This window comes from Eudoraea chungangensis (assembly GCF_029360665.1).
GTDB classification, from domain to species: Bacteria; Bacteroidota; Bacteroidia; order Flavobacteriales; family Flavobacteriaceae; genus Eudoraea; species Eudoraea chungangensis.
Genome location: NZ_JARDUB010000001.1, coordinates 173,014 through 230,684 on the forward strand (window position 1 = coordinate 173,014; position 57,671 = coordinate 230,684).

General features: G+C 37.2%; 47 protein-coding genes (2 of these 47 only partly in view). 26 read left to right on the plus strand and 21 right to left on the minus strand.

All coding sequences use genetic code 11. The features are described from left to right. The 3 genes from PXG98_RS00785 to PXG98_RS00795 all read left to right on the plus strand — a co-directional run. Positions 1 to 4 carry the end of a GNAT family N-acetyltransferase gene (locus PXG98_RS00785; RefSeq protein WP_276388407.1) on the plus strand. The gene continues 524 nt to the left of window position 1, outside the view, so 4 of the gene's 528 nt are visible here — the last part of the coding sequence; the start codon falls outside the window, past its left edge; the stop codon is at positions 2 to 4. A gap of 95 nt (positions 5 to 99) precedes the next feature. Continuing rightward, a complete protein-coding gene (locus PXG98_RS00790) occupies positions 100 to 2,109 on the plus strand; it encodes a S9 family peptidase (RefSeq protein WP_276388408.1) in 2,010 nt (669 codons plus the stop codon). A gap of 38 nt (positions 2,110 to 2,147) precedes the next feature. Continuing rightward, the gene (locus PXG98_RS00795) at positions 2,148 to 2,933 is read left to right on the plus strand and encodes a hypothetical protein (RefSeq protein ID WP_276388409.1); all 786 of its coding nucleotides are present in this window, start codon (positions 2,148 to 2,150) and stop codon (positions 2,931 to 2,933) included. A 125-nt stretch (positions 2,934 to 3,058) separates the two neighbouring features. Here the strand turns inward: PXG98_RS00795 and PXG98_RS00800 are convergent, their stop codons facing one another. Further along, positions 3,059 to 4,684, minus strand: coding sequence for a sodium:solute symporter (locus tag PXG98_RS00800; RefSeq protein ID WP_276388411.1), 1,626 nt, complete (start codon positions 4,682 to 4,684; stop codon positions 3,059 to 3,061). 372 nt (positions 4,685 to 5,056) lie between these two features. Here PXG98_RS00800 and PXG98_RS00805 point away from each other — a divergent pair, with 372 nt between their 5' ends. Then, entirely contained in the window at positions 5,057 to 5,797 is a 741-nt protein-coding gene (locus tag PXG98_RS00805; protein ID WP_276388413.1) for a hypothetical protein, read from the plus strand. A gap of 13 nt (positions 5,798 to 5,810) precedes the next feature. Here the strand turns inward: PXG98_RS00805 and PXG98_RS00810 are convergent, their stop codons facing one another. From PXG98_RS00810 to PXG98_RS00835, 6 genes are all read right to left on the minus strand, one after another. Beyond that, on the minus strand, positions 5,811 to 5,990 hold the full coding sequence (locus PXG98_RS00810; RefSeq protein ID WP_276388414.1) for a CPXCG motif-containing cysteine-rich protein: 180 nt from the start codon (positions 5,988 to 5,990) through the stop codon (positions 5,811 to 5,813). Between the two features lie 42 nt (positions 5,991 to 6,032). Continuing rightward, complete coding sequence (locus PXG98_RS00815) at positions 6,033 to 7,379, minus strand: TolC family protein (RefSeq protein ID WP_276388416.1); 1,347 nt, start codon at positions 7,377 to 7,379, stop codon at positions 6,033 to 6,035. Beyond that, positions 7,376 to 10,678, minus strand: a complete 3,303-nt coding sequence (locus PXG98_RS00820; protein WP_276388417.1) for an efflux RND transporter permease subunit — start codon at positions 10,676 to 10,678, stop codon at positions 7,376 to 7,378. The genes PXG98_RS00815 and PXG98_RS00820 overlap by 4 nt, the downstream gene beginning before the upstream one ends. Further along, entirely contained in the window at positions 10,675 to 11,808 is a 1,134-nt protein-coding gene (locus PXG98_RS00825; RefSeq protein WP_276388418.1) for an efflux RND transporter periplasmic adaptor subunit, read from the minus strand. The genes PXG98_RS00820 and PXG98_RS00825 overlap by 4 nt, the downstream gene beginning before the upstream one ends. A gap of 10 nt (positions 11,809 to 11,818) precedes the next feature. Next, positions 11,819 to 12,283: a MarR family winged helix-turn-helix transcriptional regulator gene (locus tag PXG98_RS00830; protein WP_276388420.1), complete on the minus strand. Its 465-nt coding sequence runs from the start codon at positions 12,281 to 12,283 to the stop codon at positions 11,819 to 11,821. Between the two features lie 182 nt (positions 12,284 to 12,465). Further along, positions 12,466 to 14,376 carry an ABC-F family ATP-binding cassette domain-containing protein gene (locus PXG98_RS00835; protein WP_276388421.1) on the minus strand — a complete coding sequence of 637 codons (1,911 nt, stop codon included), beginning with the start codon at positions 14,374 to 14,376 and terminating at the stop codon, positions 12,466 to 12,468. Positions 14,377 to 14,439: 63 nt separating this feature from the next. Here PXG98_RS00835 and PXG98_RS00840 point away from each other — a divergent pair, with 63 nt between their 5' ends. Further along, complete coding sequence (locus tag PXG98_RS00840; protein ID WP_276388423.1) at positions 14,440 to 14,826, plus strand: DUF983 domain-containing protein; 387 nt, start codon at positions 14,440 to 14,442, stop codon at positions 14,824 to 14,826. Here the strand turns inward: PXG98_RS00840 and PXG98_RS00845 are convergent. The 7 genes from PXG98_RS00845 to topA all read right to left on the minus strand — a co-directional run bounded on the left by PXG98_RS00845 (position 14,823) and on the right by topA (position 24,345). Further along, complete coding sequence (locus PXG98_RS00845) at positions 14,823 to 15,878, minus strand: NAD(P)/FAD-dependent oxidoreductase (protein WP_276388425.1); 1,056 nt, start codon at positions 15,876 to 15,878, stop codon at positions 14,823 to 14,825. The two genes, PXG98_RS00840 and PXG98_RS00845, sit on opposite strands and share 4 nt — an antisense overlap. Before the next feature lie 80 nt (positions 15,879 to 15,958). Next, the gene (porN, locus tag PXG98_RS00850; RefSeq protein ID WP_276388426.1) at positions 15,959 to 16,861 is read right to left on the minus strand and encodes a type IX secretion system ring subunit PorN/GldN; all 903 of its coding nucleotides are present in this window, start codon (positions 16,859 to 16,861) and stop codon (positions 15,959 to 15,961) included. A 22-nt stretch (positions 16,862 to 16,883) separates the two neighbouring features. Beyond that, positions 16,884 to 18,452, minus strand: a complete 1,569-nt coding sequence (gene porM, locus PXG98_RS00855) for a type IX secretion system motor protein PorM/GldM (RefSeq protein ID WP_276388428.1) — start codon at positions 18,450 to 18,452, stop codon at positions 16,884 to 16,886. Between the two features lie 52 nt (positions 18,453 to 18,504). After that, positions 18,505 to 19,155 carry a type IX secretion system motor protein PorL/GldL gene (gene porL / locus PXG98_RS00860; RefSeq protein WP_276388429.1) on the minus strand — a complete coding sequence of 217 codons (651 nt, stop codon included), beginning with the start codon at positions 19,153 to 19,155 and terminating at the stop codon, positions 18,505 to 18,507. Between the two features lie 76 nt (positions 19,156 to 19,231). Then, on the minus strand, positions 19,232 to 20,587 hold the full coding sequence (gene porK, locus PXG98_RS00865) for a T9SS ring complex lipoprotein PorK/GldK (protein WP_276388430.1): 1,356 nt from the start codon (positions 20,585 to 20,587) through the stop codon (positions 19,232 to 19,234). A 116-nt stretch (positions 20,588 to 20,703) separates the two neighbouring features. Further along, on the minus strand, positions 20,704 to 21,861 hold the full coding sequence (locus PXG98_RS00870; protein WP_276388432.1) for a formimidoylglutamase: 1,158 nt from the start codon (positions 21,859 to 21,861) through the stop codon (positions 20,704 to 20,706). A 15-nt stretch (positions 21,862 to 21,876) separates the two neighbouring features. After that, positions 21,877 to 24,345, minus strand: coding sequence for a type I DNA topoisomerase (gene topA / locus PXG98_RS00875; protein ID WP_276388434.1), 2,469 nt, complete (start codon positions 24,343 to 24,345; stop codon positions 21,877 to 21,879). A gap of 192 nt (positions 24,346 to 24,537) precedes the next feature. On the opposite strand from topA, the gene PXG98_RS00880 reads away from it, so the two are divergent. From PXG98_RS00880 to groL, 8 genes are all read left to right on the plus strand, one after another. Next, a complete protein-coding gene (locus PXG98_RS00880) occupies positions 24,538 to 27,681 on the plus strand; it encodes a WD40/YVTN/BNR-like repeat-containing protein (RefSeq protein ID WP_276388436.1) in 3,144 nt (1,047 codons plus the stop codon). A gap of 151 nt (positions 27,682 to 27,832) precedes the next feature. Continuing rightward, the gene (gene miaB / locus PXG98_RS00885; protein WP_276388437.1) at positions 27,833 to 29,278 is read left to right on the plus strand and encodes a tRNA (N6-isopentenyl adenosine(37)-C2)-methylthiotransferase MiaB; all 1,446 of its coding nucleotides are present in this window, start codon (positions 27,833 to 27,835) and stop codon (positions 29,276 to 29,278) included. 2 nt (positions 29,279 to 29,280) lie between these two features. Then, positions 29,281 to 30,558 carry a sigma-54 interaction domain-containing protein gene (locus tag PXG98_RS00890; protein ID WP_276388438.1) on the plus strand — a complete coding sequence of 426 codons (1,278 nt, stop codon included), beginning with the start codon at positions 29,281 to 29,283 and terminating at the stop codon, positions 30,556 to 30,558. A 26-nt stretch (positions 30,559 to 30,584) separates the two neighbouring features. Continuing rightward, positions 30,585 to 31,094: an LptE family protein gene (locus PXG98_RS00895; protein WP_276389247.1), complete on the plus strand. Its 510-nt coding sequence runs from the start codon at positions 30,585 to 30,587 to the stop codon at positions 31,092 to 31,094. Positions 31,095 to 31,116: 22 nt separating this feature from the next. Beyond that, positions 31,117 to 32,040, plus strand: coding sequence for a hypothetical protein (locus PXG98_RS00900; RefSeq protein ID WP_276388440.1), 924 nt, complete (start codon positions 31,117 to 31,119; stop codon positions 32,038 to 32,040). Further along, positions 32,041 to 32,412, plus strand: a complete 372-nt coding sequence (secG, locus tag PXG98_RS00905) for a preprotein translocase subunit SecG (RefSeq protein ID WP_276388442.1) — start codon at positions 32,041 to 32,043, stop codon at positions 32,410 to 32,412. 140 nt (positions 32,413 to 32,552) lie between these two features. Next, on the plus strand, positions 32,553 to 32,831 hold the full coding sequence (locus PXG98_RS00910) for a co-chaperone GroES (protein ID WP_276388444.1): 279 nt from the start codon (positions 32,553 to 32,555) through the stop codon (positions 32,829 to 32,831). Positions 32,832 to 32,850: 19 nt separating this feature from the next. Beyond that, a complete protein-coding gene (gene groL / locus PXG98_RS00915; protein ID WP_276388445.1) occupies positions 32,851 to 34,485 on the plus strand; it encodes a chaperonin GroEL in 1,635 nt (544 codons plus the stop codon). Between the two features lie 138 nt (positions 34,486 to 34,623). Here the strand turns inward: groL and PXG98_RS00920 are convergent, their stop codons facing one another. The 4 genes from PXG98_RS00920 to PXG98_RS00935 all read right to left on the minus strand — a co-directional run bounded on the left by PXG98_RS00920 (position 34,624) and on the right by PXG98_RS00935 (position 38,484). Continuing rightward, entirely contained in the window at positions 34,624 to 34,977 is a 354-nt protein-coding gene (locus tag PXG98_RS00920) for a heavy-metal-associated domain-containing protein (RefSeq protein WP_276388447.1), read from the minus strand. A 17-nt stretch (positions 34,978 to 34,994) separates the two neighbouring features. Next, positions 34,995 to 37,220, minus strand: coding sequence for a TonB-dependent receptor (locus tag PXG98_RS00925; protein ID WP_276388449.1), 2,226 nt, complete (start codon positions 37,218 to 37,220; stop codon positions 34,995 to 34,997). Positions 37,221 to 37,231: 11 nt separating this feature from the next. Beyond that, entirely contained in the window at positions 37,232 to 37,975 is a 744-nt protein-coding gene (locus tag PXG98_RS00930) for a MauE/DoxX family redox-associated membrane protein (protein WP_276388450.1), read from the minus strand. 98 nt (positions 37,976 to 38,073) lie between these two features. Then, a complete protein-coding gene (locus tag PXG98_RS00935; protein ID WP_276388452.1) occupies positions 38,074 to 38,484 on the minus strand; it encodes an HYC_CC_PP family protein in 411 nt (136 codons plus the stop codon). Positions 38,485 to 38,607: 123 nt separating this feature from the next. On the opposite strand from PXG98_RS00935, the gene PXG98_RS00940 reads away from it, so the two are divergent. The 8 genes from PXG98_RS00940 to msrB all read left to right on the plus strand — a co-directional run bounded on the left by PXG98_RS00940 (position 38,608) and on the right by msrB (position 46,912). After that, positions 38,608 to 39,060 (plus strand): GAF domain-containing protein, encoded by a 453-nt coding sequence (locus PXG98_RS00940; protein ID WP_276388454.1) that lies wholly within the window; start codon positions 38,608 to 38,610, stop codon positions 39,058 to 39,060. A 92-nt stretch (positions 39,061 to 39,152) separates the two neighbouring features. Then, positions 39,153 to 40,685, plus strand: coding sequence for a bifunctional phosphoribosylaminoimidazolecarboxamide formyltransferase/IMP cyclohydrolase (purH, locus tag PXG98_RS00945; RefSeq protein WP_276388456.1), 1,533 nt, complete (start codon positions 39,153 to 39,155; stop codon positions 40,683 to 40,685). 56 nt (positions 40,686 to 40,741) lie between these two features. Next, entirely contained in the window at positions 40,742 to 41,770 is a 1,029-nt protein-coding gene (locus PXG98_RS00950) for a rod shape-determining protein (RefSeq protein WP_276388457.1), read from the plus strand. A 63-nt stretch (positions 41,771 to 41,833) separates the two neighbouring features. Continuing rightward, the gene (mreC, locus tag PXG98_RS00955; protein WP_276388459.1) at positions 41,834 to 42,652 is read left to right on the plus strand and encodes a rod shape-determining protein MreC; all 819 of its coding nucleotides are present in this window, start codon (positions 41,834 to 41,836) and stop codon (positions 42,650 to 42,652) included. A 94-nt stretch (positions 42,653 to 42,746) separates the two neighbouring features. After that, complete coding sequence (locus tag PXG98_RS00960) at positions 42,747 to 43,151, plus strand: rod shape-determining protein MreD (protein WP_338150216.1); 405 nt, start codon at positions 42,747 to 42,749, stop codon at positions 43,149 to 43,151. A gap of 25 nt (positions 43,152 to 43,176) precedes the next feature. After that, entirely contained in the window at positions 43,177 to 45,045 is a 1,869-nt protein-coding gene (locus tag PXG98_RS00965; RefSeq protein ID WP_276388463.1) for a peptidoglycan D,D-transpeptidase FtsI family protein, read from the plus strand. Continuing rightward, entirely contained in the window at positions 45,035 to 46,318 is a 1,284-nt protein-coding gene (gene rodA / locus PXG98_RS00970; protein WP_276388465.1) for a rod shape-determining protein RodA, read from the plus strand. The genes PXG98_RS00965 and rodA overlap by 11 nt, the downstream gene beginning before the upstream one ends. 144 nt (positions 46,319 to 46,462) lie before the next feature. After that, a complete protein-coding gene (msrB, locus tag PXG98_RS00975; RefSeq protein WP_276388467.1) occupies positions 46,463 to 46,912 on the plus strand; it encodes a peptide-methionine (R)-S-oxide reductase MsrB in 450 nt (149 codons plus the stop codon). A 198-nt stretch (positions 46,913 to 47,110) separates the two neighbouring features. Here msrB and PXG98_RS00980 read toward each other — a convergent pair whose 3' ends face one another. Beyond that, entirely contained in the window at positions 47,111 to 48,694 is a 1,584-nt protein-coding gene (locus PXG98_RS00980; protein WP_276388469.1) for an aryl-sulfate sulfotransferase, read from the minus strand. 126 nt (positions 48,695 to 48,820) lie between these two features. Next, complete coding sequence (locus tag PXG98_RS00985) at positions 48,821 to 50,950, minus strand: carboxy terminal-processing peptidase (RefSeq protein ID WP_276388471.1); 2,130 nt, start codon at positions 50,948 to 50,950, stop codon at positions 48,821 to 48,823. A gap of 311 nt (positions 50,951 to 51,261) precedes the next feature. On the opposite strand from PXG98_RS00985, the gene surE reads away from it, so the two are divergent. The 5 genes from surE to PXG98_RS01010 all read left to right on the plus strand — a co-directional run bounded on the left by surE (position 51,262) and on the right by PXG98_RS01010 (position 56,130). Next, positions 51,262 to 52,041: a 5'/3'-nucleotidase SurE gene (surE, locus tag PXG98_RS00990; RefSeq protein ID WP_276388473.1), complete on the plus strand. Its 780-nt coding sequence runs from the start codon at positions 51,262 to 51,264 to the stop codon at positions 52,039 to 52,041. Then, on the plus strand, positions 52,034 to 52,318 hold the full coding sequence (locus PXG98_RS00995; RefSeq protein ID WP_276388474.1) for a hypothetical protein: 285 nt from the start codon (positions 52,034 to 52,036) through the stop codon (positions 52,316 to 52,318). The genes surE and PXG98_RS00995 overlap by 8 nt, the downstream gene beginning before the upstream one ends. A gap of 1 nt (position 52,319) precedes the next feature. Then, positions 52,320 to 53,432: a lipid-A-disaccharide synthase gene (gene lpxB / locus PXG98_RS01000; RefSeq protein WP_276388475.1), complete on the plus strand. Its 1,113-nt coding sequence runs from the start codon at positions 52,320 to 52,322 to the stop codon at positions 53,430 to 53,432. 61 nt (positions 53,433 to 53,493) lie between these two features. Next, positions 53,494 to 54,018, plus strand: coding sequence for a C40 family peptidase (locus tag PXG98_RS01005; RefSeq protein ID WP_276388476.1), 525 nt, complete (start codon positions 53,494 to 53,496; stop codon positions 54,016 to 54,018). An 87-nt stretch (positions 54,019 to 54,105) separates the two neighbouring features. Then, entirely contained in the window at positions 54,106 to 56,130 is a 2,025-nt protein-coding gene (locus tag PXG98_RS01010) for a ComEC/Rec2 family competence protein (RefSeq protein WP_276388478.1), read from the plus strand. Here the strand turns inward: PXG98_RS01010 and PXG98_RS01015 are convergent. Continuing rightward, positions 56,127 to 57,671, minus strand: the 3' portion of a protein-coding gene (locus PXG98_RS01015) for a peptide MFS transporter (protein ID WP_276388480.1). The gene runs 228 nt beyond the window's last position; the window shows 1,545 of its 1,773 coding nt (coding positions 229-1,773); its start codon lies off the right edge, out of view; its stop codon occupies positions 56,127 to 56,129. The genes PXG98_RS01010 and PXG98_RS01015 overlap by 4 nt on opposite strands.

The following is a 57,671-nucleotide window of genomic DNA, read 5'->3' on the forward strand; positions in this document are numbered from 1 at the left end:
GTAGACCCTCTCTTCTATCCCAAATTATAATTAATACAGCATGCAATAACCATATTATTTTACTTACTTTATCCATATTCTTAAATACTCATAACTACAATGTCTTTTAAACACACTCTTCTCTTTTTACTATCTATTGTTTTTATCGGCCTAGCTAAAACAAATGCTCAGAATACAAAAAAACCCATAAACATAGAACACTTAATGCAAATTAAGAATGTAAATAATCCCGTAATAAGTCCGGATGGAAAATGGGTGGCCTACACTTTATCGCAGTACAATATTGAAGAGGATAAATCAGAAACTCGTATTTGGATGATACCTACCTCGGGAGGGGAAGCAATTCCCATGACCGGTAAAGGTTACTCCGCTAGTAGCCCCAAATGGAGTTATGACAATAAGTTTCTTTCCTTTTTGGCCAGTAAAAAAGGGGAGAAAACCCAAGTTTGGGTATTAAATCGACAGGGGGGCGAGGCAGAAAAAATTACCGAAATACCTCAAGGTGTAAGCGGTTATGAATGGTCTCCCGATAAAGAGACCTTACTTCTTCTTTTAAAAGACCCAAAACCAGAAGACCTAACGAAAGATAAAGAGGATGATAAAAAGAAAAAACCAATCGTAGTAGATAGACTCCAATTCAAGAGAGATTATGTAGGCTATTTAGATAGATATAGAACCCATTTATATATCTTAAAACCAGGCGACTCCCTCCCTAAACAATTAACTTTTGGCGATTTCGAAGATAAGAACCCCGCATGGAGCCCAGACGGAAAAAACATAGCTTTTGTTAGTAACAGAACGGAAAATCCAGACGCAAATGATAATGACGACATCTGGATCGTATCTACTACTTCAAAAGATGAAAAACCTACCTTAAAGAGAATTACTTCCAATGAAAATAGAGACGACTCTCCTCAGTGGAGTCCGGATGGAAGGCAAATAACATATACAACTATTTTGGATAAAAAAGCGATCTGGTACGCTACCCAATTTTTAGCAGTAAAGGATATTGCTAAAGATGACCCGATTATTTTAACCAAACAGCTAGACAGAAATATTAGTAAGCCAAAGTTTTCAGCAGACGGCAAAAAAATATTTTTCTTATTGGAAGAACAAGGAAGTTCCTCGGTAAGTAGTATAAATCTTAGAACAAATAAAATAGAAAGAGTAGTAAAGGGAGAGATTAGCGTTGCAGATTTTAGTGTCCATGAAGAAACTATTATTAGCCTTCTTGGTAAGAGTAATGAACCAAGAGAATTATATAAATACTATGATAAGACTCTTGAGGCTCTAACAAAAGTAAATACAAGGCTTTTAAATGAAGTCAAGAAACCGGAAATAGAAAAAATATCCTTTAAGAGCAAAGATGGTACTCTCATTGAAGGTTTTTTGGTAAAGCCAACGGACTATAGTGAAAATCAGACCTACCCTACTATTTTGTGGAATCACGGCGGTCCTGTTAGTCAATACGAATATCGATTTCATGCTACTGCTCAATTATTTGCCGCTAATGGCTATGCTGTTTTGTTAATCAATCCTAGGGGATCTTCCGGATACGGCCAGGAGTTTTCTGAAGTACTGTTTGCCGATTGGGGAAACAAAGATTTTCAGGATGTTCTTTCCGCAGTAGATTATGCCATAGATCAAGGCATAGCAGATCCTGACAAATTAGGTGTTGGAGGATGGTCCTATGGCGGCATATTAACCAACTACGTTATTACACAAAGTAATCGTTTTAAAGGAGCTATTTCTGGAGCTAGTGAAGCCTTATATCGTTCTAACTACGGCCATGATCATTACCAACTTTATTGGGAACTAGAATTAGGTCTCCCTTGGGAAAACGCAGAAGCCTGGGAGCAAATATCTCCCTTTAACAAAGTTGCGAACATCATTACCCCTACTTTGTGGATGGGCGGTAGTGATGATTGGAATGTTCCTATACTTAATTCTGAACAGATGTATCAGGCTATGAAGAGACTAGGGATTGAAACGCAGTTAGTAGTTTATCCTGATGAACATCACGGTATCAAAAGACCTTCTTTTATAAAAGATCGATACCAAAGATTCCTCAGTTGGTTTAACCATTATGTAAAACAATCAGAAGAATAATGCGACTTGCTATAAAGTGTCCTTTACTACCATTATGTATGTTATTAATTGGTCTTGGTAGTTGTAAAAAGAATCAAACCCCTCCAGGGTTCAACCCAGGAACAGAAAACCCAATTGCCTTACACCACTATAGGCTAGGTTGGATGCAAATCATGGACTATGGGGAATGGACAAAAGCTGAGAATTCTTTCCGTACGGCTACCAAAGCCGATCCTAATTTTGCCCTAGGTAATTGTTTAGTAGGAAGAATAAGCACAAATATGGCAGAAAGAAAGCGGTTGCTTGAAAAAATTACTGCTCAGGAGAAAAATGCTACAAAAGATCAAAGACTCCTCATTGAAATCTATAAATCGTCTATCATTCGTATGAACAATCGGGAGATGGGCATACAAATACCTGATACCCTTAAAGCCGTGCGCTATTTGTTAGCTGAAAACAATAGCAAAAAGTTTGTTCAAAAATACCCTGAAGAGGATTATGTTAAAGCGGAATATATAGAAATCCTACATTCAAAATACGGGCCCGAAACTGCATTAGATTCTTTAGAATTCCTTACAAATAGTTTACAAAAGGTCCTACCTTTTTACTTAGGTTATGCAGCAACACTACACGCAGAAATTGGCAATTACGGAGAGGCATCCCTACTTCTCCAAGTTTTAAAGAATAGACAAAACGACACCTTAAGACCTAACTACTATCTAAGCAAAGGACAAGTATATAAGGAATTTGATAGTATTGCCCTAGCCAAAAAATACATTAAAAAAGCAATAGCATTAGATACCAATCACCTCATAGCCAAAAGACTTTTGAATTCTTTTCATTGAACCTAATACAGCGATTGGAAATTTGAAAAGTCTTGAGGTATACCACCACGATATGTCATATATACCATAACACATCTAAATAAAATCACTCCCAGGACAAGCCTTGTAACTAGACTATCTGTCCCTTATAGGCTCAGGGTACTAAAAGAAATCATGATATACCCGACAATGGCAATAATAAGTATTGAAGTTGCTATATCTACCCAGTTATAGCTGGCCTTATTTTCTGCTTTTTGGCTTGCATCAATTGTACCGAAAGTTAACCCTTTTAACTGACTTGCAGAAGGAGCAGGGTAAAGAAGACTTACGGATACTGCAATTGCTATACATAAGGCGAAGAAATAAGCTCCAAACACCAACCAATTTATATCTGCGATGGCGTAAATAAAGCTTCCTTCTGTGAAATTAGATTTGATAATTTCCAAAGTTAATTTTCCAAAACCGATTAAAAAGCCTCCTACTAGGGTTGCCAGTGCCCCGTTTGCGTTCAGTCTCTTATAGAAAATTCCCAGAAGAAACACTGCGGCTATGGGAGGTGAAATATAGGCTTGGACATTTTGCAAATATTCATAAAGTCCATCAGACAAAGTAGTAATAATTGGTATCCACAATAAACCAAGTCCTACTACAAAAAAGGTAGCAATTCTTCCGGTTTTAACCAATTCTTCTTCGGGTTTTTCCGGCTTAAGTTTTTTGTAGATGTCCAGTGTAAATAATGTGGAACACGAATTAAAAACAGAAGCCAAAGAACTCATAAGCGCTGCTAAAAGACCTGCCGCCACCAACCCTCTCAGCCCTGAAGGCATTAAATTGCTCATCAATACTGGAAAGGCCTCGTCCGGATTCTCCCAGTGTAATTTTCCTTGCATTTTTAGGGCCAAGGCTATGACTCCGGGAATCAAAAAGAGAAAAACAGGCATTAACTTTAAAAGTGCTCCAAAAATACTCCCTCTTCTGCCTTCTTTAATATTTTTAGCAGTTAGAACTCTTTGAACAATTACCTGATCGGTGCACCAATACCATATTCCAACAACAGTACTGGTAATAAATAAAGGAAGCCAAGGATAGTCCGGATCAGAATTTGCACGCCACATATTAAAGTATTCAGGCCCAACCGTATCTTTTAACTCACCCCAACCGCCAACAGCATCCAAACCTAAAAAGGTCAAAATTCCAGCTCCAAGCACCAAGACTATTGCCTGTATGGTTTCGGTATAGACTACAGCTCGCATACCTCCTAAAACGGTATATATTCCCGTAAGAACCACTGTAGCGACGGCACCTATCCAAAATGGAATTCCTAAAAGTGCTGAAACCACCACGCCTCCGGCATAAATAGTTACGGAAACTTTGGTAAGAATATAGGCAATGAGTGATACTACAGACAAAACCCATCTGGATCTGGAATCAAATCTCTTTTCCAAAAACTCTGGCATGGTAAATACCCCACTTCTGGCATAAAATGGCAGAAACACCCACCCTAGCATTAGTACAATCCAGGCATGTAATTCGTATATCAGCAAGGGCATCTTATCCCCCGCCCCATTTCCTGCAAGACCTACAACATGTTCAGACCCAATATTTGAGGCAAATATGGAGGCTCCAACTACAAACCAGCCAATGTTTCTGCCGGCGAGAAAATAGTCTTCCGTATTTTTTTGTTTTTGTTTTATTACCCACCAGGCTACTCCCAAGAGCACCAAAAAATATAGGGCAATAACAAGCCAGTCCAAACTATCTAATCCCTTCATTATGTCTAAATAAAATAAATTTTACCACGAATTCTCCGGCAGTTAGTTTCAAGAATTGCCGTTAAAAAAGGTAAGATAAACAAATCCTTTAAAACTTATTTGCAACCGCATAAAATCGAGCAATATTAAAAGTTTATAGTGTTTATATTCTCCCACCATATAAGGTATACCTGATAAACTAAGTCATAAAAATCTTTAGATATATTTATTGCGGTAAGGTTGATCTTTAGTATTAAAAACTAAAAACTTTCTTATTTTTATCGTGAAACCAAATACAAGAGGCCCATTTCTATTTATACTCCTTCTAGAACACCTACCCTTTTAAGGTGGTCTGCATTATGGCTATTCTTTTTCTGTTCTCAAACCCACGTTTTGGCACAAGAGCAAAAAAAAGTTGATTCTTTATGGAACGATTGGAATTTCCGTATTAGCCCTTATTTCTGGTTTATTGGTCTTGAAGGTACCATTTATAGACCTCCGGAACCAACAAACTTTCCAATTCCCCCACCTCCAAAGTACGATATAGATGTAGGCTTTAAAGACATTCAAAACTCCATCAAATTTGCGCTAATGTTGGCAGGTCAGTACCGAGCTAAAGATATTGTTGCTCAGTTTAACTATTCCACACTAATATTAGAAAGTGAAGCAATAACGCCCTTGGAATTGATTTTTCAAGATAATATTATCAAGCTCACCTATATGTCTGGCGATTTTGGCATTGGTTATCGTTTATTAAAAAAGAAAAAAATTGAAACGGATATCTTACTAGGGAGTAAGTTTTTGTACTTCAAAATTGATTTGACTACAAATTTAAAAGGAGACATTCCCATTACAGGAAGACGAAGCAACTTTTGGCTGGATCCGGTAATTGGGACTAATCTGAGGTATCGCCCTCATAAAAAAATAGAATTTGTTGGATATGCTGATTATGGTCCAAGAATTCTAAATGATATAAATTCTTATCAATTCATTATAAATGCAAAATACCTTTTTACCAAAACTTTTATGGCTTCATTTGGCTTTAGAAGCTATCATTTAGATTTTCCCGCGGATGAGGCTATTTTCAACGGAAATATAAACGGGTTTTATATTAAAATCGGATTCCAGTTTTAATATATTACTATCATTATTCAAGAGTATTGGCTTGAAAAGATTGTAAAATTTCGCCTTCAAAATGAATACTTATTTCTATGGGGTTGCAACATATTTCACAATCTTCAATATATAGTTGCTGGCGAATAGAAGGATCTAAAAGCATAGATATTTCTTCCCAGCAATAGGGGCATTGAAAAAATTGTTCTAACATTTTAAGACATCTTCAGAAATCTTGAACAAATGCAAAAGACAGTTAATAATCCACATTAAGTAATTGTCCGGTTAATTGCAATAACTGCAATTCGGCCAATTTAGCATCATATTTTGCCAAATTCTTAATGGTCTGGGCATTAAGCAGGTTTATCTGCGCCTGCCTAAATACAATAGAAGTAATTCTCCCTAATTGGTACTGTTCCTGTGAACGTTCAAAATTATTTCTATTTGTAATTACGGCCTGTTCCTGGATCTCAAAGATCGTAAGTCTGTTCTGATAAGTCTCCAAAGCATTTTGAATATCTCTGTTTACCTCCAAAGCAACTTGATTCTTTATTAGTTCCTGGTTTTCATAGGCGATCTTGGCATTACGGACACGTGTAATAGTGCTTCCTCCATCAAATAAATTCCAACTCAAGCTCGCTCCAAGCGCTAAATTCATAGTGGTGTTATTTACTCCGGGAAAAAACGCACTATTGGCAGTTTGATTCAAATTCCATCCATAAGAACCAACCAGACCAACTACAGGCAAATACCCAGATTTACTAACTTTTATATCGTACTCATTTATAGCAAGGCTACTTTCAGTCTGCAAAATAGATACATTGTTCTCATCTCCCTCTTCTACCATTTCCAATATTTGGGGTTTGGGAATAAAACTAATTAAGGTATCCACCTCATAAGTGTTGTATATATCTTCATTTAAAACAACATTTAAATCGCGTTTGGTATTATTTAGTAGTTGCTGCGTATTCAAAAGAGTAATACTATCGTTGGTAAAATCTACCTCAGCATTAAGTACGTCTAATTGCGTATTTTGCCCGTATTCAAAGGCGTATTCGGCTCTTTTTATTCTGTCTTTTGAAATTTCTAAAGCCTGTTGCTGTACTTTTTCGTTCTCCGTAAGCCGGGCTACCTCAAAGTAAATAGTCATTAATTCAAGAATAGTTAATTCGATAGTCTGCCGAGCCTGCAATTCCGTTAGCTGATATTGTTCCTGAAGGCTTTTATAGTTATAATAACGACCCATTCCATCAAACAAGGTATAATTCAAATTTAAGCCGGCATTGTAGCGTTGAGATTCGGCCTGTCTAAGTTCCAGATCAGGTCTTGGATTCCCATCTTCATCTACCTGCCCAGGAAATTCAATATTGGAATCATCCCTATTATAATTAGCCCCAGCTACGCCTGTCAAGGAAGGTAAAAAACCGGAATTTAAAACATCCTGATTATTGTCGGCTATGGCCACGTCATTTCTTGCCACTAGTATTCCAAAATTCTTTTCCAGAGCCAGACTAATGGCTTCAGATTTAGACAATAATCTTTCCTGTGCTTCAGATGTGATTAAAACACCTAAAAGCATAACTACTGTTACAATTTTTCTCATTGTTGTTTCCCTTCTAGTTCTTCAATTGGTTGGCTCTGTTCAGAAGAATGGGAAGATCCATTTGAGGAATCTTCAACCAGTTTAGAGAGCATCTGACTATTTAAATTAAGTTCTTCGTGCTGTTCTTTTATTGCTCTTTCTACTCCTTCTTTAGCAACTTTGTTGCCCGTAGCTAGCCATTTTGTTGACACCTTCATTTTGTTACTGAAAGACAAGAAAATTGGAAGCATAATTAACGTAAGTACCGTTGCAAATGCAATACCATAGGCAATAGAGATGGCCATTGGTATTAAAAATCTGGCCTGTCTGCTTTGTTCAAGCATTAAAGGAGCAAGACCTGCAATAGTTGTTAAAGAAGTCAAGAATATTGCTCTAAAACGAGATCTGCCAGCTTCCATTAAGGCATCATCAAAAAGCATTCCTTTCCGCAGGTTATTATTAAACTTTCCAATAAGGACTAATCCATCGTTCACCATAATCCCAATTAGCGCTATAATACCCAACATGGATATAATATTAATAGGAAAATCATGAATATAATGTCCCCAGGCGACGGTGGTTAAACTAAAGGGCACTAGAAGTAAGAGCATTAAAGGCTGACTAAAGCTTCTAAAAGTGAAAGCTATGGTTAGATACATCAAAAACAATACACTTAAACCTACAAATTTTAAAGAGCGAAGTAGTTTTCCTGCTTCTCTATTCTGCCCTTCATAAGAAGGAGTTACGGTAGGATATCTGGATAAAATATCCGGCATTATTTCTGTTCGTATTTCCGTCATAACATCCGTAGCACTAACCTTTTTTGCATCTGTTAGGTCGGACGACAACTGGATCTCTCTTTGCCCGTCTAAATGGTTAATGGCTACATCACCTCTTTCTATAGTGTAGGAAGCAATTTCCTTAAAGGGAATTCTACTTCCATTTGGAGTAACTATTCTCATTTCATCCAAATCCGTAATAGAGGATCTATTCGCTCTATCGTAACGCACCCAAACTCTAATCTCATCCTGTCCCCTTTGGAAGCGCTGTGCCTGAGTCCCGAAAAAGCCAGCTCTTACCTGATTCATTACGGTTCTCAGATTGAGCCCTAATAAATAGGCATTCTCCTTAAGTTCTATTCTAATTTCCTTTATTCCTGCGGGGTCATTGTCCGCTACATCTTTTAAAGCAGGGTTGTCTAACATCGCCTGCTTAAGCTCATTTTTGGCTCCTTTTAGTTCTTTTATATTGTAACCCAATAAAGAAACCGAAACAGGATCTCCCCCAAAATTTCCTCCTGAACCATAGACTAAACTTTCTACGCCAATAATGGGACCTACCAATTCCCTAACCCGATTCGAAACCATACTGGAAACAATAACATCCGGTCTTTCTTCACCAGGTAATAAGTTAATAGACAAGGTTGCCGCGGCAGATCCAGGACCAACATTTTTTATTATGTTTTCGTAAAGTGTCTTCCCTGTTCCTTTTAAGTATTTCTCTGTTAATTCCTGATTTACAATTTCAGCCTTTTCCTCTATTAATGAAATAATAGAATCTGTAACTCTTTCATTTGTTCCATTAGGCATGTTCAATTCTATTTGAACCCTGTCACTGGCAACATTTGGAAAGAAAGTCATTCGTATGATACCTCCGCCAATAGACCCAAAAGTGATAATTAGTGCAAAGACAAAGAAGGAAAAAGTAAGCAACTTATACTTCATTGCAAAAATCAGTGTAGGTGTATACATCTTATCTCTCAGCCAAGACATCAGATCGTCTCCCCATTTATTAATCACCCGGAGTTTTGCGAATATTTTGCCAAACATCGTAGTAGGGTTAGGATTGTGTGGTCTTAGTGCCTTGGAATGTGCTAAATGGGCTGGCAGTATAATTAATGCTTCCAAGAGAGATACGGCCAAGGTTATGATAACAATTACCGAAACTTCCCCAAAAAATTCACCTATCCTTCCATCTAAGAACAGGAAGATAGAGAATGCGAGAATTGTGGTAACAATCGCAGTGACAATAGGAGGAATTACTTCCATAGTGCCATCAATGGCGGCTTGAATGGGCGACTTACCTTTTTCGTAATGTTGGTAAATGTTTTCTGCTATTACGATTCCATCATCTACCAGAATTCCTATTACAATAATCATCCCAAATAAGGAAAGAATATTAATAGTAACATTAAAGAAGCCCGCAAATACAAACATGGCCAAAAACGCAATTGGCAAACCAAAGGCAACCCAAAATGCTAGGCGTGTATTTAAAAACACAGAGAGAAACAACAAGACCAAGATCATACCCATTATGGCATTCTTGGTAAGAAGTTCCGTTCTCTGGTTAAGGGTAATGGAAAGATCTCTTACTACATCTAACTTAACATTATTGTACTTCCCATTAAAATCGTCAACATAGGCTTTTACTTTTTCAGCAGAAGAAATTAGATCCTCGGTATTGGTACTTGTTACCGTTGTAGTTACCGACAGGTTACCGTCGAAATAGGCCGCATTCGGTGTTTCTGCAAATCTATCTCGAACGATGGCTACATCTTTTAGCCGTACGGTTTGTCCACCCGGGTCTGCCCTAATAATTAAATTGGACAGCTCATCTCCATAATACGATCTGTTATTCGCCCTAATAAGATATTCTTCGGCATTGGTTTTTATATTTCCCCCAGTGACAAGGATATTGGCATTAGAAACTGCCTGAGAAACCTCGGTAAAAGACATTCCATAGGCCAAAAGACTATTTTCATTAACTGCAATTTCAATTTCTTCCTGCGGATATCCGGAGATTGTAATTTGCGAGATGCCGTCTATTGCCCTAAGATCCATTTCAATCTGCCGTGCAATCTGCTTTAAGGTAACCAGCGGAATCTTTTCTCCACTAATGGCAAAAGTTATAGTAGGTCTTACCGCCTCTCTCTTGGACACTACCAGAGGTTCCATCCCTGTTGGAAATGAAGGCACCCTATCTACAGAATTCTTTACCTCGAGTAGCATAAAATCGATACTTCTACCCTTTTCTATTTCTACATCGATTGTACCACTATTTTCTCTCGCGGTTGAAGTAACGCGTTCTACCCCTTCTAGGCCTTTTAAATTATCTTCAATTTTCAGGACTATTCCCTCTTCTATCTCCTGAGGAGAGGCGCCCGGATAGTTTATGGTTATAGTTACATTTTTGGAATCCGCTAATGGAAAGAATGAAGACTTTAAAGAAGATGCCCCAACAACTCCAAAAATTAGAATTGCGATAATAATAACATTTACCGCTACATGATATTTTATAAAATATGCAATTATATTTCTCATGACTTTTTATTGTTTGCAGGGTCCTCTCCATATACTTTAACCAGCATTCCGGCATACGCGCCAACTACCGGCCTGGTAATAATTGTAGTCCCGTCGGGGATATCCTTAAGAACAACCTGTCTATCAGAAAAATATACAGGTTTCACATCAATAAGGTCTAAAAGAGAATCTCTCACTACGAAAATTTGATTGTTTTCTAAAAGTAAACTCCTGTCAATCTCTATGGCATCAGTTTCTTCTTTTGCATTTAAACTCGCTTCTAGATACATTCCCTCTCTCAGGTCTTTATCGCTTACGTCTATAAATGCTTTAATCGTTTGGGAGGCCTGATCTATGCTTCCATTTATTCGTGCTACTTTACCATTGTAAGTCTTGGTCCTCTCTAAATTCACCAGTTCTACCTGCTCGTTAACCTTTAAGAGATCGCTGTAGGTTTTACTCACAGAGACTTCCAGTTCATACACATCGGTATTAATAAATTCTCCAAGTTTCTGACCAGACCGTACCAAAGTTCCCTCGGTCACCAAAGCCTCGGTTAGAACACCGCTAAAAGGTGCATAGATTTTGTATTTACTTAAACGCTGCTCCTGATTTTTAACATTATAATAACTGGTTAAAATACCTCGGCCAGAAATAAAGAATTTCTCCTTTTCGGTTGTCATCTCAGGAAACTCGGGGGTAGACTTGTCTAAATCAAAGCTGGTTAAATATGCCTGCCATTTAGGATATACTTCTGGATAGTCTAGCCTTAAATCCGGCATTATGGAGGTGATGAGGTTATATAAATCGCTTTTGGAAGATTGTACGCTGGCATAATATTCTGCAGCATCAATATTTATAATGGTCTCTCCCTTTCGATAAGTCTCTCCAGCCTTAAAATATTTATTCCCTTTTTTAAACACTCCTTGAACCTCAGAAAAAAGCTCTACTCTCCTCTTGGCCACAAGATTGCCATTCGCCGGAACAACGATGGGGACTACGCCATTCTTCACTTGTTCGGCAAAAACTGTTTTAACCACTTTTTCTACCTTGGCCTTTGGTCTCGTTTTACTGTTTATAATAGACCTAGCAATAAAAAAGGATGCTATTATAATAACGATTCCAAGAATTGATAGTATTATTTTTCTCATGTAATCTGATTTAATATGTATCTAAGGTTCGATTGAAATTCTTCTGTATTTTTTTCAGGGTAGCAATTAATTGGTCTTTCTCCTTTTGTGAAATATCATCCTCCATAATCTCTTTCAGCCTATGAATAATTGGGCGGGTTTTTTTAAAAACATTTCTGCCTGTATCCGTTAAATAAACTATATTAATTCTCTTATCTGAACGATGCTGTTCTCTAAAAATGTAGTTCTTCTTCTCCATTTTTGCCAATAATCTGGCAAGAGAAGACTTATCTCTTAAGGTTAGATAAGCCAATTCATTCTGCATTAAGCCATCTTTCTCATGTAATTTTTTTAAAATTACCATTTGTTCTTTACTCAAGTCCAGTCCATTTTGAAGAAAGGACTCTTGTAAATAACAATCTGCCATTTTAGAGGTTTTGCCAATCCAAGGGGCAACCAATGCATCAAGGTCAATAATTAAATCTATCTCACTCACGTCGCAAATCTAACGCAAATAACTTTAGTTGCATATGCAACTAAAGTTAAAACTATCTTAATTTATGTTTAATTTATTGTCTTGAAAAGTATAACAAAACAGTGCAAGAAAGTGTATTGCATTTATTTCTTTATTAGGTAGCGATACCCAAGGAAGATATGATAGACAAATTCACAGAAGGCTTAGAAATTTTCTAAATCCATAGTAATTGTCTCCCATTCTACCATCAGACTTTCTAAATCTTTTTTCTTTTTTTGATAGGCATCAAAAAAACCTTCTTTAGCTATAGTTTTATCATAATCCATAAGTAATTCATGATCTATGGTCCCAATCTCTTTCTCTAGTTGAGAAATCTTAGATTCTACAGAGCTCAACTTATTTTTCAGGGACTTTATTCTCTTTTGTGCGGTATAATCTTGGCCAAGGGTCTTTGCTTTTTTTCCTTTTTGTTTTTTATCTGTTTTCTTTTCAATTTCTCTAAAGTTTTCGGCCTGTCTTTCTTCCAGAAAGTAGTTTATATCGCCCAAGTATTCCTTAATGTTTCGATCCTTGAATTCGTATACTTTATTAGTCAGATCTTGAAGAAAATCCCTGTCGTGAGAAACTACTATTAAAGTTCCTTCAAACTTAATTAGGGCTTCTTTTAAAACTTGTTTAGATTTAATGTCTAGATGGTTGGTTGGCTCATCCATGACCAGCACATTAAATGGTTGAAGGAGCATCTTTGCCAAGGCCAATCGATTTCGCTCTCCCCCCGACAATACTTTAACATATTTATCTACATCATCTCCCTGGAATAAAAAAGACCCTAGGATGTCTCTTACCTTACTTCGATTAGACTCGTTGGCCGCATCAATCATGGTATCTAAAATAGTCTTGTTCCCATCCAGATAATCCATTTGATTCTGGGCAAAATATCCTATCTGCACATTATGTCCAAGTTTTAAGATTCCCTCATATTCCAGTTCGCCAACCAATATTTTAGCCAAGGTGGTTTTTCCCTGTCCATTTTGTCCTACAAAGGCAATTTTGGTATCCCTTTCCATAAGAATATCTACCCCTTGTAATACCTCCTTATCGCCGTAGCTCTTTGCCAAATTATCCATTTCAAAAACTACTTTCCCCGGAGTTACAGAAACAGGAAACTTCAACTTCATGGCAGAAAGATCATCTTGGTCTACCTCAATACGCTCCATTCGATCTAACTTCTTAATTAACGACTGCGCCATGGTTGCTTTCGAAGCTTTGGCTCTAAACTTGTCGATTAGTTTTTCTGTTTGCTGAATTTCCCTTTCCTGATTTTTTTGAGCACTTAACTGTTGCGCCTTTATTTCATCACGCAAAAGAAGGTATTGTGAATATGGCTTGTTATAGTCATAGATTCTTCCAAGTGAAATCTCGATAGTTCTGTTGGTCACCTGGTCTAAAAACATTTTGTCGTGCGAGACAATCACCAAGGCCCCGCTATAATTCAACAAAAATTGTTCTAACCATAAAATAGAGTCAATATCCAAATGATTCGTAGGCTCATCTAATAGCAGTACATCGTTATTTTGAAGAAGTAACTTTGCCAGTTCTATTCGCATACGCCATCCACCAGAGAAAGTCTCTGTTGGCTTGTTAAAATCTTCCCTTTTAAAACCAAGTCCCAGTAATATCCTCTCTGTTTGTCCCTGATAATTATATCCGCCGAGTACTTCATATAAATGTGTAAGATCATTTAAATCTACCATCAACTGATTATAAGACTCGGTTTCATAATCTGTACGCTCTGCTAATTGAGAATTAACGTCATCAAGCTTTCGTTCTATTTCTTTAATCTGATCAAATGCCTCATAAGCCTCCTCTAATACAGTTCTGCCATGCTCAAATTCCAGGTCTTGTTTTAGAAATCCAATCCGAACATCCTTTTCTGTGGCCAAGGTACCAGAATCAGGAGAGGTCTCTTTAGCTAGGAGTTTTAAGAGAGTAGACTTGCCAGCACCATTTTTTCCTATTAGCCCAACCCTATCTCCGCCGTTTAAGCGAAAAGCTATTTCCTGAAAAAGATATTCTCCTCCAAAGGCGACGGAGAGATTATGGACATTTAGCATTATTATGAAAGTTATTAGGGTTATAAATTACTTAAAGTCGTAATTTTGTATAAACTTTTGCAAATGTTAAAAAAAGGCACCAAACTCTACAGTATTTTAACAGGAAGTTGTCCCAAATGTCACGAAGAGAGTATGTATAAAGTAAAAAACCCCTATCATTTGGGTTCTTTATTTAAGATGTATGAGCGTTGCTCTCATTGCCAGACGAAGTATAAAATAGAGCCCTCTTTTTTTTACGGTGCCATGTACGTTAGTTATGCGGTAGGAATTGCATTCGCTGTAGCAGCTTTTGTAGTAGCATTTTTTGCATTTAACCTAAGTCTTTTTCATACTTTTTTAGCCATAGTAGGTACTCTAATAGTTTTTATGCCCATCATAATAAGACTATCCCGAAATATCTGGATTAATATTTTTATTAAATACCAAGGGAAGTCAATTCAGATCGACTAGAACTTTACATACTTTTTCCTATATCTGGCTATATCCATATCCTTATCTAAAGGGATATCCTTTTCTATATAGTTAAAAAGTCTTTTGGCAGCATATGGTGCAATAAGAACCCCTCTGGAACCAAATCCATTTAAAACATACATATGTTCATATTCTGGATGAGCACCCAACAGAGGTCGTCTATCTGCCACCGTAGGTCTTATACCAGCCTGCTGGTCTTTCACAACATACGAGCAACTAAGAAAACTATCTAATTTCGCTAACAATTCTTCCTTGGCTTCCGGTGTGGGCTTGTTCTTCTTATCCTTCCATTTATAGGTAGCCCCCACTCTGTATAAATTCTTCTCTAATGGTATTATAAATACCGAAGATTTTATCACTCTATTTTCTTTTAGTTCAGCTGCCTCTATGGTTAACAATTCTCCTTTTGTTCCATTAAGTGGCAAATAATTAAAGAAAGGATTTTCTTTAAGACCAAATCCCGAGGTGAAGACAATTTTCTTAAACCTAAGATCTTTGTACTGAAAAAAACCTTTGTGTTTTTCTAACTCCTCAAATCCAAATAGCTCTTGATAGTAGGCATTCTTTTGTGCCAAGAAACTTTTGTAATGAGCCACTAGGGCCTTGGTATCTACTCTTCCTGTGGAAAGTACTTGTCCATAACCAAATGGTGCTTCAATATGCGGATTCCTATTTGGGATAATATCTGTAGAGAGAAAAGGCTGTAAAGCTGGTTTATCAGCCGCTTCAAACCACAGGTTCTGTTCTTCAATAGAGGCAAAGATTCTTAAAACAGGAAGTTTAAAATCTAGTGAGACCTGAAGTTTGTTTTCCAAACTTCTGTAAAAGGGTATGGCCTCAATTAATTGCTTATCGGCTTTCCAAGCCAAGCTAAATCGTTTTAAAATAACCGGGTTATATAGACCCCCGGCAACAACACTTGCTCTCTGAGAATCATTATCGATTACCACAAAGGATCTGTTATTTTCCTCCAGGCTTTCACAAAAGGATATTCCGGCCAAACCAAGACCTACTACTAAATAATCTAACATATTACAAAACTAAAAAACGCCGTGTCAAAAGACACGACGTTTTCAATTTATTAAGCTATTGAATTGGAATCAATACTTCTTTAGTAAGCCCACATATCTTGTTCTCTATCTCGAATAGACTCTTTTATCCTATCCGATTCAAGAAGTTGAAAAAGGGCATTATCTGCTATATAGTCATTAATAACCCTATCGCCATGAACATTGTCTTCCTTATAAATATTTCCATTAAAACGTCTGGCGTTCAACAGCATATCGAAGGATATTGGCTGGGCCGAATTTTCCTGATTAAAGACTTTCGCCTTGTGCAAAATTTCTCTAGCACTTGGATACCATACCCAAAACAAGGCTACCTTATTATCTTGAATATCCATAGATTCATCATCTATAAAATTCACATCCGGGGCAACTGGAGCTATTCCCAGAAGTCGGTATTTCAATTCCCCTTGACGTTTGTCAAAATACCAGATTCCTTTAATCCTGTACTCTTCAATATCAGCGGCGGTAATCTCTCTTTCATTGATATATTCAGGAGATAATGCTTCACCGGCATTCAATTGTTCGTACCCCATATCTGTAGTATCCTTCTTCCTTAAGGTAGACTCCAAGTCACTGAACTTTCTCTTTTCAGTAAAGTAAGAATCTACGTATACATCTGTCAGTTTCCCATTTTTAATGTTTTTTAGTAAAACATCGTATAAGGATCTTCTATCTGCACCAATGTCTATCGTATCTAAAGGATAATACAGCGGAAAATTTACACGTTGATCTAGGTCTACAATTTCCCAAACGGTCTTAGACCATAGAATATCCCTGTCATCAACATAACCATATTCTAAAGGAGCGTCGTTATCAGCAGCTATCTGCTGTTCCGTCTTCTTCCCAATTTCCTCAGGCTTCTTGGCATTTAAAATATTTGCCTGTGCCATCATTGAAAGGGGCAAAAGGGTAACGGCTCCAACGATTAATACATTCTTCCAATTCATAAAATATATCTTTTAACTATTCTTAGTTTGTAATCTCTACCATAACCGGAGAGACCTTCTTCAATTTATAGCTTTTGTTATTAGTGATGAAAGCCTGGATATCAAATATCTGCACCGCATCACCTCTTTTAGCTCTTTTTAAGGCCGATTTAGCTCTAGAGTCTAATTTATTACCTTTTACGCTTACTGTTGGTTGTCCTGGCACTTTAAACTTAAATCCGCTAATAGCTAGGTTTAAATCAAAATCAAAATCTTCCAATAGAGCGCCAACTGTGGCAATTTCTAAATTTCTTCTAGGCATTTTAGCACTTCCAGACTCTCCCCGGATAGATCCAGAAGGTCTAGGAATATCCTTAATTCTAAATTCCGATTTAGAGGAAACTGTTTGTCCGTCAGGTAAAACACCTGATGCCGTAATAACCACATTTCTTCCTGTTCCAGGATTCATCACATATTTACTACCATCTCTCTTTTTTAGACCAGGAGCTTTAGCGGTTACCTTGTTATTAGGAATTCCAGGGATAGAAATAGACATAGGGTTAGAAACACCTCTATAAACTACATTCATCTTATCTGCAGCGATCAAAGCAGCATTAGGCTTTGTAATCGTAGCAAAGGTAGAAGATACTGGAACTTCCGTACGTTCTCCATCCTGAATAAATACAAGACTACCTGCAATCTTATGATCTCCAGGAGCACCGGCATTAACTAAAAGTTTTACCTGTCCGTCCTTAATCTCATAATCTTTTCCTTCACTAAGTTTTCTACCATCTAGGGTAAGATTAACTTCGTTAGGTCTGGTAGTAGCATCTTTACGACCTAATACAACTGCACCCGAAAACTTTTCACCAGCATAAAAAGCCGATTTTTCTTGCTCTAATAGAGTAGTATAATTAGTCATAGATACTTCGCTAGTTAATTGCTCTCCAAGCATTGCCTGTAAGGCATCTTGTTCAGTAGCTTTAACATCTGCCTGTATAGCCGTAATCTTCGTAAGAGAAGCAACTACCGGAAATCCTTCAAAGTGATAGTTAATCCAATCTTGTTTGGTACCATCTCTTTTAAGCACTTTCCCTTGCTCATCACCAGTTTCGAATCTTGTCTGAACAGCAGCTTCTACATCATCCATTCCATCAGGTAATACTGCCGTTATTTGTGTACGATAATCGGTGATTCTTTTTAAGAACTCTTTTCCTTCCGGAGCCAAATTGTCTCCCTGAAAGAATTTCTGATCCAGGTAATCAGACTTATCCATTACTTGATAATCTTTAGGATCTTCAATTTCGGATAACATTTTACCTTTAAGCTCTTCTAAATAGTCATAATACGACTGAGAAATCGACTTAATTTTCTTTGCATCTTCTAAAAGCGGACCAAATTTTTCCGCATTCTCTGATGCCTTAGTCTCCAATCCTCCCAAGAATGCGAGGTTGTTTTCTTCGGTTTTAATATTAGAAGCTTCTAACTTTTCGTTCATTAGACCGAAAGCTGCAAGAACTTCTTTACTCATGTTTAGCGCCAGCATTGCGATGAAGATCAAATACATTAAGTTGATCATCTTCTGACGTGGTGTTAATTTACCTCCTGCCATGTTTTCTAATTAGTTTTAATTAATTTTTGATTTGGGTTTATTAAAGAACTAATTAGTTTCTATTCATTGCAGTTAACATACCTCCATATACTCCATTTAAAGAAGAAAGGTTAGAGGCTAAAGATTCCATTTGATCTTTTAGAGCGCTTGCGTTTTGAACAACTTCTTCGTTAACACTAGCTTGTTTGCTAGCGCTTTCTAACTGTACTTTATAAAGACTGTTTAAAGATTCCATTTGAGAGGCAGCTTCTACCATTTCATCAGAATACTTCTTAGTAGACTCCATAGCATCTACGGTAGGAGCAATACCTTTGGCTGCACCTTCAAAGTTTCTAATGCTATCTCCTAAGCTTTCCATCAGATTAGCATCTATATTAGCTTCTTTTAAAAGCTCGTCTAATTTTCTAGACAATAGACCTTCTGCTTCTTTCGCCTCTTCGGCATCATTAGATCTATTATTGGTCATACCTCCTGCTAATTCAGGGTATACTAAAGACCAATCGTATTCATCATCTACTGGTTCAAATGCACTAATAGCAAAAATTAGAGCTTCGGTAATAAGACCAACTGCAAGTAGCAGGCCACCTGTTAAGGGGCCAAACTCCCAGTGAAGAATCTTAAAAAGAGCACCAATGATAACCACCGATGCACCAAGACCGTAGGCCATGTTAAATAGTTTCTTTGTTGATTTTGACTGTGCCATAATTCTAAATTTAATTTAAGTTTAATGTTAAAAATAAGTATTTGGTTTCTTTGTTTGATTTATTATATACGTAATTTTATTGTGTTGAGTCTTCTTCACCCATATAATCTTGTACCGTTCTAAATCCGATATAACTTCTTGCGGAATCGCGATACTCATAATCTCTTGTACTTACCTGTAGGAAGTAAGCAACATCTTTCCAGGAACCGCCTCTAATAACTTTTCTTTTATTGTCATACTCCCCGCCATTAGGGTTCATAGTAGAAACGTATTCGTAAGAACTTGGATCGTAGCTAGAATTAGTCCATTCGGAAACGTTTCCAGCCATATTATACAAGTTAAAATCGTTTGGTTCATAAGATTTAGCTTCCACAGTATATAGTGCTGCATCAGCTGCATAATCTCCTCTTTGAGGTTTAAAGTTTGCCATAAAACAACCCGTATCACTAATTACGTAAGGGCCACCCCAGGGATACGTACCACCTTCAATTCCACCTCTCGCTGCATACTCCCATTCTGCCTCTGTAGGGAGTCTAAACTGATTTACAAACTGCCTGCCTCGACTTTTCTGATCGTCATTTTTAAACTTTGTTCTCCAATTACAGAAAGCCTGTGCTTGTTGCCAAGAAACCCCAACAACCGGATAGTCACTATAAGCATCATGCCAAAAGTAATCGTTATGCATAGGTTCATTATATGAATATTGAAAGTCTCTAATCCATACCGTAGTGTCAGGATAGATTTCTAATTCTTCTTGTTTAATAAAGTCTTTTCTTCTAGAATCTCTAGATCTGGCTGCAGCTTCAATATCCATCCAGCTATATTTATACTTTAACTGGGTTACATCAATTGTACGCTGTCCATTGTAGGATTCCTCTTCAGGAATATATATTGAATCCATTACTTCTGTATAGTATTCATCAGGATATTCCGAAGTATCCCACACCAATGTTTCATCAACATTTAAAGCGCGACCTTCATTATAGTCCTCTCCCATACCAACATAATTGTCTAACATATATTTGTCATAAACAGACATATTGGTAGTATCTGCATCTTTAAAGGCAAATTCTCCAATTCCTCCATCTTCCGGACCCATTCCTAATTCATCCGCAAGAACTGCTAATTTTGTTCTGACGATAGAATCTTTAACCCATTCTACAAACTGACGATATTCACTATTTGTGATTTCCGTATCATCCATGTAAAAGGATCTAACAGTAACTGTTTTGGTAGGGGCGTTAAGAACCTTCGCGACGTCTTCCTCACTTTTCCCCATGATATAAGATCCCCTTGGGATCAATTCCATTCCATAGGGTTTTTCGGGATACCATTTCTTGCCCTGGACTCCGACTAGTTCTCCTTTTGTTTTCGAGCCACAACTTGAGAGCAAAAAAACAAATGCTATAGATAACAACAATAGCTTCTTCATACTTTAGGTTAAATTTGGATTAAGACTATAATCAGTATTCACAATTATTATTCACTAAAACTGAATTTTGAATAAATTATTGTATAAACCAGTCTATCGTTTAAAATAATTTTACGTTAACTAAAACCTTTCTTGTAGGCCTTGAACCACCTTTCAGGAATATTTTGATTACAAGCATCTAAATAGTCATGTTCGGTGCATGGTAATAACGCAGGTGTATTTATTTTATTATGTGAAGTTAAAATTGATGGCACCTCTACCCACCATCTTTCGGAAAGTAAACTTTTATAAAAAACTAAGTCTTCGGTTTCTGTAGGAACATTAAACTTTGTAAAGTCCTTGTTATTATCACTTGGCGACTCTTTAATCCGAAAGTTATAGCCCTCCATAAAGTACCAGATAATTTGAGCAATAAGTTGAAAAGAATGCTCTGTATTCTCGCATTCAAATATTCCAAAAACCGAGACATTATCACTTAAGCCAGCATATCTAGCAATGGCACAAATTTCTCTTCCGTCAAAACCATTGGGAGAAAAATTGCCAGAGGCTCTTATTTCACTGGCTTTTATTGCTCTGGCATCCATACTAATAATATGGGCATTGCGGAGAATTGGCTCTGTTAAAGTGATGTCGGAGACCATTTCGCCCAACCTATAGGCATCAAAAAACAACCTTTCCATTAAATCTATCTCTTCCTGAGCGTTAAAATAACTCTGGTAGCCTATGTTAGAGAAGTTAAATAGATTATTGGGTTTGTCTGTTATTATTTTACTCATATAGGAGTTAGAGGAAATTAATTCTTCATCGGCTCCAAAATCGAATCTGCTATCCACAGAAACCAAATTAATCATGTCTTTTATTTTATCAAAAGCACGATACATGGGATAGGTAATATCCTGAGTGGCACCAATTACAATTGGAATAATGTTTTCTTCTAATAATTCCGCTATAATTTCCTTTACTACGAAGTAGGTGTCTTCTACGGTCTCCCCTTCTTCTATATCTCCTAAATCTATTAAGGTAGAATTCCAGTTCCCTAATAAAAGTCGGTAGAGTCTAATTCTAATCTCTGTCGTATCTAAAACGAAGGTTTTCTTTTCAAAAGCATTTCTAGATTCCAAAACACCCAAGATAGCAAAGGAGGCATTTGCGAAAACGGGCAAACCTTCTTTTTTGGTATGTTTAAATATATGCTGCCCTAAAGACTGAGGAGGCAACAATTCGCAATGGGCAAGTGCCCTGTCATTAACCGGAATTAAAAAATCAAATGCCATCCGTTATAAACAGTCTTACTTTTTTTTCTTTTTTGGTTTCTTCTTATCTAATAAAGAGATTGCCTCTTCTAACGATACCTTACTAACATCAACTGTTTTGGCTAACTCTACTTTAGACTTCCCTTTTATGATATTATGTCTTCCCCAGCGGGCCTTCTCTATTCTAACTCCCTCTTCTGACCACTCTTTTACAACCTTCTCTGCTTCTTTTTTCTTTTTCGCTTCTATAAGTTCTTCAATGTCGGCGATAGTCAAATTATCGAAGTCGTATTTCTTATTGACATTTATAAACATTCCGTCCCATTTTATAAACGGTCCAAATCTACCCTTCCCTTTGGTCACTTCTTTATCTTCATAGTGAGCAATCGGAGCATCTGCCTTTTGCTTTTCTTTAATGAGTTCAATAGCTCTGTCTAAATCAACATCAAAGGCGCTTTCTCCTTTATCTAAAGAAACAAATTTTTTCCCAAATCTAACATAGGGTCCATATCGGCCTACATTTGCTTCTACTTCTTCTCCCTCAAAACTTCCAAGTTTTCTCGGCAGCTGAAATAACTCCATTGCTTCTTCGTAGGTAATGGTATTTAAAGATTGTTCTGGTAATAAGCTGGCGAACAAAGGCTTTTCTTCTTCTTCTACCGTTCCTATTTGAACCATTGGGCCAAAACGCCCTAAACGTACCGCCACTTGTCTTCCAGAGGAAGGGTCTTTTCCTAAGACACGTTCTCCGCTAGCCCTGTCTGCATTTTCCTGTACATCTAGGACGTTAGGGTGAAAATCGTCGTAAAATTGTTTCATAACCTTCTGCCAATCTTCATCCCCAGCGGCAATTTCATCAAAGTCTTTCTCTACTTTGGCCGTAAAATTATAGTCAAGAATATGCGAAAAATGATCTACCAGAAAATCATTAACAATCATACCAATGTCTGTGGGAACCAATTTACCTTTGTCGGAATTTACCATTTCAGTAAGAAGTTTCTCTTGTAGATTACCCGCTTCTAAGGTAAACTGTGTATAGTTTCTTTCCACCCCCTCAACACTACCTTTTTCGACATATCCTCTATTCTGAATGGTTGAAATTGTTGGGGCATAGGTAGAAGGTCTTCCTATACCAAGCTCCTCTAGTTTTTTAACCAAGGTAGCTTCTGTATATCTATAAGGAGGCCTAGTAAATCTTTCCGTTGCGGTAATATAGTTATAAAACAGGTCGTCTCCTTCGTTCATCGCCGGTAGAATTCCTTCTTGTTCCTCAACAGAATCCTCTTCGTCTTTCCCTTCTAAATAAACTTTTAAGAAACCATCAAATTTAATAATCTCCCCATTGGCAGTAAATTGCTCGGAATAAGTGTCCGATTTAATCTTTACATTGGTTCTCTCTAGTTGTGCATCGCTCATCTGGGAAGCCAAGGTTCTTTTCCAAATTAATTCATAGAGCTTAGACTGGTCTCTTTCTAAAGAAGGAGACTGCTTATTCATATCTGTTGGTCTAATTGCTTCATGCGCTTCTTGCGCTCCCTTAGACTTTCCTTTGTAATTCCTTACCTGGCTATACTTTTCGCCATACATTCCTAGTATAGTGTCCTTGGCAGCATTGATAGCTTCTCCTGAAAGATTAACACTATCTGTCCTCATATAAGTAATAAGTCCGGCCTCATACAGGCGTTGGGCTACTTGCATAGTACGTGAAACAGAGAAGCCCAGTTTTCTGGAAGCTTCCTGTTGTAAGGTGGATGTCGTGAATGGTGCTGCAGGAGATTTTTTAGCCTGTTTTTTATCTAGACTAGCAACCTCATAACTAGCCTTAAGATTGGATGAGAGAAAGGCCTCTGCACTGGATTTTGTTTCAAATGTTTTTGGGAGTCGAGCCGAAAACAGACTTCCAGCTGCTGTTTTAAATTCGGCCACAACCTTGTACGCCGCCTGAGGAGTAAAAACATCGATATCTCTTTCACGCTCCACAATTAATCTTACAGCAACCGATTGCACCCTTCCCGCAGACAAACCTGGCTTAATTTTTTTCCACAGCACTGGGGAAAGCTCATAACCAACTAATCTATCTAACACTCTTCTTGCTTGCTGGGCATTAACAAGGTCGTAATTAATCTCTCTGGGATTTTCAATAGCCTTCTGAATAGCCGACTTCGTAATGGAATTAAAAACAATCCTTTTGGTCTTATCTCTGTCTAGTTTCAGAGTTTCTGCCAAATGCCAGGAAATAGCCTCTCCTTCTCTATCTTCATCACTTGCGAGCCATATAACTTCAGCCTTTTTTGCTAAGTCTTTGAGTTTTTTTACCAGAGCTTTTTTATCCTGATCTACTATATATTTAGGTGTAAAATTTTTCTCCACATCCACTCCAAGTTCCTTAGAGGGGAGGTCGGCAATATGGCCAAAACTCGATTCTACCTTGAAATCTTTCCCAAGAAATTTTTCAATTGTTTTTGCCTTTGCAGGGGACTCTACGATTACTAAGTTCTTAGCCATTCATTAATTTTTGAAAAAACAAAAGTATGTCAAATTTTTTATTTCTATTCCTTCTTCACCAAATACAACCTTAAAAAAAGTTCGTGTTTTAGGGAATTCAGCTAATTAACTAAGCCATTAATCAATTATATCAACGTCCTTAAAAGACGGAATAAATGTCTTATTTTTATCCAATACACTAATTAAATTTCTATGTTTAAAAAAATTCTATTTCTAGTTGGCGCTCTTATATTTTTGGCCCCAAATACAACTAATTCTCAACGAAAAAAGAAAGACAAAAACACAAACCCTTTTAACGAATCCCTTTACAACTCCATTGAATGGCGTCTTGTAGGACCCTTTAGAGGAGGAAGAGCTGGCACAGTGACAGGAGTAAATAGTAATGACCTCTTATATTATATGGGCACGGCCGGAGGAGGAGTTTGGAAAACGGAAGATGCCGGGAGTACCTGGCAATGCATTTCTGATGGATTTTTTGGTGGTTCTATAGGAGCAATTGCCGTATCAGAATCTGATCCTAATGTGATCTATGTTGGTGAAGGTGAACAAACTCTTAGAGGAAATGTTTCTTCAGGAAATGGTATTTGGAAAAGTGAGGATGCGGGAGAAAGTTGGAGATTTTTGGGTCTTGAAGGTTCGGAACACATTTCCCGTATTCGAATTCACCCATCAAACCCTGATATAGTATACGTTGCTGCCATTGGAAACCTATGGATTCCAAATAAAACAAGAGGAGTATTTAAAAGTATTGATGGGGGTACGAGCTGGGAAAACATTCTTTTCGAAAGCACAAAAGCTGGAGCCGGAGACTTCGTCATAGACCCCAAGAATCCTAGAATCTTATATGCCTCGACCTGGGAGATGAAAAGAAATGGTTATAGAATGGACAGTGGTGGGGAGGATAGTAAATTATATAAAAGTACGGACAGTGGAAACTCATGGACCGATATTTCGGGATATGATGGTCTTCCTGCAGGCCCTTGGGGTATTGTAGGCATTAGTGTGTCTCCAGTAGACTCTAACCGAGTTTTTGCCATAATAGAAGCCGAAGATGGGGGTCTTTTTAGATCTGATGATGCAGGAAAAACCTGGGAAAAGGTAAATGAAAATAGAGCCTTAAGACAAAGAGCGTGGTACTACAGCAGAATTTACGCAGATACGCAAGACAAAAACAAGGTTTATGTGATGAATGTAAGTTATGGTGTATCCACGGATGGTGGGCGAACTTTTACCCTTAAAAATGCGCCACATGGAGATCATCACGATTTATGGATAGATCCTAACAACAATCAACGTATGGTAATCGCGGATGATGGTGGTGCGCAGGTTTCCAATGATGGTGGAACTAATTGGACTACTTATCACAATCAGCCAACGGCACAATTTTACCGCGTAACCACAGATAATGCATTTCCTTATCGTATTTATGGAGCACAACAGGACAATTCTACCGTCCGAATAGCACATAGAAGTGCAAGCAACAGTATAGGAGAAAAAGACTGGGAAAATACCGCTGGAGGTGAGAGTGCTCATTTAGCCCCCGATCCTAAAAATAATGATATTGTCTATGGAGGCACATACAAAGGCTATATGATGCGATTAGATCATTCTCTTGATCAAACTAGGTCTACCAATGTTTGGCCAGATAATCCTGCCGGTTCAGGTGCTGAAATAATGAAATATCGTTTTAACTGGAATTATCCGGTCTCTTTTAGTATTCATGATAAAAACAGATTGTATGCCGGCTCCAATTTTTTGCATATTTCAACCAATGAAGGGCAGTCATGGAAGGTTATTTCTCCGGATCTCACTAGGGCACTTCCAGAAACTATTAAATCTTCTGGTGGACCCATTACACAAGATAACACAGGAGCAGAATTTTACTCCAATTTATTTGCCATAGCGGAGTCTCCCTTAGAAAAAGGGGTAATTTATGTGGGGAGTGATGACGGACTAATTCATATCACTAGAGACGACGGTGGTACCTGGACAGATATTACACCCCCACCTGGAATGTCCCCTAAATTAAACATGATAAATTGTATAGAACCAAGTCCTTTTAAAAAAGGAGTGGTCTATGTGGCAGCTACTTCCTATAAATTTGGAGACTACACTCCTTATCTTTATAAATCTACAGACTACGGGAACAGTTGGACCTTAATTACAAATGGCATTAAAGAAAACTATTACACTAGGGCAATAAGATCGGATAAAGTAAGGGAAGGTCTGTTATATGCCGGCACAGAATGGGGTATGTACATCTCTTTTGATGACGGTTTAAATTGGACCCCTTTTCAATTAAATCTTCCCGTTACTTCGATAAGAGATTTGGCAGTTAGAGATAATGACTTAATTGCAGCTACCCATGGAAGAAGCTTCTGGATGATTGATGATCTAACCCCCTTGCATCAACTTTCCGATGAAATGGCCAAAAGTGATTTCTTTCTATACAAACCGGATGCGGCTTATAGAACACAGCAGTCTGGCGGCTGGAGTAAACCAGATATGCGTCTGGAAGGAAAAAATCATCCTAATGGAGCCATCATCCATTTCTATATTAAGGATAAAAAAGAAACAGATTCCATTAGTCTGGAGATATTGGATGCTTCAGGAGGCTTAATTCAAAAATTTGATTCACAGGCAAAAATAAATAAGCTAGATCCTTCTGCCACCAAACCTATAAGTGTAAATTCTGGTGGGAATCGTTTTATTTGGGATATGAGATATCCAGGCTTTAAAAGTTTTGAAGGGATGGTTTTATATTCTTCCCCAAATAGAGGCCCAAAAGCAGTCCCCGGAACCTATAAAGTAAGGCTAAGGTATAATGGAGAAACCAGGGTGGAAGAATTTGAAATTATTAAAGACCCGAGACTTCCAAACACTTCAGAGGATTTTGAAAAACAGTTCAACTTCCTCGTACAAGTGAGAGATGAGGTCACTAAGGCAAATCAGGCAATAATTGATATCCGATCTGTAAAGACAGATCTGGAATATATTAAAAACAAGGCATCTTCTTCAAAAGAATTGCAAGACATAGTTGCTGAATTCGAAACAAAACTTGGGAAGATTGAGAATAGTATACATATGACCAAAAACCAAAGTAGGCAAGACCCTTTGAATTATGGTATCAGAATTAACAATAGGCTTGCGTTTTTAATGCAGGATTCACAAAGAGGGGATTATATCCCCACCAACCAGGCAGAGGAATTTTTCAAAGTGGTAAAAAAAGAACTCGATACGGAACTGAGCAATCTAAAAAGTTTATTTGCCGATTATATAACCAAAATCAATGCCATGGCAACGGATAGCCAAATTAAAATGATATCTGTTGATTAGGTTGATTATTTAAACTTTTGGAAAGATTATACCATTGTTTAGAGACTACCGTCTTAGATAGCGTTAAATAATTGACTGTCAATTTGTCATCAATAGTCATAATGTTCTATCTTTGCGCCTCTAAATATTTTGGTTAATAGGAGGAAGGCAAATGGAAAAAATTATCGACGAGAAAGTTCAAGGTACATCTGTAAAGAATGGAATTAAACTTGGCAACACCCGCAAACTATACATAGAAAGTTATGGGTGTCAAATGAATTTTTCCGATAGTGAAATCGTTGCCTCCATACTTTCTAAAGAGGGTTTTAATACTACCGATTCCCTTAACGATGCAGATCTGGTTTTGGTGAATACTTGCTCTATCAGAGAAAAAGCGGAACTTACCGTAAGAAAGCGATTGGAAAAATTCAACGCAGTTAAAAAAACAAGACCACATATGAAAGTTGGAGTTCTGGGCTGTATGGCCGAACGCCTAAAAAGTCAATTACTCGAAGAAGAAAAGATAGTAGATATGGTGGTTGGTCCTGATGCCTATAAGGACTTACCAAATCTTGTACGGGATGTTGATGAGGGAAGAAATGCGGTTAATGTAATCTTATCTAAAGAGGAAACTTACGGAGATATTGCCCCTGTAAGGCTGAATTCTAATGGCGTAACTGCTTTCGTTTCTATTACAAGAGGGTGCGACAATATGTGTACCTTTTGTGTAGTGCCTTTTACCAGAGGTCGGGAACGTAGCAGGGATCCACATTCTATTGTAGAGGAGGTAAATGATTTATGGAACAGAGGTTTTAAAGAAGTTACCTTGTTAGGGCAAAACGTTGACAGCTATTTGTGGTATGGCGGGGGACTTAAAAAAGATTTTAAGGAGGCCTCGGAAATTCAAAAAGCAACTTCGGTAAACTTTGCTCAGCTTTTGGGAAAGGTCGCAGAGGCACAACCAAAGCTAAGAATTCGTTTTTCTACTTCCAATCCACAGGACATGACCATGGAAGTAGTAAAGACTATGGCTAAATACAGAAATATCTGTAATTATATTCACTTGCCTGTTCAGAGCGGAAGTAATAGAATCTTAAAAGCAATGAATCGTCTTCATACAAGAGAAGAGTATTTTAGTCTTATTGATAATATTCGAAAAATAATTCCGGACTGTGCAATAAGCCAGGATATGATTACAGGCTTTCCCACTGAAACAGAAGAAGATCATGAGGACACTTTATCCTTAATGGACTATGTGAAATACGACTTTGGTTTTATGTTCGCATATTCTGAGAGACCCGGAACACTGGCAGCGAGAAAATTAGAAGATGCAGTACCCCAGGAAACAAAAAAAAGAAGGTTGAGTGAAATTATTGAAAAACAACTGACACACAGTTTGTACAGAACACAACTTCATATTGGAAAAACAGAAGAAGTATTAATAGAAGGAGTTTCTAAAAAATCCTCTTCGGAATGGATGGGACGAAATTCACAGAATACAGTAGTTGTGTTCCCAAAGGAAAATTACAAGGTAGGAGATTTTGTTATGGTTAAGATAGAATCATGCACTTCCGCCACATTGAAAGGAACGGCAATTGGTTATTCTGAAAACAATTAATTATGGAAGACATTCAAGCCACAAAACAACGCTTTGAGATTATTGGCAACGATGTGAAGCTAAATCGAGCCTTAGAAAAAGCTATGCAGGTTGCCCCTACTGATATTTCAGTTTTGGTTACTGGTGAAAGTGGTGTGGGTAAAGAAGTTATTCCAAAAATAATTCATTCTCTGTCGCATAGAAAGCACGCGAAATACATCGCTGTAAACTGTGGAGCCATACCAGAAGGAACCATTGACAGTGAATTGTTTGGGCATGAAAAAGGAGCCTTTACCGGAGCCACCCAAACCAGAAGAGGATATTTTGAAGTTGCAGATGGTGGAACAATTTTTTTAGATGAAGTAGGTGAATTGCCTTTAACAACTCAGGTTAGACTTTTGAGAGTTTTGGAAAATGGGGAGTTTTTAAAAGTAGGATCCTCGCAGGTACAGAAAACAGACGTTAGAATTGTAGCTGCTACCAACATGGAAATGGTTAAGGCCATAAAGGAAGGTAAGTTTAGAGAAGATCTTTATTATAGATTAAGTACCGTAGAAATACATCTTCCTCCTCTACGAGACCGTCAGAATGATATTCATTTGTTATTTAGAAAGTTTGCCTCCGATTTTGGACAGAAGTATAAAATGCCAACCGTAAGACTGGACGATGATGCCATTCGACTCTTAATAAAGTATCGTTGGCCAGGTAATATAAGGCAATTACGAAACGTGGCAGAACAAATATCTGTATTAGAAAGCGAAAGACAAATTACCGGTAACGTATTAAATAGTTATTTGCCCAATTCGGAAAATAGTAATCTCCCGGCTATAATTCAAAAAAAGACCAGTGAAGGAGATTTTAGTAACGAAAGAGAAATTCTGTATAAGGTCCTTTTTGACATGAAAGGAGATCTAAACGATCTAAAAAAGCTTACCTTAAAGCTTCTGCAAGATGGGGATGCCAGTAAAGTACAAGAGGAAAACGAGACTTTAATCAGAAAGATATATGGAAACGAAGAAGAGGAATCTTTAAAAGAAACGCTGCATGACGAGGGAAGTGGGTTACAAGTTTTACCAATTACAGAAGTTCAACTTGAACCTAGAAAAGAGATAATTCAAGAAGACAAATATCATTTTGCAGAAGAAATCCAAGAGGAGGAAACCTTGTCCTTACAGGAAAAGGAAATTGAGTTAATAAGAAAATCCTTGGAGAGAAATAAAGGAAAAAGAAAGGCTGCGGCTTCAGAATTAGGAATTTCGGAGCGCACCTTATATAGAAAAATAAAACAATACGATTTATAATTAAAAATACTATTCTTTTGAAAAAAATAATTTCCCGCTCTTCTGCCCTTTGTTTGCTCTTGCTTCTATTGGGTTGTGGAGCCTATAATTTCACCGGGGGGGATGTAGGTAGTGCTACTACTTTTCAGGTAAATTATTTTCAGAACTATGCCGCACAAAGCCCCGGCTCTACCTTTGATCCAGGACTGGATAGAGATTTTACTCTCGCCTTACAAGACTTAATACTTAATCAAACCAGTTTGGATTTAGTAAATTCGGATGGCGATTTATTATATGAAGGGGAAATTGTAGAATACAGAGTTTCGCCAATGACTGCAACAGCAGAACAACGAGCTGCACAAAACCGGCTAACCATTGCCGTTAATGTTCGCTTTTTTAATAAAACTAAAGAAGACGTAGACTTTGAGACTCGCTTTTCTTTCTTTTATGACTATGATGCAAATTCACAATTGTCGAGTGTACGGGATGAAGCGCATCAGGCCATTTTTGAAAGGATTACGCAAGATATTTTTAATGCCTCATTAGCCGATTGGTAGAATTAAATCTAAGTCCTAAATTATGAATGTTTCAGATTTCACATACCTGCTTCAAAATCCTGGACAAGGAATTAACGAAATTCAGACTAAACAACTGGAACATATTTTAGAGAATTATCCTTTTTTTCAAGCTGCGAGAGCACTTCATCTAAAAGGCTTAAAAACCCAGAATAGTTTTAAATATAACAACGCTCTTAAGACTACTGCGGCCTACACAGCCGACAGGGAAATATTGTTTGATTTTATCACTTCAGAAGTCTTTTTGCAGAACTCTATCGCCGATTCTATAATGGGCAAAGAAAATACCCTTTTAGAAAAAGAAATAATTGCCGAAGACGTAATACCAAATCCTGAGGCAGATATTCATTTATTACAAGAATCTATTGATCAGCCTCTTCCGCAAAGCATAAAAGATGCGGACGACATTCTAGACCCTACTTTATTTCTTACCAAAAAAGAGAAAGAAGAAAGGCCTGCTAAGGAAAAAGATCTTTCGGTAGACAATGATCTAGAAATAGGTAAACCGTTACCCTTTACTAAAAAGGAAAAACACTCTTTTGCGGAGTGGTTGCAAATTACCTCATTTAAAACTATTGATAGAAGTGATAACACGGTGAAGAAGACTTTGAAGTCCGAGAAAAAAATCTCCGAGGAAGTTGATTCTAAAAAGAAAAAGTTCGACTTAATCGATAAGTTTATCGAAAATAGACCAAAAATAATTCCACAGGCCAAAGAAGTTACAAAGGTAGATTTAGAAATCTCAAATAAGCTAAAGAAAGAAGAACTCATGACAGAGACTTTAGCGCGGGTATATTTGGAGCAGAAAAAATTTAAAAAAGCACTTCAGGCTTATAAGATTTTAAGTTTGAAATATCCGGAAAAAAGTAGTTTCTTTGCAAGCCGAATAAAAGCAGTGAAAAAACTGCAGCAAGAAAATAAAGATTAAATGAGCACATTTACAATATTCTTAGTCCTTATTATAGTTGTATGTTTACTATTGATTTTAGTAATCATGGTACAAAACCCTAAAGGCGGGGGCCTATCATCTTCTTTTGGTGGAGGGGGCAACCAAGTAGTAGGAGGTGTTAAAAAAACAGGAGACTTTTTAGATAAAAGTACTTGGACCCTAGCTACGCTTCTTATTGCCTTAATACTGCTTTCCAATGTAGCACTAAAGGGCAGCTTTGGAGAAACAGAATCGAAACTGCTTCAAGGAGATGGGATTGAGGATGTTGTTCCAGAAACAGTTCCAGAAGAAGTTCCTGAGCAATTACCCCCTGCTCAAGAAAATAACAATCCAATAGATACTATCCAATAGACTATTAGGATAACAAAAAATATTAAATGCCAGCACAATGACAAGCTGGCATTTTTATTTTACCAATTTGTCAGTTTTAGACACTTGGCATAATTTCTGTCTGATAAATGAAGAAAATTATAAACTAAAAACTAATTAATATGGCTAAAGTAAACATTAAACCATTGGCGGATAGAGTTCTAATTGAACCCATGGCTGCAGAAACAAAGACTGCTTCTGGCTTGTATATCCCGGATACAGCTAAGGAAAAACCTCAAAAAGGAAAAGTAGTTGCAGTGGGTCCTGGCACCAAAGATGAACAAGTTACTGTAAAGATTGGAGACACAGTTCTTTATGGAAAATACGCTGGTACAGAACTAAAACTAGAAGGTTCCGATTATTTAATGATGCGCGAGAGCGACATATTAGCGATTATTTAACCACTAAATTAAATCTAAAATGGCAAAAGATATAAAGTTTGATATAGAAGCACGTGATGGCTTACGCAGAGGAGTAGATGCATTGGCGAATGCAGTAAAAGTAACCTTGGGTCCAAAAGGAAGAAACGTAATTATTAGCAAATCCTTTGGAGCTCCTGTAGTTACTAAAGATGGGGTTACCGTAGCTAAGGAAATAGAGTTAGTAGACGCTCTTGAAGACATGGGAGCTCAAATGGTAAAAGAAGTGGCTTCAAAAACTAATGACTTGGCTGGTGATGGAACCACTACTGCTACAGTACTTGCGCAGGCAATCGTAAAAGAAGGTTTAAAAAACGTAGCTGCTGGTGCTAACCCGATGGATCTTAAAAGAGGAATCGACAAGGCGGTAGAAGCTATAGTGGAAAACTTAGCAAAGCAATCAAAAAAAGTTGGTGACTCTTCAGAGAAGATTAAACAAGTTGCCACTATTTCTTCAAATAATGATGAGACTATTGGTGATCTTATCGCACAGGCTTTTGGAAAAGTTGGAAAAGAAGGAGTAATCACCGTAGAAGAGGCTAAAGGGACAGACACTTATGTAGACGTTGTAGAAGGTATGCAGTTTGACAGAGGATATTTATCTCCTTATTTTGTTACTGATTCTGATAAGATGATTTCGAATCTAGAAAGCCCTTATATCCTTTTGTTCGACAAAAAGATATCTACGATGAAAGATTTGCTTCCAGTTTTAGAGCCGGTAGCTCAATCAGGAAAGCCATTGTTAATCATAGCAGAAGATGTTGACGGAGAAGCCCTAGCTACTTTAGTTGTAAATAAACTAAGAGGATCTTTAAAAATAGCCGCTGTAAAAGCACCTGGATTTGGAGATAGAAGAAAAGCTATGCTAGAGGATATTGCTATTTTAACAGGAGGCACAGTTATCTCTGAAGAAAGAGGCTTTTCTTTAGAGAATACCACTCTAGATATGTTAGGTACTTGTGAAAAAGTAGCAATAGATAAGGATAATACTACTATAGTAAACGGATCGGGAGTTGTAAAAGACATCAAAACTAGAGTAAATCAGATTAAGTCTCAAATAGAAACAACTACTTCTGATTATGACAAGGAAAAACTTCAGGAACGTCTGGCTAAATTAGCTGGTGGTGTTGCTGTCCTTTATGTAGGAGCTGCCTCAGAAGTTGAAATGAAGGAGAAAAAAGATAGAGTCGACGATGCATTACACGCTACAAGAGCAGCAGTAGAAGAAGGAATTGTCGCCGGTGGAGGGGTAGCCTTTATCCGTGCAAAAGCTGTCCTTTCTAAAGTAACTGCGGTAAATGGCGACGAGGAAACAGGGCTTCAAATTGTTGCGAGAGCTATCGAAGCACCTCTAAGAACTATCGTTGAAAATGCTGGAGGCGAAGGTTCCGTTGTTGTAGCAAAAGTATACGATGGAAAAGCAGATTTTGGTTATGATGCCAAATCAGAACAATATGTAAAAATGCTTTCTGCCGGAATTATCGATCCTAAAAAAGTAACAAGAATAGCATTAGAAAATGCAGCTTCAGTTGCAGGTATGATTCTAACTACAGAATGTGCATTAACAGATATTAAAGAAGACACTCCTCCAGCAGGACCTCCAATGGGAGGCGGTGGAATGCCTGGAATGATGTAATAATTCTTTGTAATTATATTTAAAACCACCCTATGAAAATAGGGTGGTTTTTTTTACCAAACCTTTTAAAGGTTGTATTATCTAAAAAAGAATCCTAGCAAAACAATATAACTTAGGAAAAACGCTACTTCAGTAGTCCTAATGTCGATTGGTATCGTCTGAATTGTCTTCTCTATACTTACAACAGGCATGAACTGAATTATATGCCTCCTCAGTAGCCTTTAACTCTTTTGTATCATGACCTGCATTTACAAGAGAGGTTTTAATTTGCATAGGATCTGTTTTGCCCTCATTATAAATCAGTGATAATTGATGCGAAGGAATATCCCATTGTGCATATTTCACCCCTTTAACTCCCAGGGCAGCCTTTTCTATCCTCATTTTACACATCTCACATTTTCCGTCTACTTCAAATGTTTGTTTTTTATTTTTATCCTGTGCCTGTAATCCTGTTAGCATCAGAACTGCTATTAAAGCAATAATTGTTTTCATACTAATATTATTAATTATTAAAGTTTAAATCTAAATCCAGCATAGTACATGCTTCCCAAAACAGGTGCAAATACTATAGTGGTATCAAAATACGGACCAAAAGGATCCTGAGATCCCAATACGGGGTTTTCTTGTCTAAAATTAGTTATATTTTCTGCACCGGCATATATCTCGAAACTATTATTAAACGACTTTGTTATTTGTGCGTTCATAAGGCTATATGCCGAAGAAAACTCCGAAAGCCGAAAGGCTTCAGGATTGTCAGAAGTGTCTGGCAACCTCTGCCTACCTATTCTATTAAAAGTATAATCAAAGCGCCACTGAGCCCCGTTCTCTTTTAATGGTGTTTCATATCCCAAATTTAGAAAAAACCTTTGTTCAGGTTGAATAGGTTTTTGCAAAAGCCCAGTACTATACTCCGTTTTAACATCATAATATTTATAAGCTGTACGTAAATCCAGACCATCAAGAATCTCATAATTAAACTCGAGCTGCAAACTATTGGCATAACTCTTACCATCCAAGTTACTGAATTGTACTTGCCTAGGATTTTCCCAATCCACCACAATCTGATTTACAAAATCCGTCCTGTAAAAATCCGCAGAAATATTCCCTAGTCTATTGAAAAGGGTAAAGCGCTGAAGAAAACTCATGCCGTAATTCCAAGCGTCTTCCGGATCAAAACCATAGACTTCTCCTCCATTTGGCCTTAGTACAATTTCTCTAGAAGAGGCAAACATTTGCTGATTCTCTGCGAAAATATTAGCCGCTCTTCTTCCCCTTCCAAATGATCCCCGAATACTTGCCGTAGGCCATGGAGTATATCTGATATGAAACCTTGGGGAGACAAAGGTACCTAGGCGATTATGAGCATCAATTCTTATTCCGGCGGTTAGGCTAACCTTATCCAGTTGATCATAACTATATTCAAAAAACGCGCCGATACTAGTATCCACTCTCCTGTAATCCTCTAAATTCACCTCTTCTTCATAGCCATCATAAGCATAGGTTATCCCCGTTTTAAATTTATTTCGGGTATCTCCAAGAATAGAGTTAAAAATAAAATTCGAATAAACACTCTCATGTCTGATATCGTACTGATTAAAACCAAAATAAGAATCTTGTTTATGATAACTATAGGAAGTTTGAAAGCCAAAACTCTGAAAAGGCAAGGAGGGGAAGACATAACCCAACTTCATGGAGGTATCAAACCTTCTTGTATTAATCTCACTACCCCAGGCATTGGTGGTAAACTTATCGGTTAAGGGATTAAAGTTTACTTGACCCAATTGTTTTTCATCCTTTAATGCTCTAATATTAATAAAGCTCACCCAGCCCTTTTCAACATCCTGGTATTGCCATCTGTTTAAAATATTTATCTGGCTAGCTAGCGGCACATCTAAAAAACCATCATCATTTTCATCTACTTTAGTGTTTCTTCCATTGCCATGTATAAAAAGGCCACTACTCCATTTCTCAGATAGCTTATGATTAAGATGGGTATTTATTTCAATACGACCATTTCGATTTACATAGGCATTCAAGAAGAGTGGAGTCTCTGTAAAAGGTTTTAAGAGCTCAGTATTAATTTGACCTGAGATACTTTCATAACCATTAACAACGCTACCAGCACCCTTGGAAATTTGAATACTTTCTATCCAAGTACCTGGTGTATAGGTTAGACCAAAGGTCTGAGATGCTCCCCGAACCATAGGGATATTTTCCTGAGTTATTAATAAATATGGACTAGTTAATCCCAACATTTGAATTTGTTTGGTACCAGTAAGGGCATCAGAATAATTCACATCAATCGACGGATTCGTTTCAAAAGACTCTGCCAAATTACAGCAAGCTGCTTTTAATAATTCTGCACTATTTACTGTTACTACATTCTGGGCGCTAAAAAATGTCTTTTGAAGCGCATCTCGCTTTTGAGACACTACAACCTCCTCTAGTTCATTGGAAGGCTTTAGCCAATGATGAATCATTTGTGGGTTATTTACCGAAAGAGTATCTGTTTGAAAACCAACATAACTTATTATGAGTCTCGTAAAATTCTTACTATAGGGCAGTTTAAATGAACCATCATCAGCAGTTATTGTGCCTATTGGGGAATTCATCCAATAGACATTTGCACCAGGAAGACCAATATGCTTGTCTTCGTTATTAGCTTCCATAACCATCCCTTCCACAAAGTCTTGCCCACAGAGACCGACGGGAATGATCCATAAAAATATAATCATATATCTTACTTTCATGTCCAGAGGAATAAGTAGTTAGAGAAAAGCATATAACATGCCATCAACAGCATTATAACATTCTCAACAATAGTCGCCTCTGTCATTGGAAGTTTTAAGACTGTTCCCAAACATGCACAGTGAATACTCTTTTTATCGAATAAGCTTTTGGCAACACCAAAAGTGGTAATTCCCAAAATAATTATTGTGGCAATAACGGCAATCAGCAGATTCCATCGCATAAGGAAAAAGAGTCCAAGAACTAATTCCACAAAAGGATATATACTCCCGTAAATTGGTAATCTTTTGGCTAAGGGATCGTACATCCTAAAGCTTTTCGGAAAACCTCTAAGATCCAAAAATTTAAAAAAACTAAAGACAATGTAAAACAGGCCCATAAAGTCATACATGGCACTATCGAGTTGCCAATTGTCCCTGTTTAATAGAAAAGTAGCCACAGTTAGATAGGTGAAAATTAAAAATAAGGGGCGTAGCTGTTTCCATTTAGACTCCCTTTCTTCCTCCTGAAAAGAGGATGTCTTATTTGCTTCAGCAGTCTTACCTGTTTCTAGGATGTATTTTGTCCCCAATACATTTTGCAGTAATTCAATGGGTATTTTTTCTTCAGATTCAAATTCTAAGAGCGAATTTGCAAGACTAACCTCGACACTGCTTACGCCCACTACTGATAAAATCTTTTCAGTAACAGAACGGACACAACTGTCGCAGGTCATTCCATTTATAGTATATGATGTATTCATTATGTATTGATTTATTCAATTTATAATAGTTTAAAAACTAAGGTCTGCACTATTTAGAAACCCATTTAAGCTTCTAGGATAGCACTAAATCAAATAAATCAAATTAAGAAGACCTGGTCGAGTAATTGAATATCTCGAACCAAAAGTGGGGGAGGTTTATTACCGTAAACTTTTACCTCGTGAGTGTCTTGTTTTAGTGACAGATACTTTACAAATGAATAAGCGAGAATATAAGATACTTCTTCTAAGTCAACATCTATATAAGACAAGTTTAAATCGTCCTGCCCATGCACCACAAAAACCTCATCTTTGCAACAAGAATCCAAATTAGACTCTGTCTCAGAAACCTTCGAGGGCAACTGCATTTCACAACTAGAGGCCGAGCTAAATACAGCCAAATCTACCATATGGCCCATGCAATAGTGTTTCTCAACCGTCCATGAGACAGTCGAGGCTAAAACACATATAGCCATCAGAACGGCAAAAAACTGTAGTCCTTTCGATTTCATTCTATACAAAATTATACTATTCTCCTTAAAAGAATAGAAGTATATTCTAAATTAACGATTTTTTAGGTAAAATATTTAAAGATTAGCTAACAGAGGTTTAATACTTTTGCAAAAAACAGTCTTATGTTGAATTCTTTAAAACCTGAAGTAAAGGAAATTTTACAAAACACTGAGAACCCTGTAAATTCAAGAATGCAGGCGGTATGTAATTTGTTGCAAAAACACGTTCCTTATTACGACTGGGTTGGTTTTTATTTTCGGAATGGCAAAAAAGAAGAACTTAAATTGGGCCCTTACGCCGGTACTCCGACAGACCATACTATAATTCCTTTTGGCAAAGGCATCTGCGGACAGGTGGCATTAAGTAATAAGAATTTTGTTGTTCCTGATGTTAAGGCGCAGGATAATTATATTGCCTGTAGTATATCCGTCAAATCTGAAATCGTTGTACCTCTTTTTGTAAAAGGAGAAAACATTGGGCAGATTGACATTGATTCTAACACCGTTGATCCGTTTACAGCTCAAGATGAAGAGTTTTTAGAATTCATTACAGCATCGGTAGCTGAAATTCTTTAAAACTTTAGGCTTTTTGTTAATAACCCACCCCGGTTTATAGCTTCAAAAAAATTACATTTGTTTCCTTTAGGATACTTGAGAAGCTATAAAAAATGAGTGAGACAAAAAAGATTAAATCAGCCCTAATTTCCGTTTTTCATAAAGATGGTTTAGCACCAATAGTTGAGAAACTATCTGCCCTTGGTGTTACCATATATTCGACGGGAGGCACAGAAAAATTTATTAAAGACTTAGGAGTAGATGTAGTAGCTGTGGAAGAGGTTACTTCCTACCCTTCCATTCTTGGAGGGAGGGTTAAAACGTTGCATCCAAAAGTCTTTGGCGGTATTTTAAACAGGCAGGACAATCCTTCGGATTTAGCCCAAATTACAGAATACAACATCCCGCAAATAGATCTAGTAATAGTAGATTTGTATCCCTTTGAAAGAACGGTAGCCGAAGATGGTAGTGAATCGGAAATAATTGAAAAAATTGATATAGGAGGGATTTCGCTTATACGAGCAGCTGCAAAAAATTACAAAGACGTTCTTTGTGTCTCCTCTATGTCTGATTATGATGCCTTTCTTGAAATGTTAAACAATCAAAATGGAGAAAGCAGTTTAGAAAACAGAAAACACTTTGCTGCCAAGTCTTTTAACATTTCGTCGCATTATGACTCGGCCATTTTCAATTACTTTAATAAAACAGAAGAAATAAAATCATTTAAGTTAAGTGAACCTCAGGGAAGAACTTTGCGGTATGGGGAAAATCCACATCAAAAGGGAACTTTTTATGGTGACTTTGACGCTGTCTTTGACAAACTTCACGGCAAAGAACTCTCTTACAACAACCTATTGGATGTAGATGCGGCGGTAAATCTCATGGAAGAGTTTAGGAACGATCAGCCTACTTTTGCCATTTTAAAACATAATAATGCCTGTGGCCTTGCAACTAGAGATACTATTCGCCAGGCTTATGTTGATGCACTTGCAGGAGATCCTGTTTCTGCTTTTGGAGGTATTCTCATAAGCAATAAAACTATTGATGTGGCCACTGCAACAGAAATTCACAAGTTATTTTGTGAAGTCGTAATTGCTCCGTCTTATGACGAAGAAGCCCTAGAAATACTCAGAGGAAAAAAGAACCGAATAATCCTTGTACAAAAACCTGCTGAGTTTCCGGAAGTATTGGTTAGAACTTGTCTAAATGGTATACTTGTTCAAGACAAAGATGCAAGAACCGACAGCTTAGCCGATTTAGATTATGTAACCTCAAGAAAACCAAACGATAGAGAGTTAGAAGACCTTTTGTTTGCATCCAAACTTTGTAAGCATACAAAATCGAACACAATAGTCCTTGCCAAGAACAAACAATTATGCGCAAGTGGAACCGGACAAACCTCGAGAGTAGATGCTTTAAATCAGGCGATACACAAGGCAAAAAGTTTTAATTTTGATTTAGATGGAGCGGTGATGGCCAGTGATGCTTTCTTTCCGTTTCCGGATTGTGTTGAGATTTCCAATAATAATGGAATAACCAGCGTTATTCAACCGGGTGGTTCCATAAAAGACCAATTAAGTATAGATTACTGCAATGCACATGACGTTGCCATGGTAATGACAGGCACACGTCATTTTAAGCATTAATTTTACTACTTTTGTCGATGAAATACACCCTTTAACCCGAAACCAAACGAACGCCAATGGGATTTTTTGATTTCTTAACCGAGGAAATAGCTATAGATTTAGGTACCGCGAACACTTTAATTATTCACGCAGATAAGGTCGTTGTAGACAGTCCGTCTATAGTAGCAAGAGACCGTATCAGCGGTAAAATCATTGCTGTTGGCAAAGAAGCCAACATGATGCAGGGGAAGACTCATGAAAATATAAAAACCATCCGGCCTTTAAAGGATGGAGTAATTGCTGATTTTGATGCCTCGGAGAAGATGATAAATATGTTCATAAAGAACATTCCTGCTCTCAAGAAAAAATGGTTTCCACCAGCATTGCGAATGGTTATTTGTATCCCTTCTGGAATCACTGAGGTGGAGATGCGGGCAGTAAAAGAATCCGCAGAAAGAGTAAATGGGAAGGAAGTTTACCTAATTCATGAACCTATGGCTGCTGCTATAGGGATAGGTTTAGACATTATGCAACCAAAAGGTAATATGATTGTAGACATAGGAGGAGGAACTACAGAAATTGCCGTAATTGCTCTTGGAGGAATTGTCTGCGACAAATCTGTAAAGATTGCAGGAGATGTATTTACCAATGATATTATTTATTATATGCGTACCCAACACAATTTATATGTAGGAGAGAGTACAGCAGAAAACATTAAAATACAAATTGGTTCGGCCACAGAAGACCTTCAATCCCCACCTGATGAAATGTCCGTTCAGGGGAGGGATCTTTTAACTGGAAAACCAAAGCAGGTATCCATTTCCTTTAGAGAGATTGCCAAGGCGTTAGACAAGTCGATTTTACGAGTAGAAGATGCCGTAATGGAAACACTGTCGCAGACACCACCGGAACTTGCTGCAGATATTTACAATACGGGTATTTATTTAGCCGGTGGAGGTTCTATGCTAAGAGGTTTAGACAGAAGGCTATCTCAGAAAACAGATTTACCAGTTTATATAGCAGAGGATCCTTTAAGGGCTGTTGTTCGAGGCACTGGCATATCTTTAAAAAATCTGGAACGTTATAAAAGCATCCTAATAAAATAGTCCCAATTTAGGTATTAGTGCAAATACAAAGCATCGAATAAAGAAACTTAACATATTCAGTGAATGCAGCAGATAATAAATTTTATCATAAGGTTTAAGACCTCGTTGCTTTACATATTACTACTTTTTATTTCTTTAGGTTTTACCATAAATTCTCATTCTTATCATCGTTCCAAATACTTTAATTCTACAAATTGGATTTCCGGTTCTATATACAATACCGCCGATGGAATTTCAACCTATTTTGATTTAGACGAAGAAAACATAAGACTGTTAGAAGAAAACAGGAAACTTAGAAACATCATATTTAATCAAGGACAAACAGACTCTGTAGAAATTGATACTGCAAAGGCTAGTTATACCATATTATCTGCACAGATTATCAAAAATAGTTATACAAATCCAAACAACTATATTACTATAAACAAAGGAAAAAAGGAAGGTGTTAAACAAGATATGGGGGTAATAACTGCCAATGGCATTTTAGGCATTATTGAACATACTTCTAACGGCTATTCCTCTGTTCAAAGCATTTTAAATACCAAGTCGAACATAAATGCAAAAATAAAGAACACTAACTATTTCGGGTCTTTAATATGGGATGGAGTTAGATACGACGAGGTGAAATTAGTGGATATTCCTAGATTAGTGCCCCTCCTCGTCGGGGACACAATTGTAACAGGGGCGATGTCTAGTATATTTCCAGAAAACATCCCCATCGGGACCATTAAAAGTTTTGACTTAAATGTCTCCAAAAGCTTTTATAGTATAGATGTAGAATTATTTAACGACATGAGTAATCTTAAAAATGTCTATATAATTTATAATAAAAATAGACCAGAAATATTAGAATTAGAAGCTGAAATTGCAAATGATCAATAATTCTTATTTTATTAACATCCTTAGATTTACGCTACTCGTTCTAGTGCAGGTCTTGGTATTTAATAGGCTTAATTTTTTTGGTTTCATAAACCCTATGGTTTATATCCTATTCCTTTTTTGGTATCCCATAAAGGAAAATAGAGCTGCTTTTATTGTCATAAGTTTCCTTTTGGGTTTTTGTATTGACCTGTTTTCAGACACCTTGGCATTGCACGCGGCTGCCACAGTCACGGTAGCCTACATTAGACCTACAATAATGCGTTTTGTGTTTGGTGTAAATTACGAGTTTCAAAGTTTTAAATTATCTAACTCTACTAGGGCACAACAAATTACATTTTTGGCGTTATTAATTATAACACATCATTTGATATTCTTTATGCTAGAAAGTTTTAGTTTATCAAATATGCTGCTAATTTTGAAGAAAATTGTTTTTACCGGCCTGGCTACTCTAATTTTATGTTTGCTCTTCGGATCTTTGTTTAGTGCAAAAAAAGACTGAGTAGGTATCAGGAAAAAGCTTATCAATGAAAAAACTATTATTGTCTTCCATCATTGTATTAATTGGGATTACCTTTATTGGTAGACTATCTTATTTACAAATTTTTAGTTTTTCTCCTAATCAGGTTTTAGAAGACACCGCAATAAAAGCAATTTATGACTATCCCGAAAGAGGCTATATTTATGACAGGAATGGTCTACTCCTTGTAGGAAACGATCCTGCCTATGATGTAATGGTTATTCCTCGTGAAGTTAAACCCTTAGATACTTTAGAATTTTGCCAATTAATTGGTGTGGAAAAAGAAGCCTTTATTCGAAAGCTAAACAAGGCAAGAATCTATTCGCCAAGACTGCCTTCTGTTTTGGTTCCTCAATTATCTAAAGAAGACTACGCCAGGTTACAGGAAAAAATGCGTAAATACGAGGGCTTCTACATTCAAAAAAGATCTCTGCGTTACTACAATACCAATGCCGCAGCTAATGTGCTGGGCTATATCCGTGAAGTAAATGAAAGAGACCTTCAGAAAAATCCGTATTACGTCCAAGGAGAATTAACCGGCGGCACTGGAGTTGAGCAACAATACGAAGAAATTCTAAGAGGTCGCAAAGGCGTACAATACATCCAAAAAGATCGTTTCAATAGAGATATTGGTCCTTATAAAGGAGGAATACTCGACACCTTACCTCAGCAAGGGAAAGAGATTACTCTCACCCTGGATAAAATTCTTCAGGAATATGGAGAGAGGTTAATGAATGGCAAACGCGGAGGTATTGTCGCTATTGAACCCTCCTCGGGTGAAATACTGGCCATGATATCAGGCCCCACTTACGATCCTGCCTTATTGGTAGGACGAGAACGTTCCAGGAATTACAGCAAATTACATTACGATACTATAGCGAAACCACTTTTTGATAGGTCAATATCGGCAGAAGGTTCGCCTGGCTCGCCATTTAAAACTCTAAATGCTTTGGTAGCCCTTCAGGAAGGTGTTATACAACCAAGTACAACCATTAAATGCTATAATGGCTTTTATGTTGGCCGAACCAAAAGAGGGTGTCACTGTGGCGGAGGAACAAGAAATTTAAATAGCGGCATATATAATTCTTGCAATGCCTATTTTGCGGGCACCTTTAGAAAAATATATGAAAAATTTCCAACTACTGATGAAGGTCAAGACACTTGGGAAAAACATATTAAGAGTTTTGGTCTTGGAAACTTTTTGGGCTACGATTTGCCAACCGGAAGACCAGGTAGAATTCCTGGAAAGGAGTATTACGACAAATGGTATGGAGATAATCGCTGGGCTTCCTCTTATATAATCTCTAACTCAATTGGGCAGGGTGAAGTAGCCGTTACTCCTGTTCAACTGGCGAATATGACCGCAGCAATTGCAAATAGAGGGTTTTATTTCACCCCTCACATTCTTAAAAAAGTAGAAGGAGAAAACATAGAAAATCCCCACTTTACAGCACCAAAATATACCACCATCGATAGGAAACATTTCGAACCTGTTGTACAAGGTATGGCTGACGTTTATAACAAAGGAACCGCTAGATGGGTACAAGTTCCAGGGATTGAAATTGCAGGAAAGACCGGAACCGTTGAAAACTACACCAAAATAGATGGTGAAAAAACACAATTAACGGATCACTCTGTGTTTGTGGCCTTTGCCCCGGTAGACAACCCCAAAATAGCCTTGGCTGTTTATATCGAAAACGGATATTACGGCTCAAGGTATGCAGGTCACATTGCTTCCTTACTTATCGAGAAATATTTAAAAGGAGAGATAAGTAGAAAAGATTTAGAAAAAAGAATGCTAGAGAAAACTCTTGAACACGAATATGCTAAACCATATAGTGGTGAAGAATTCAAGATAAACGAGTATGTCTGGTAAGAACATCCTTAAGCGTTTAGATTGGCTTACCATAGTATTTTATTTACTCTTAGTAGGTATTGGTTGGTTAAATATTTACTCGAGTACCTTTACTGACAACAATGCCTCTATTTTCGACTTTAGTGAGCTATACGGAAAACAGCTCCTTTTTATTATTCTGAGTTTTCTTAGCGTTATTGTAATTCTGGCCCTAGAATCTGGGTTTTATGAGAGGTTTTCAAGTGTCCTTTATATTATTTCAATTGTACTTTTATTGGGTCTGTTTGTTTTTGGTAAAACCATCGCAGGGGCTACATCATGGTATAATTTAGGTTTTTTCAATTTTCAGCCATCGGAATTTGCCAAGGTAACTACGGCCTTAGCCTTGGCTAAATACCTGAGCGATATTCAGACGGATATTAAAAAAAGAAAAGATCAGTTCTATGCTTTTCTAATAATTTTAGTCCCGGTAATTCTAATCATACCCCAACCCGACCCCGGAAGTGCATTGGTGTTTTTGGCACTTATTTTTGTGCTATTTAGAGAAGGGCTTCCTTTATTCTATCTGGGAATTGCTGTTTTAGCCATTTTAGTGTTTGTTACTACTTTAATGTTTGGAACTGTCTGGGTTGGTATAGGTTTAAGCCTGATAATCATTTTCTTCTTTGTTTTAAAGAGAACGTCCTTTAAAGCTCCAATTGCTCCAATTATTATGGTCTTCGTGGCCTCTATTTTATTTTCACTTTCCGTAAATTTTGTCTTTAACAATGTTTTTGAACAACGCCATAGAGACCGTTTTAGTCTTTGGTTGCGGTTAGAGAAAGACCCCAGTAAACTTGAACTAATCCGTAAGACCATTGGCTATAATACTTACCAGTCCGAAAAGGCAATTGAATCTGGAGGTTTTTTCGGTAAAGGTTTTTTGGAAGGCACCCGAACCAAAGGAGACTTTGTTCCGGAGCAGCACTCCGATTACATCTTTACCACGGTAGGCGAAGAATGGGGATTTGTAGGTACTACCACCGTAGTAATTCTTTTTACCCTCTTATTGTTGCGACTTGTATACCTCGCGGAGCGACAAAAAAATGATTTTAGCCGAATGTACGCCTATGGGGTAATTTCCATCTTACTGGTACACTATTTTATTAACGTAGGGATGGTAATTGGCATCTTACCCACCATTGGTATTCCCCTTCCTTTCTTTAGCTATGGCGGCTCTAGTCTCATAGGTTTTACTGCTCTATTATTTATTTTCTTAAAGCTCGATGCAAACCGACTTAATGAATGGGGATAGTTTCTTTTACAGAATCTTTCACATATTCTTTCAATACTATATTATTGTAAGTTTAGGAACCAATATGCGACAGAATCCTAGATAGTTTTTAAGCAAAATAACTTCGATATTGAGTAATACTGAACTATCTTTAAACAAAAAACTATGTTGCTTTGGAAAGATATAATGCACTATGCTGTAAGCGGAAACCCCGTTCCGGATAGACGCGTAGAAAAAACAGAAGCGGAATGGAAGGAAGTCTTGACCCCCGAACAATTTCGCATAACCCGAAAAAAAGGAACAGAAAGACCTCACTCTGGTGCATTGTGTTCCATACATGAAGCTGGGGAATACGCTTGCGTATGTTGTAATTCACCACTATTTGATTCCACTATTAAATTTGAATCAGGTACTGGCTGGCCTAGCTTTACCCAGCCAATAAAAGCCAACGCCATAAAGTATGAGAAAGACGTATCCTTTGGCATGGTACGGGTGGAAGTTTTGTGCAATACCTGCGACGGACATCTAGGCCATGTTTTTCCAGATGGTCCTGCCCCAAGCGGACTAAGATATTGTATTAATTCAGAATCTATGAAAATGATCACTAGCGATTAAGCAACGAAAAATATTTTAGGCCATGGTCCTTGTGGATAAAAGACATCCATCAAGAATACTATATAAACAATCACAATCAGAGCTAACCTAACTTGGCTATTGACTCAATAACAAGGACCTTAAGGAAATTGTATGGTACTGTTTTAAAGGGGTACTAAGATTTCTAAAGAATGGTAAATTAAGGCATTTAGACGGGTCCTACTCAGGATAAAGAGGTAGTCTTTCCGTTCTGTGAAATGTAATTAAATTAAAAAATGCGGTTGGTGGAGTTATAGTAGCTTCAAATATAACCTCCTTGCTGGCATAATCCACTTCAATTGACTTACCATAAATTTCACCATTAAAAGTTATAGATCCTGGAGAAAACAAGACATGATCCGAAGATTCTAAATAGTCTACGTCCGATACAATAGCTGAATAGGTCTCTCCCCCTCTTTCTTTTCCATACTGCCAAATTTGCTTTATGGTTTTAGATGCTTCATCCACTTCAAATTCTACCGCCCTACTGTAGGTACTAGATCCTGTAAAATTCCTATTATCGCCATTATCAAAAAGCATAATATTTCCGTTGCTTTTTAAGACTGGAGCATGCTGGTACCAATTCCACTCAAAATCAGCGTGGTTAACATCGCCATTTCTTACGCCAAGCTCATCTATAGGGATATTATTTCTATCTAATGGTTGTAATAGAAATTGATTCAAATCAGTACCATCACCAGCCATGTCCCAATCCTTATGGGGTCCTATAATCCACACAACTCTATTATCTTCCGTAAGCTTGATTAGACCTTGAGTCCTCCCGGAAATAATAATACTATTATCCGATTCATCGTAGGTTACCGCATTGACGTGTATCCAATCCTGAACATCATCTGTAAGGGTCCTTCTTGAATTGTCTAAAGAGGTATTTAAATTCCAAACATTTATTATTTCCTTGGAATCTCTCTCTATCTCAATTATATGATCTTCTATCGTGGAAGCTCCTAATTTATTAACGGTTACTAAAAAATTTCCATTTGGTTTTTCCTTTACTTGATGATGAAAACCGTAATTCGGCATTTCCCAAGTATTTATAATCTGTCCAAAAAGATCCACTTCATAAATAGCATTATCTGCTGATCCACCAAAATTACCGCCCCCAGATCCAAAATAAAAGTTTCCGTTGGCCAGCCGTCCTATTCCATCATCATAAAACAATTGGTTTAACCGTGGATGACTTTTATAATCCAGGTACCATCTAATATCACCGAAAGAATCAAAAATAAAAGGTCTTTGTGGAAACAACTCACCATTGTGCCCGAAATAACTAACTAAGGTCATACCAGGTTCCATTTCACTTAATTTAGCCTCTTGGATAGTTATCAGTGGGAGATCGCCAAGAAGAGTCCCTGTTTGCAAAGTAAAACTTTGGGTTCCCAGGTCAGCTCCAGATCTATCGTAAAAAGTACATTCCAGTACATTTAACGTATTCGCATATAGACCGTGAACGGGGATACTAAAATCTGTGCCTAAATTATTAAAGCGTTTAACGATGTCCGAATCAACCCCATTTTTGCCTACAACTTTTAATTGCATATCCACGTCTTCCCCGGTAACAAAATTTAAACGGGCCGATAATGGAGCATAACCAGAAGGGTTAAGGCGCAGATCAGAACTTACTATTACATCTAACTGCTCGCTAATTTCCGGCTGAGGTATTTCTGGTTCAAATGAGGTATCCTCTGAACAAGATACTAGAATAAAAACACTAAAAAGAAACGATAAAAGTACTTTTTTACTCATAATTCCTATTTTTTAGTCTTAGCATATCAGCCTTAAACGTTTGGCAAGATAAGTATTCAAAAAAGCCTCCATGATACATGAAGGCTTTTTTAACTTGGTATTATAACAGCAAGGATTTTTCTAATATTAACCCTTTACACTCGCCAGTTTTCCGTTCTTAATATTATTAATTTTTAAATCCTGAAGAACATTAATAGCCTCTTCTACATATACATCCTTGGCCAGGTCATTGTGCCAGCGATTTCTCTTTTCTCTTAAATCAGGATCCTGAGTAAACAATTCCTCTTCATATTTTAAAGATTCGAAAGTCAAGTGTGAATCGTAATCCGAGATAGATTTAAAATACTTAGACTTCTCACGATCTGCTTTTTCCTCTTTCTTGTAGGTATCGAAATTTAGGGATACCACATTTGTATCTTGTTGCTCCTTCAACCATTTAGCGTTTTCCTCAATAAGGGCTAGCTGTGGGTTAGAAGCCATTCTTTTAGTACTACTTTCTATCGTAGCCTCATAATCTATATAACCGTCCCAAGGCTTGTAGTCTGCAGGAGAAATTTTATCCCAGCTCAGCGGGTTTCTTTGATCTCTTTCTCCAAGATCTATATAGCTATAACGGTCTGGAACTACGACGTCACTTTTTACTCCTTCCAATTGGGTGGAGCCACCATTAATTCTATAAAATTTTTGAGTGGTAAGTTTAATTGCCCCTAAGTCTCCATGCTCATTACTTCTAACTATGTTCTCTAATGGAATAACATTTTGTACTGTGCCTTTTCCAAAAGTCTGCTTACTCCCGATTACCACAGCTCTTTTATAGTCTTGCATAGCAGCAGCTAAAATTTCAGAAGCCGAGGCAGATAATTCGTTAACTAGAATAACCAAAGGACCATCCCATTGGATTCTTTCGTCCTTGTCCTCATAAACATCTTTCTCTTTTCCAGAAGACCTAACTTGTACCACAGGCCCATCTTTAATAAAAAGCCCGGCCATTTCTACTACAGTCTTTAAGGAACCTCCGCCATTGTCTCTTAAATCTATCACCAGACCTTCAATACCTTCTTCCTTCAATAGCTCTACTTCTTTAGCTACATCTGTTGCCGCATTTCGCTCTCCGTAATCTTCAAAGTCTACATAAAATTTAGGCAAGTTAATAATGCCGTATTTATTATTTTCTTTCTTTACTGTAGCGGATTTTGCATAACTTTCTTCCAATTCCACCACGTCTCTCGTTAAAGAAATTTCTTCCACACTGCCATCTACCTTTCTAACCGTCAAATCAACTACCGTGCCTTTAGGCCCTTTTATTAGTTTTATAGCATCCTCTAGGCGCATACCCACAATATTCACGGGCACTTCTCCACCTTGGCCTACTTTAAGTATTTCATCTCCAACTTCTAGCTGTTGATCTCTCCATACGGGACCTCCAGAAATAATCTCCACAATTTTCGCTCCCTCAGGTTTTTTCTGCAATCTGGCACCTATCCCTTCAAATTTTCCAGACATGCTTATATCAAACTTCTCTTTATCTTCCGGAGCGAAATAATACGTATGCGGATCAAACTCGTCCACTATTGTATTGATGTAGTATACAAACCAGTCTTTTCTTTGTAAATCACTTACAAAGTCAAAGTATTCATCTAAGGTGTTTTTCGTTTCCTTTCTCGCTTCTAGTTCTAGCTCTTCCTTAGGAAGGGAAGTGTACTCTTCGTCTTCCTCGAGCATTAAATCTTGGTTCTTTAATTTAGCATCATAAGTCCCGATGGTAGCATATTTTAATTGCTTTCTCCATCGCTCTTTTAAATCTTGTTTTGAACCGGCAAAACTCTGTTCTTTATAGTCTATATTAATAGACTCGTCGATGGAATAGTCAAAAGGTTCAGAAAGAACTTCCTTGTATATATCGGTAGCATTTTCCATACGCAAAAGAAGCCTGTCGTATACCAAATTAAAAAAAGAAATATCTGTGTTCTTTATTTGATCGTCGATCTGAAACTTATACTTCTCAAATTCCAAGATATCGTCTTCTAAAAAATATCTTTTTGTTGGATCTATGACATCAATAAAATCCTCAAAAACATTTACCGAAAAGTCATCATTAATATCTTTTGGCTCATAATGCCCACGCTCTAGGATATAAGTAATTAAGTCTAGTAGAAGTTTATCCTTGTCGTCATTTTCAAAAGATTTATTGGTAAAACTACATGACGCCACCGCGATTAATATTACCAAAAACCCTAAAATCAAATTTTTCTTCATAAATTTTTTTTTCTGCTATTTGCTTATTCTTTTATAGAATCTTGATTGTTTCAAGAAAGGCCAATAAAATGAATTCCCTAAGATACTGAAAAAACCATGCCAATTAAAACCCAAAGGACATTAATTTTATGTTAAACCATTGAGCGATTATCTTATGAAATGGCTTAATTACAAGGTCTTAAAAGACCTTTCAGACAATTCTGCCCCATTTTTCGGTCTACACAAAATTGCCCTAAATCTGACAAACAGCCATACCATTTGAACTCAATAAACATATTAAAAACGTATTTTTGTTAGAGAAAGTATAACCTATGGAAAAACCCCTTATTCTTGTAACGAATGACGATGGTATTACAGCTCCTGGATTGCGAGCTCTTATTAGTTATATGAAAGATATTGGGGACGTAGTAGTAGTAGCTCCGGATAGTCCGCAGTCTGGCATGGGACATGCCATTACTCTTGATAGTACCCTTACCGCCAAAGAGGTTATTATAGACCCTGATAATACAGAAACAAAAGAATATAGTTGTAGCGGAACACCGGCAGACTGCGTAAAACTAGCTCTGCAAGTTCTTTTAACAAGAAAACCTGATCTATGCGTAAGTGGAATTAACCATGGATCTAATGCATCAATTAATGTGATATATTCGGGCACTATGAGTGCTGCAATCGAAGCGGGAATTGAAGGTATCCCTGCCATAGGGTTTTCACTCTGTGACTATTCTTGGAAAGCTAACTTTGGGACCGCCGAAAAAGCAATAAAACAAATTGTTCAAGAGGCTTTGACTAATGGTATGCCCAAGGGTGTGGTACTTAATGTTAATATCCCTAAAGTTACGAATACACCACTTAAGGGAGTTAAAATTTGTCGACAGGCAAGAGCCAACTGGAAAGAAAAGTTCGACAAGAGAACCAATCCAATGGGAAAAGACTATTATTGGCTTACAGGGGAGTTTGAGCTTTTAGACAAAGGGGAAGATACCGATGAATGGGCACTCAGTAATGGATTTGTCTCTGTTGTCCCCACACAGTTTGATCTAACTGCCCATCATGTAATTCAGGATTTAAATAGCTGGAATTTAAATGAATAGTAAAAAAGAGATTATAATCGGATTTGTAGTAGGTCTAATTGCTAATGTTTTTGGCACACTACTTTATGTTTTAATGTTTTCAGACTTTGGGATTGCGGAAACCTTTCAAATGGCTATAGAACAAGAACACCTTGGTAGTCTTTTAGCTTTGGGAGCCATCTTAAACCTAATTGCTTTTTTTGGCTTTTTAAAATTAAGAAGAGATGCTCGGGCTAAAGGCGTATTAATGGCAACCTTGCTAACGGCTTTGATTATTCTCTACTATAAGATTTTCTAAAATGAAATATTATATCATCGCAGGAGAAGCTTCCGGGGATCTACATGGATCCAATTTAATTAAAGCTCTTTTAGAAGAAGATCCTCAGGCCGACATACGGTGCTGGGGAGGAAATATGATGGAAGAAGCAGGTGGCAGGCTGGCAAAACACTATAAGGAAATGGCCTTTATGGGCTTTGTTGAAGTACTGCGAAACTTAAGTTCTATTAGGAAGAATATTGCTTTTTGCAAAGAAGATATTTCAACGTTTAATCCGGATGTTATAGTGTTTATAGACTTTTCGGGTTTTAATTTAAGAATTGCCAAATGGGCAAAGCAGAAAAATTTCAAGACAAATTATTATATATCGCCCCAAATATGGGCCTCTAGGGAAGGAAGAATTAATAGCATTAAGAGAGATATAGACCAGATGTATGTTATTCTTCCCTTTGAAAAAGAATTTTATGAAGACAAGCATCAGTACAAAGTTGCTTTTGTAGGACATCCCTTAATTGATGCTATTGCCCAACGGAAAATTATGCCTTCTGAAGACTTTATTCGAGAAAACCAACTTGAAAAAAACAAACCAATAATCGCCTTGTTGCCCGGGAGCAGGAAACAGGAAGTGCAAATGGTTCTCGGAGTTATGCTACAACTTATAGACAACTATCCTAACTTTCAGTTTGTAATAGCAGCAGCCCCAAGTTTAGACCTTTCTTTTTATAAAGAATTTACAAAGAATTACAATGTTAAGATAGTAAGTAATGCTACCTATGATCTATTGAGCAATGCTCATGCCGCTATGGTCACTTCAGGAACCGCTACCTTAGAAACAGCGTTGTTCAAAGTACCACAGGTAGTTTGTTATAAAGGCAACTGGATCTCTTATCAAATTGCCAAAAGAATAATTACACTAAAATATATATCCCTGGTGAATTTGATTATGGATAAAGAGGTAGTCAAAGAACTAATACAGAACGATTTAACACCTAAGAATTTGAAACAAGAGTTGGAAAAAATTCTCAGCGGTCCGGAAAGAGAACAGCAATTAGAGGCCTATAATGAATTAGAAAAAAGACTGGGAGGTAAAGGTGCCAGCAGTAAAACCGCTGCACTTATCGTAGAAAATGCTTAATTTTAATTCCCAAATAGAGTCTTAACACACATAAATGCACCCAAAGTATTTGACATTTCTTATGCTACTACTTCTAGGTAGTTGTGTTGTAAAAAAGAAAACCACCTACAGTAATAAGACAACTGTGTCTGTTCCTGCTTCCAAAACAGATAGCATACCTTCAAAGCATAAAAGCCCGGATTTTTCTCCTAAAATAAAAGAGAACTATCCGGCTGAAGACATTATAGCGACGGCTATGGGCTTTTCTGGAGTACGATATAAATACGGTGGAACCACTAGGAAAGGGATGGATTGCTCCGGTTTGCTGTATGTTTCTTTTGGCGAACACAATATCGACCTTCCGCGTGTTTCAAGTGAGATGGCGAATGAAGCAAAAAGAATTAATCTTAAAAGTGTAGACAAGGGAGATCTTTTATTTTTTAAAACCAAAAAAGGAAAACCTATAAACCATGTTGGCTTGGTGGTAGCTGTAGATGGACCTGATATAAAATTTATTCATGCCACCACTTCCAGAGGGGTGATTGTCTCTTCTTTAAAGGAAGGCTTTTGGAATTATTCTTTCGTAAAGGCCGCACGGGTACTTTAGGTTTCATTTGCTTTATAGCAGTGTTTAAAAAGCTGATTTTAAATTGCATTCTGATCTTCTAGTTTTAAAGCTAGTTGGTACATTTTAATGCATCTATTAGACTCTATATCGGTTAGGCTTACCATTTTTTTATCCATAGGTATTATTCTAGCTTACCATTTTAACATTTCCCTCCTCTTCTCTGCTATACTTTGCCTTCTGAGTATAGTTTTTTTAGGTCTCCAAACTATATTATATCCCATGAAGGGAAATCTTCTATTTCTTATTCTCTTCGGATTTGCAGGACTCAGTTTTGGCATGCTTAGAACCAATATATCGCTCCCAAAAAATCATCCAAATCACTATAGTCATAGACTTCATTTAGAGGACCAAAAAATTGTTCTCAAAATAAACAGCAAGCTAAAAGTTCAATCCCAGAGACAAACTTTTATTTCCGAAATATTGCGCTATGCCGATGACCAATCTACGGGAAAGATATTGTTAACAATACAGGGGAATCCAGCTAACAACTCCATAGAAATAGGTGACCGTATTCTTTTCATGGGAAAATTGGAAGCAATTAATAGTCCTTTAAACCCCGGTCAATTTAGTTATAAGAAATACATGGCTCTAAAAGGAGTTTACCATCAAGCTGCCGTAAAATCTAATTCTTATATAAACCTAAAATCCGTTAATCCCACATCATATCACATAGAAAACACAAGAAATAACTTACTTCATACGATCGACAGACTATGTTTTAACGAAAGGGAAAGTGGGATTCTAAAAGCCCTGCTTCTAGGAGAGCGTAATTATATAGAGCAAGAAACTTTTAACGCTTACAAGAAAGCAGGGGCCTTACATTTATTAGCTGTTTCAGGCCTGCATATTGGGATTGTATTACTCTTATTAAAATTTGTCTTATCGCCCTTAACCTACTTTCAAAAAGGAGATGCTATTACCACCGCTTTAATTATTCTAATACTATGGTTCTATGCCTTTTTGTGTGGATTTACACCTTCGGTAATTAGAGCAGTTTCCATGTTTTCATTTGTTGCCTATGCCATATATTTAAAACGCGTACGCAACTCTTTCAACTTTTTGGGGCTCTCTATTCTTTTTATATTAGCATTTCTAGACCCCTTCTTACTATTTCAGGTTGGCTTTCAATTAAGCTATGCAGCCGTAGTTTCTATTTTCTGGATTTATCCCAAAATCTATCCTATCTGGAAGTCCAGATATATTATAACTACTAAACTTTGGCAATTAATAGCGCTTTCCCTAGCAGCACAAATAGGGGTGTTTCCACTAATTCTCTTCTATTTTAATGAATTTCCTGTGCATTTTCTTATAGTAAACATTGCCATAATTCCTTTTTTAGGAATAATCCTTGGAACAGGTTTTCTATTGTTGATACTAGCTTCTTTTAACTTATTTCCCAGTGTTCTATTACAATCTTATCAAATTCTTATTTGGTCGATGAATGAAATAATTCTAGGGCTCGGAAAACAAAAAGTCTTTATTCTAAAAAGAATCTACTTGGATGGGTTTGGTCTGGTACTTTTATATTTAATTATTATTCTCATCTTCCATTTTTATGACAGAAGAAGTTTTTTCTACCTGCGGCTAACCGGACTCTTTATTATACTATTTCAAGTATGGAATAGCCTTAGCTTGTTCAATAAGTCAAAAGAGCAAGAACTACTTATCCTACATACCCCGGGAAAAACAACACTTTTAAAAAAAGAGAGGCGGCAACCAATACTTTACAGTTCGGATACCGTTGTAAACCTCAGGCTCCTAGATCCCATTCTTACTTCGGACCGATTAAAAGAGCTTCGATTTAAAAAATTAAAGAATGTCTATATTTTAAAGGGAAAACATTTAGTCTTGTTAAACAATCTCAGTTTCCCAATTAATTCAAACTATAAAACCCATTTTTTACTGCTGACAAACTCTCCAAAAATAAACCTCAACAGGTATTTAGACAGTTTACAGCCCAAAGTGGTTATTGCTGATGGAAGTAATTACAACTCTTATGTTAAAAGGTGGAAAACAAGCTGTAGAAATAAGAATATAACTTTTTACGCCACCGCAGAAAGAGGCGCGTTTGCCATTAGTTCTTTAGACTAACGTACGCCATGCATTAGTTTCTTTAATACTGGATTAAGAAATACCGATAAGAGACCTACGCTTATTGGAACTAAGGCAAAAACAAGAAAGAATATCCCCAAGGAATACTCTTCTGAAATCTTATCGATCATTCCACCAGCTGTACCTGCGGCTTTTTGCCCAATTGCAATCGCTAAATACCAGATTCCAAACATAAAGCCTATCATTCTGGCAGGCACCAATTTGCTTAAATAAGACAAGCCTAAAGGAGATAAACACAATTCTCCCATGGTATGAAGCAGATAGGTAATTATTAAAAATATCATACTTACAGAGGCCGTCCTAGCTCCAGGTTCAATACCGGAAGACCCATAGGCAAGAACAGCAAAACCAAGACCCAATAAGATGAGTCCAATACCGTATTTCATAGCCGCGGTTGGATTGTATTTACTTTCCCACCATCTAGAAAAGAAAGGTGCCAGAGTGATAATAAAAAAGGAATTAAGGATACCAAACCAAGAGGCGTCAATTTGATTCCCCTCTTGTGACAACTTATCCGTAAGTCGAAGAATAACCAGTGCCCAAATACCCACAAATGCCACAGCTAACACCAAGTTTGACCAACCTATTTTGGTGTAGGTCTTTTTTGCCAAAAGATAGAGTACCCAGCTTATGATTATCAAAGGAACTGTGGTTAGCAAAGTATCTACAATTTTAAACACAGTGGCAGCTGTTCCGATTAGTTGACGATTCGTATAATCTCTTGCAAAAAGTGTCATAGAGCCAAGGGCTTGTTCAAAAGCTGCGAAAAAGAAAACCGTAAACAATCCAAAAATTGCCACTGCTATGATCCTATCTCGCACAACAGGAATATATCGAGCAATTCTCGATACTATTAAAACTAAGAAAAGAATTAAGGCTATTAATACAATTCCATTGGAACCGCTTAAACCGAAAATACTAAAAGGAATAATCTGAGACCCGCTAATCTTCTCAATAGGATCATTAAAAAGGTAAATAAGCCCCCCTAAGGAGGATAGAACTATTAAAATATAATCAACCGCAGTGAAAGGATTTAACTTTTCTAATTGCGCATGCTCTTCTTGTTTTGTACTTTCTTTATTCGCTTTCTTATCTATGGAAATGTTTGTAGGCTTCCCTCCTATTTCCCCAAATAAATTTTTTGCCAAAAGAAACTGAAGCATCCCTAAAAACATAAAAATACCAGCTAAACCAAAACCATAGGACCAGCCGTAATTTTCCGCTAAGTATCCACAAAGCATCATGCCAAAAAAGGCTCCGGCATTTACTCCCATATAAAAAATGGTGTAGGCCCCGTCTTTTTTTGACTCCTTTCCCTTATACATTTCCGAAATAATAGAGGTAATATTTGGTTTAAAGAAACCAGTCCCTATAACCAGAAGAGCAAGTCCCATGTAAAAAGAAACGGTAGTTTCCAAAGCCATGGCGGCATGCCCTAAGGTCATAATAATACAACCTAATACTACAGCCAGTCTATAACCTGTTATCCTATCCGCAACGTAGCCACCAATAATGGGAGT

Excerpts from the sequence above, each read along its gene's own strand:
- PXG98_RS00950 (WP_276388457.1), top strand. The coding sequence starts at position 40,742 with ATGGGATTTTTTGATTTCTTAACCGAGGAAATAGCTATAGATTTAGGT.
- purH (WP_276388456.1), top strand. The coding sequence starts at position 39,153 with ATGAGTGAGACAAAAAAGATTAAATCAGCCCTAATTTCCGTTTTTCAT.
- PXG98_RS00940 (WP_276388454.1), top strand. The coding sequence starts at position 38,608 with ATGTTGAATTCTTTAAAACCTGAAGTAAAGGAAATTTTACAAAACACT.
- porM (WP_276388428.1), bottom strand. The coding sequence starts at position 18,452 with ATGGCAGGAGGTAAATTAACACCACGTCAGAAGATGATCAACTTAATG.
- PXG98_RS00825 (WP_276388418.1), bottom strand. The coding sequence starts at position 11,808 with ATGAGAAAAATAATACTATCAATTCTTGGAATCGTTATTATAATAGCA.
- PXG98_RS00810 (WP_276388414.1), bottom strand. The coding sequence starts at position 5,990 with ATGTTAGAACAATTTTTTCAATGCCCCTATTGCTGGGAAGAAATATCT.
- surE (WP_276388473.1), top strand. The coding sequence starts at position 51,262 with ATGGAAAAACCCCTTATTCTTGTAACGAATGACGATGGTATTACAGCT.
- lpxB (WP_276388475.1), top strand. The coding sequence starts at position 52,320 with ATGAAATATTATATCATCGCAGGAGAAGCTTCCGGGGATCTACATGGA.
- PXG98_RS00930 (WP_276388450.1), bottom strand. The coding sequence starts at position 37,975 with ATGAATACATCATATACTATAAATGGAATGACCTGCGACAGTTGTGTC.
- topA (WP_276388434.1), bottom strand. The coding sequence starts at position 24,345 with ATGGCTAAGAACTTAGTAATCGTAGAGTCCCCTGCAAAGGCAAAAACA.
- PXG98_RS00960 (WP_338150216.1), top strand. The coding sequence starts at position 42,747 with ATGGTTTATATCCTATTCCTTTTTTGGTATCCCATAAAGGAAAATAGA.
- PXG98_RS00925 (WP_276388449.1), bottom strand. The coding sequence starts at position 37,220 with ATGATTATATTTTTATGGATCATTCCCGTCGGTCTCTGTGGGCAAGAC.
- PXG98_RS00920 (WP_276388447.1), bottom strand. The coding sequence starts at position 34,977 with ATGAAAACAATTATTGCTTTAATAGCAGTTCTGATGCTAACAGGATTA.
- PXG98_RS00800 (WP_276388411.1), bottom strand. The coding sequence starts at position 4,684 with ATGAAGGGATTAGATAGTTTGGACTGGCTTGTTATTGCCCTATATTTT.
- porN (WP_276388426.1), bottom strand. The coding sequence starts at position 16,861 with ATGAATTGGAAGAATGTATTAATCGTTGGAGCCGTTACCCTTTTGCCC.
- PXG98_RS00880 (WP_276388436.1), top strand. The coding sequence starts at position 24,538 with ATGTTTAAAAAAATTCTATTTCTAGTTGGCGCTCTTATATTTTTGGCC.
- mreC (WP_276388459.1), top strand. The coding sequence starts at position 41,834 with ATGCAGCAGATAATAAATTTTATCATAAGGTTTAAGACCTCGTTGCTT.
- PXG98_RS00980 (WP_276388469.1), bottom strand. The coding sequence starts at position 48,694 with ATGAGTAAAAAAGTACTTTTATCGTTTCTTTTTAGTGTTTTTATTCTA.
- PXG98_RS00985 (WP_276388471.1), bottom strand. The coding sequence starts at position 50,950 with ATGAAGAAAAATTTGATTTTAGGGTTTTTGGTAATATTAATCGCGGTG.
- PXG98_RS00890 (WP_276388438.1), top strand. The coding sequence starts at position 29,281 with ATGGAAGACATTCAAGCCACAAAACAACGCTTTGAGATTATTGGCAAC.
- rodA (WP_276388465.1), top strand. The coding sequence starts at position 45,035 with ATGTCTGGTAAGAACATCCTTAAGCGTTTAGATTGGCTTACCATAGTA.
- secG (WP_276388442.1), top strand. The coding sequence starts at position 32,041 with ATGAGCACATTTACAATATTCTTAGTCCTTATTATAGTTGTATGTTTA.
- porL (WP_276388429.1), bottom strand. The coding sequence starts at position 19,155 with ATGGCACAGTCAAAATCAACAAAGAAACTATTTAACATGGCCTACGGT.
- PXG98_RS00795 (WP_276388409.1), top strand. The coding sequence starts at position 2,148 with ATGTTATTAATTGGTCTTGGTAGTTGTAAAAAGAATCAAACCCCTCCA.
- PXG98_RS01005 (WP_276388476.1), top strand. The coding sequence starts at position 53,494 with ATGCTACTACTTCTAGGTAGTTGTGTTGTAAAAAAGAAAACCACCTAC.
- PXG98_RS00870 (WP_276388432.1), bottom strand. The coding sequence starts at position 21,861 with ATGGCATTTGATTTTTTAATTCCGGTTAATGACAGGGCACTTGCCCAT.
- PXG98_RS00910 (WP_276388444.1), top strand. The coding sequence starts at position 32,553 with ATGGCTAAAGTAAACATTAAACCATTGGCGGATAGAGTTCTAATTGAA.
- miaB (WP_276388437.1), top strand. The coding sequence starts at position 27,833 with ATGGAAAAAATTATCGACGAGAAAGTTCAAGGTACATCTGTAAAGAAT.
- groL (WP_276388445.1), top strand. The coding sequence starts at position 32,851 with ATGGCAAAAGATATAAAGTTTGATATAGAAGCACGTGATGGCTTACGC.
- msrB (WP_276388467.1), top strand. The coding sequence starts at position 46,463 with ATGTTGCTTTGGAAAGATATAATGCACTATGCTGTAAGCGGAAACCCC.
- PXG98_RS00835 (WP_276388421.1), bottom strand. The coding sequence starts at position 14,376 with ATGCTAAATGTCCATAATCTCTCCGTCGCCTTTGGAGGAGAATATCTT.
- PXG98_RS00900 (WP_276388440.1), top strand. The coding sequence starts at position 31,117 with ATGAATGTTTCAGATTTCACATACCTGCTTCAAAATCCTGGACAAGGA.
- PXG98_RS00840 (WP_276388423.1), top strand. The coding sequence starts at position 14,440 with ATGTTAAAAAAAGGCACCAAACTCTACAGTATTTTAACAGGAAGTTGT.
- PXG98_RS00995 (WP_276388474.1), top strand. The coding sequence starts at position 52,034 with ATGAATAGTAAAAAAGAGATTATAATCGGATTTGTAGTAGGTCTAATT.
- PXG98_RS00815 (WP_276388416.1), bottom strand. The coding sequence starts at position 7,379 with ATGAGAAAAATTGTAACAGTAGTTATGCTTTTAGGTGTTTTAATCACA.
- PXG98_RS00790 (WP_276388408.1), top strand. The coding sequence starts at position 100 with ATGTCTTTTAAACACACTCTTCTCTTTTTACTATCTATTGTTTTTATC.
- porK (WP_276388430.1), bottom strand. The coding sequence starts at position 20,587 with ATGAAGAAGCTATTGTTGTTATCTATAGCATTTGTTTTTTTGCTCTCA.
- PXG98_RS00935 (WP_276388452.1), bottom strand. The coding sequence starts at position 38,484 with ATGAAATCGAAAGGACTACAGTTTTTTGCCGTTCTGATGGCTATATGT.
- PXG98_RS00965 (WP_276388463.1), top strand. The coding sequence starts at position 43,177 with ATGAAAAAACTATTATTGTCTTCCATCATTGTATTAATTGGGATTACC.
- PXG98_RS01010 (WP_276388478.1), top strand. The coding sequence starts at position 54,106 with ATGCATCTATTAGACTCTATATCGGTTAGGCTTACCATTTTTTTATCC.
- PXG98_RS00820 (WP_276388417.1), bottom strand. The coding sequence starts at position 10,678 with ATGAGAAATATAATTGCATATTTTATAAAATATCATGTAGCGGTAAAT.
- PXG98_RS00845 (WP_276388425.1), bottom strand. The coding sequence starts at position 15,878 with ATGTTAGATTATTTAGTAGTAGGTCTTGGTTTGGCCGGAATATCCTTT.